This window comes from Enterobacter sp. BIDMC 26 (assembly GCF_000534435.1).
GTDB classification, from domain to species: Bacteria; Pseudomonadota; Gammaproteobacteria; order Enterobacterales; family Enterobacteriaceae; genus Enterobacter; species Enterobacter ludwigii.
The window spans coordinates 4,261,456-4,319,126 of sequence record NZ_KI973182.1; the positions used below are offsets into that span (position 1 = coordinate 4,261,456).

A 57,671-nucleotide genomic window follows, 5' to 3' on the forward strand; every position below is an offset into this window, starting at 1 on the left:
ATCTAGCCATGGGCAGGTTGAAGGTTGGGTAACACTAACTGGAGGACCGAACCGACTAATGTTGAAAAATTAGCGGATGACTTGTGGCTGGGGGTGAAAGGCCAATCAAACCGGGAGATAGCTGGTTCTCCCCGAAAGCTATTTAGGTAGCGCCTCGTGAACTCATCTTCGGGGGTAGAGCACTGTTTCGGCTAGGGGGCCATCCCGGCTTACCAACCCGATGCAAACTACGAATACCGAAGAATGTTATCACGGGAGACACACGGCGGGTGCTAACGTCCGTCGTGAAGAGGGAAACAACCCAGACCGCCAGCTAAGGTCCCAAAGTCATGGTTAAGTGGGAAACGATGTGGGAAGGCACAGACAGCCAGGATGTTGGCTTAGAAGCAGCCATCATTTAAAGAAAGCGTAATAGCTCACTGGTCGAGTCGGCCTGCGCGGAAGATGTAACGGGGCTAAACCATGCACCGAAGCTGCGGCAGCGACGCTTATGCGTTGTTGGGTAGGGGAGCGTTCTGTAAGCCGTTGAAGGTGTCCTGTGAGGGGTGCTGGAGGTATCAGAAGTGCGAATGCTGACATAAGTAACGATAAAGCGGGTGAAAAGCCCGCTCGCCGGAAGACCAAGGGTTCCTGTCCAACGTTAATCGGGGCAGGGTGAGTCGACCCCTAAGGCGAGGCCGAAAGGCGTAGTCGATGGGAAACAGGTTAATATTCCTGTACTTGGTGTTACTGCGAAGGGGGGACGGAGAAGGCTATGTTAGCCGGGCGACGGTTGTCCCGGTTTAAGCATGTAGGCGGAGGTTCCAGGTAAATCCGGTTCCTTGTTAACGCTGAGGTGTGATGACGAGGCACTACGGTGCTGAAGTAACAAATGCCCTGCTTCCAGGAAAAGCCTCTAAGCATCAGGTAACACGAAATCGTACCCCAAACCGACACAGGTGGTCAGGTAGAGAATACCAAGGCGCTTGAGAGAACTCGGGTGAAGGAACTAGGCAAAATGGTGCCGTAACTTCGGGAGAAGGCACGCTGATATGTAGGTGAAGTCCCTGCGGATGGAGCTGAAATCAGTCGAAGATACCAGCTGGCTGCAACTGTTTATTAAAAACACAGCACTGTGCAAACACGAAAGTGGACGTATACGGTGTGACGCCTGCCCGGTGCCGGAAGGTTAATTGATGGGGTTAGCGGTAACGCGAAGCTCTTGATCGAAGCCCCGGTAAACGGCGGCCGTAACTATAACGGTCCTAAGGTAGCGAAATTCCTTGTCGGGTAAGTTCCGACCTGCACGAATGGCGTAATGATGGCCAGGCTGTCTCCACCCGAGACTCAGTGAAATTGAACTCGCTGTGAAGATGCAGTGTACCCGCGGCAAGACGGAAAGACCCCGTGAACCTTTACTATAGCTTGACACTGAACACTGGTCCTTGATGTGTAGGATAGGTGGGAGGCTTTGAAGCGTGGACGCCAGTCTGCGTGGAGCCAACCTTGAAATACCACCCTTTAATGGCTGGTGTTCTAACGTAGACCCGTGATCCGGGTTGCGGACAGTGTCTGGTGGGTAGTTTGACTGGGGCGGTCTCCTCCCAAAGAGTAACGGAGGAGCACGAAGGTTAGCTAATCCTGGTCGGACATCAGGAGGTTAGTGCAATGGCATAAGCTAGCTTGACTGCGAGAGTGACGGCTCGAGCAGGTGCGAAAGCAGGTCATAGTGATCCGGTGGTTCTGAATGGAAGGGCCATCGCTCAACGGATAAAAGGTACTCCGGGGATAACAGGCTGATACCGCCCAAGAGTTCATATCGACGGCGGTGTTTGGCACCTCGATGTCGGCTCATCACATCCTGGGGCTGAAGTAGGTCCCAAGGGTATGGCTGTTCGCCATTTAAAGTGGTACGCGAGCTGGGTTTAGAACGTCGTGAGACAGTTCGGTCCCTATCTGCCGTGGGCGCTGGAGAATTGAGGGGGGCTGCTCCTAGTACGAGAGGACCGGAGTGGACGCATCACTGGTGTTCGGGTTGTCATGCCAATGGCACTGCCCGGTAGCTAAATGCGGAAGAGATAAGTGCTGAAAGCATCTAAGCACGAAACTTGCCCCGAGATGAGTTCTCCCTGAGACTTTAAGTCTCCTGAAGGAACGTTGAAGACTACGACGTTGATAGGTCGGGTGTGTAAGCGCAGCGATGCGTTGAGCTAACCGATACTAATGAACCGTGAGGCTTAACCTTACAACGCCGAAGGTGTTTTGGCGTGAGAGAGACGATTTTCAGCTGATACAGATTAACAGAATTTGCCTGGCGGCTTTAGCGCGGTGGTCCCACCTGACCCCATGCCGAACTCAGAAGTGAAACGCCGTAGCGCCGATGGTAGTGTGGGGTCTCCCCATGCGAGAGTAGGGAACTGCCAGGCATCAATTAAAAAAACCCCGTACCGTATGGTGCGGGGTTTTTTGCTTTTTGGGCTTCTTACTTCCTCCTTGAAACTTTCTCACCTTCCGCTTGCAGACTCGACATTCAGCCTGTTTCTGGGTATCGTTAGCTGTCTGGATGTCTAAACGTTTATACGTATGCTGTGAGGATATGAGGTTATGCCGATTCGGGTGCAGGACGAGCTACCAGCCGTCAATTTCTTACGTGATGAAAACGTCTTTGTGATGACGACTTCACGCGCTACAGGTCAGGAAATTCGCCCACTGAAGGTGCTTATTCTCAATCTGATGCCGAAAAAGATCGAAACAGAGAACCAGTTCCTGCGTTTGCTTTCGAACTCGCCGCTGCAGGTTGATATCCAGCTGCTGCGAATCGATGCCCGTGAGTCGCGAAATACGCCTTCAGAGCATCTGAATAATTTTTACTGTAACTTCGACGACATTCGCGACGAAAACTTCGACGGGCTGATTGTGACCGGTGCACCGCTGGGCCTGGTCGAATTTAATGATGTTGCCTACTGGCCGCAGATCAAACAGGTACTGGAGTGGGCTAAAGATCACGTCACGTCCACGCTGTTTGTTTGTTGGGCGGTGCAAGCCGCCCTGAATATCCTCTATGGGATCCCCAAACAAACCCGCACTGAGAAGCTTTCAGGTGTTTACGAGCACCACCTTGTCCAACCTCACGCCCTGTTGACGCGCGGGTTCGATGACTCCTTCCTGGCCCCACACTCGCGCTACGCCGATTTCCCGGCACAGCTGATTCGTGATTACACCGATCTCGATATCCTGGCCGAAACCGAAGACGGGGATGCTTACCTGTTTGCCAGTAAAGACAAGCGCATTGCCTTTGTTACCGGCCATCCTGAGTACGATCCGAACACCCTCGCGTCGGAGTATTTCCGTGACGTTGAAGCCGGTCTGAATCCGGACGTTCCGTACAACTATTTCCCCAAAAACGATCCACAGAACAAACCGAGAGCCACCTGGCGTAGCCACGGGAATTTGCTGTTTACGAACTGGCTCAACTATTACGTCTACCAGATCACGCCATACGATCTGCGCCACATGAATCCAACGCTGGAGTAATCTTCTGCACTAAACGATCCTAAAGCGTTTCAGCTATTCACATCAGGCACCTTCGGGTGCCTTTTTCATTTCCGAAATGTCACTCAACAAACAATAAAACTTTAATTTCATATTAATCAATGCGTTAAATGCATTTAATAATTAAAATGGAAATTGTTTTTGATTTTGGAAAAAATATAGATAGTCTTAATTCTGCTGAGCGAAAACTACACAACGATCTTTCGTTCGCATCGGGGGCGTGATTTTGGATCTTTGATGAGGAGCAGAGTAATGACTCAACAGGCAACGACGGTCGATGAACTGGCCTTTACCCAGCCGCATGGCGAGCAAGAACAGCAAATTTTGACAGCAGACGTTGTCGAATTCCTGACCGAACTGGTGACCCGCTTTACGCCAGCGCGCAATAAGCTGCTGGCGGCACGCATTCATCAGCAGCAGGAAATTGATGATGGCAAGTTGCCTGGGTTTATTTCGGAAACCGCTTCCATTCGCCGTGGTGAGTGGAAAATCCGCGGCATTCCGGATGATTTACAGGATCGGCGCGTCGAAATCACCGGCCCGGTGGAGCGCAAAATGGTGATCAACGCCATGAACGCGAACGTAAAAGTCTTTATGGCAGATTTTGAGGACTCACTGGCGCCGGACTGGCATAAGGTTATCGACGGGCAAATCAATCTGCGCGATGCCGTAAATGGCACCATCAGCTATACCAACGAAGCCGGCAAAATCTATCAACTGAAACCCAATCCGGCGGTTCTGATCTGTCGCGTACGTGGACTGCATCTGCCTGAAAAGCATGTCACCTGGCGTGGCGAAGCCATTCCGGGCAGTCTGTTTGACTTCGCCCTCTATTTCTTCCACAACCACAAGAATCTGCTGGCAAAAGGCAGCGGCCCCTATTTCTATCTGCCGAAAACACAGGCCTGGCAGGAAGCGGCCTGGTGGAGTGAAGTGTTTAGCTTCACGGAAGATCGTTTCAACCTGCCGCGCGGCACCATTAAAGCCACCCTGCTGATTGAAACGCTACCTGCCGTGTTCCAGATGAACGAAATTCTGCATGCGCTGCGCGACCATATTGTTGGGCTGAACTGTGGACGCTGGGATTACATCTTCAGCTACATCAAAACCCTGAAAAATCATCCCGATCGTGTACTGCCGGATCGCCAGGTTGTCACCATGGATAAACCGTTCCTGAGTGCCTACTCACGCCTGTTGATTAAGACCTGCCACAAGCGTGGGGCCTTTGCGATGGGGGGAATGGCAGCATTTATCCCAAGCAAAGATGCTGAACGTAACAATCAGGTGCTCAACAAGGTGAAAGCCGATAAAGAGCTTGAAGCACGAAATGGCCATGACGGAACGTGGATCGCGCATCCGGGTCTGGCGGATACGGCAATGGACGTCTTCAACCGCGTACTTGGTGAGAACAAAAACCAGCTGTTTGTGACGCGTGATGAGGATGCCCCAACGGCTGAAGAACACCTGCTGGCACCGTGTGCGGGCGAGCGTACGGAAGAGGGCATGCGCGCCAATATCCGCGTAGCCGTCCAGTACATTGAAGCGTGGATCTCCGGTAACGGCTGCGTGCCGATCTACGGCCTGATGGAAGATGCCGCTACCGCCGAAATCTCTCGCACCTCAATCTGGCAGTGGATCCACCATCAAAAAACGCTCAGCAACGGCAAGCCGGTGACCAAATCCCTGTTCCGTCAGATGCTGGCTGAAGAGATGCGGGTGATCCAGGACGAACTGGGTGAACACCGCTTCAGCAGCGGACGTTTTGATGACGCCGCACGCCTGATGGAGCAAATCACCACATCCGATGACTTAATCGACTTCCTGACCCTGCCGGGCTACCGCTTCCTGGCGTAATTCACCCCACAACAATATGGAGCATCTGCACATGAAAACCCGTACCCAACAAATCGAAGAATTGAAGAAAGAGTGGACCCAACCTCGCTGGGAAGGCATCCGCCGCCCGTATAGCGCGGAAGAGGTGGTGAAATTGCGTGGCTCGGTCAATCCGGAATGTACCCTGGCGCAGCGCGGCGCGGCGAAAATGTGGGAGCTGCTGCACGGCGGTGCCAAAAAAGGTTACATCAATAGCCTCGGCGCGCTGACTGGCGGCCAGGCCCTGCAGCAGGCGAAAGCCGGCATCGAAGCCATCTATCTTTCCGGCTGGCAAGTTGCGGCGGACGCCAACCTGGCCTCCAGCATGTATCCGGATCAGTCGCTCTATCCGGCAAACTCGGTACCAACCGTGGTGGATCGGATCAACAACACCTTCCGCCGTGCGGATCAGATCCAGTGGGCGACAGGCATTGAGCCAAACGATCCGCGTTTTATTGACTATTTCCTGCCGATCGTCGCGGATGCGGAAGCGGGATTCGGCGGCGTGCTGAACGCCTTTGAGCTGATGAAATCGATGATTGAGGCCGGTGCAGCGGCCGTTCACTTCGAAGACCAGCTGGCGTCAGTGAAGAAATGCGGACACATGGGCGGGAAAGTCCTTGTCCCAACCCAGGAAGCGATTCAGAAGCTGGTTGCGGCGCGTCTGGCGGCTGACGTGCTCGGCGTACCTACGCTGGTGATTGCCCGTACCGATGCGGATGCGGCTGACCTGATCACCTCTGACTGCGATCCTTACGACAGCGAGTTCATTACCGGTGAACGCACCAGCGAAGGGTTTTATCGTACCCATGCTGGCATTGAACAGGCGATCAGCCGTGGGCTGGCATATGCACCGTATGCGGACCTGGTCTGGTGCGAAACCTCCACGCCGGACCTGGCGCTGGCAAAACGCTTTGCCGATGCTATCCACGCCAAATATCCAGGCAAACTGCTGGCCTATAACTGCTCGCCGTCCTTCAACTGGCAGAAGAAACTGGACGATAAAACCATCGCCAGCTTCCAGCAGCAGCTGTCCGACATGGGCTACAAATATCAGTTCATCACGCTGGCTGGCATTCACAGCATGTGGTTCAACATGTTCGACCTGGCGCATGCCTACGCGCAGGGTGAAGGCATGAAGCATTACGTTGAGAAGGTGCAGCAGCCGGAATTTGCTGCCGGTAAAGAGGGCTATACCTTCGTTTCGCATCAGCAGGAGGTCGGGACCGGTTACTTCGATAACGTGACCACTATCATCCAGGGGGGCACCTCCTCCGTCACCGCCTTAACGGGATCGACGGAAGAAGCCCAGTTCTGAGCCGTGTAACGCCCGGTGGCACGCTACCGGGCCTGTGAACATACTCCCTCTCCCGTCGGGAGGGGGCCGGGGTGAGGGAGCATGAACAATGTCGCGTGGTCTGGAATTACTGATTGCCCAAACTATTCTGCAGGGCTTCGATGCCCAGTACGGACGTTTCCTGGAAGTCACATCCGGCGCGCAGCAGCGTTTTGAGCACGCCGACTGGCATGCGGTTCAGCAGGCCATGAAGCAGCGAATCCACCTTTACGACCACCATGTGGGTCTGGTAGTGGAGCAGTTGCGCTGCATTACCGACGGCAAAATCCCTGACGCGGAGTTTTTACTGCGCGTGAAGGAGCATTACACCCATCTGTTACCTGATTACCCGCGCTTCGAGATTGCGGAGAGCTTTTTCAACTCCGTCTATTGCCGGTTATTTGACCACCGCTCATTATCTCCTGAGCGGTTATTTATCTTTAGCTCTCAGCCGGAACGCCGCTTTCGCACTATTCCGCGTCCGCTGGCGAAGGATTTCTTTCCCGATCGCGGCTGGGAAAAACTCCTGCATCGCGTATTAACGGATTTGCCGCTGCGTTTGCCCTGGGAGAATAAAACCCGTGATATCGGCTATATCTCTGCGCATCTCAAGGAGACCTTCGGCGAAGAGGTGCTCGGGCAAAGCCATTTGCAGGTTGCCAATGAGCTTTTTTACCGTAATAAGGCCGCCTGGCTGGTCGGTAAACTGATGACACCGTCGGCCATTGTGCCGTTTCTGTTACCCATCCATCGTACCGATGACGGTGAACTGTTTGTTGATACCTGCCTGACAACCAGCGCCGAGGCCAGCATTGTCTTTGGTTTCGCCCGCTCCTACTTTATGGTGTATGCCCCGCTGCCTGCTGCTCTGGTGGAGTGGTTGCGCGAGATCCTCCCGGGGAAAACCACCGCCGAGCTGTACATGGCCATTGGCTGTCAGAAGCACGCCAAGACGGAAAGCTATCGGGAATATCTGCGCTATGTCACCACGGCAGATGAGCAATTTATCGAAGCCCCCGGTATTCGCGGCATGGTGATGCTGGTCTTTACCCTGCCGGGTTTTGATCGGGTATTTAAGGTCATCAAAGATACGTTCGCGCCGCAGAAGGAGATGACCGCTGCTCACGTCCGCGCCTGCTACCAGCTGGTTAAAGAGCACGATCGCGTCGGGCGAATGGCGGACACCCAGGAGTTCGAGAACTTTGTGCTGGATAAGCAGCAGATCGATCCGGCATTAATGGCGTTATTACTGCAGGAAGCGCCGGCGAAAATCACCGATCTGGGTGACAAAATTGCCATCAGCCATCTCTATATCGAACGCCGCATGATCCCACTCAATATCTGGCTGGAGCAGTCCGAAGGTCAGGCACTGCGTGATGCCATTGAAGAATACGGCAACGCTATCCGTCAGCTTGCCGCCGCGAATATCTTCCCGGGTGACATGCTGTTTAAAAACTTCGGGGTCACCCGTCACGGGCGGGTGGTGTTCTACGATTATGATGAAATTTGCTATATGACTGAGGTGAATTTCCGCGATATACCGCAGCCCCGCTATCCGGAAGATGAACTGTCCGGCGAGCCGTGGTACAGCATCTCACCGGGAGATGTCTTTCCTGAGGAGTTTCGCCACTGGCTGTGCGCTGACCCGCGCATCAGGCCACTGTTTGAAGAGATGCATGATGACCTGTTCCGCGCCAGCTACTGGCGGGGCCTGCAGACGCGCATCAAGAATGGGCATGTGGAAGATGTGTATGCCTATCGCCGCAAACAACGGTTTTGCATCCGATATGCGGTGTAATGCCCCCTCTCCCGACGGGAGAGGGATTCAGGTGCACCCGATGTTATCGAATCCCGCCATATGCCAGCGTGACCTCTTTCGCCGCCTTAATCACCAGCGCACCTAACTCCGTGACGCGGTCATCGGTCATACGGGAAATCGGTCCGGAGATCGAAATGGCGGCAAACGGCTCGCGGTGCTCGTCAAAGATGCAGGCTGCAATACAGCGCAGGCCTAACGCATGCTCCTCGTCATCAAACGAATAGCCGCGCTTGCGGGTCAGGGCCAGATCTTCTTTCAGATGTACCGGTGAGACCAGCGTGGCGTGGGTGTAGGCGTGCAGCCCTTTCCGGTGCAGCAGCCCGGTGACCTGCTCTTCGCTGAGCTGCGACAGAAACGCTTTCCCCGCCCCGGAGGCATGCATCGGCAGCTTGCCGCCAATTGGTGCCGACATACGCATTAGCTGGGTGCACTGTACCTGGTCGATGATAATGGCCTGATGGTCGCTCTGGTCGAGCACGGCCAGGTTTACCGTCTCGCCGGAATCTTCCATCAGTTTACGCAGAATAGGGTGCACAATCGCCAGCAGGTTGCGACTCTGCAGGAAGCTGCTGCCGACGATAAACGCATGTGCGCCCACCGCCCAGTGTCCCAGCTCGCCCACCTGGCGCACAAAGCCCAGCTGCTGCATCGTGGTCAACAGTCGATGGGTCGTTGAGTTCGGCAGGCCAGCCTGCTGTGCCAGCTCTGTCAGGGCCACGCTGCTGTGCGACTCGGCTATCCATTCCAGCAGCTTCAAACCGCGCGTGAGCGATTGAACCTGTCCGCCCTGAGAGGCGGCGGTGGTGGCAGCAGGTTTTCTGCCGCGTTTAGCGGGAACGGTCGTGACCATGACGAACTCCTTTTTCTGTATCGTGGAAATCATTTTCGTTTTATTTGGTGATTTTGCAACCGTTATCCTGACTGATCGGATGAGTGATAGTGAACATGTCTCATGTTACCGCTGTGTGACTTTTACACCCTGCGAGATTGTGCCAGTATGGACTGCTGGCCTTTTGGCCTGGTTGAGCGTTGTCGGGAGCAAGTGTGAGCAGCAAAGTAGAGCAACTGCGTGCGCAGTTAAATAAACGAATTCTGGTGCTGGACGGCGGCATGGGTACCATGATCCAGAGCTATCGTCTGAGTGAAGACGATTTCCGCGGCGAGCGTTTCGCCGACTGGCCATGCGACCTCAAAGGTAACAACGACCTTCTGGTGCTCAGCAAACCACAGGTCATTTCGGCGATCCACAACGCGTATTTCGAGGCGGGTGCGGATATCGTCGAAACCAACACCTTTAACTCGACAACCATCGCCATGGCGGATTACCAGATGGAATCCCTGTCGGCGGAGATAAACCTTGCCGCGGCAAAGCTGGCCCGCGCCTGCGCTGATGAATGGACAGCCCGTACGCCGGACAAACCGCGCTACGTGGCCGGGGTGCTTGGCCCGACCAACCGTACCGCGTCGATTTCACCCGATGTGAACGACCCGGCCTTTCGTAACATCAGCTTTGATCAGCTGGTGGCGGCATATCGTGAATCGACCAAAGCGCTGGTGGAAGGCGGTTCCGATCTGATCCTGATTGAAACGGTATTCGACACCCTCAATGCCAAAGCCGCGATTTACGCGGTGAAAGAGGAGTTCGAGGCGCTGGGCGTCGACCTGCCGATCATGATTTCCGGTACCATCACCGACGCCTCTGGTCGTACCCTCTCCGGCCAGACCACAGAAGCTTTTTACAACTCCCTGCGTCACGCTGAAGCGCTCTCTTTCGGCCTGAACTGCGCGCTGGGTCCTGATGAGCTGCGCCAGTATGTGCAGGAACTTTCGCGCATCGCTGAATGCTATGTCACCGCACACCCGAACGCCGGTCTGCCGAATGCCTTTGGTGAATACGATCTGGATGCAGACACCATGGCGGCGCAAATCCGCGAGTGGGCCGAATCCGGTTTTCTGAATATCGTCGGTGGTTGCTGCGGTACCACGCCAGAGCATATTGCCGCGATGAGCAATGCGGTGGCGGGTCTGCCGCCGCGTCAACTGCCTACGCTGCCGGTTGCCTGCCGTTTGGCCGGCCTTGAGCCGTTGACCATCGGTGACGACAGCCTGTTTGTGAACGTCGGGGAGCGGACTAACGTGACCGGTTCGGCGAAATTCAAACGGCTGATTAAAGAAGAGAAGTACAGTGAAGCGCTGGACGTGGCCCGCCAGCAGGTTGAGAGCGGCGCCCAGATCATCGACATCAATATGGATGAGGGGATGCTCGACGCCGAAGCGGCGATGGTGCGCTTCCTCAACCTGATTGCCGGCGAGCCGGACATTGCCCGGGTGCCGATCATGATTGACTCCTCTAAGTGGGAAGTCATCGAGAAAGGGCTGAAGTGTATTCAGGGTAAAGGCATTGTTAACTCCATCTCGATGAAAGAAGGCGTTGATACCTTTATCCACCATGCGAAGATGGTGCGCCGTTATGGTGCCGCCGTGGTGGTGATGGCCTTCGATGAAATGGGCCAGGCCGATACCCGTGCGCGCAAAATTGAGATTTGTCGCCGCGCATACAAAATTCTGACCGAAGAGGTGGGCTTCCCGCCGGAAGACATCATCTTCGACCCCAACATCTTCGCGGTTGCCACCGGCATTGAAGAGCACAATAACTACGCGCAGGACTTTATCGGCGCGTGTGAAGACATCAAACGCGAGCTGCCGCATGCGCTGATCTCCGGCGGCGTATCGAACGTGTCATTCTCCTTCCGCGGTAACGATCCGGTGCGTGAAGCTATCCACGCCGTGTTCCTCTATTACGCTATCCGTAACGGTATGGACATGGGGATCGTTAACGCCGGACAGCTGGCCATTTACGACGACCTGCCGGCGGAACTGCGCGACGCCGTAGAAGACGTGATCCTCAACCGGCGTGATGACGCCACCGAGCGCATGCTGGATCTGGCCGAGAAATACCGCGGCAGTAAATCCGATGCATCGGTAAATATTCAGCAGGCGGAGTGGCGTGCCTGGGACGTGAAAAAACGTCTGGAATACTCACTCGTTAAAGGAATTACCGAGTTTATTGAACAGGACACCGAAGAAGCACGTCAGCAATCCACGCGCCCGATTGAAGTGATCGAAGGGCCGTTGATGGACGGCATGAACGTGGTCGGCGATCTGTTTGGCGAAGGCAAAATGTTCCTGCCGCAGGTGGTGAAATCCGCACGCGTCATGAAGCAGGCGGTGGCCTATCTCGAACCCTTTATCGAAGCCAGCAAAGAGAAAGGCTCCAGCAACGGTAAAATGGTGATCGCCACCGTGAAGGGCGACGTGCATGACATCGGTAAGAACATTGTGGGCGTCGTACTGCAGTGTAATAACTACGAGATTATCGATCTTGGCGTGATGGTGCCGGCGGATAAAATCCTCAAAACTGCGCGCGAAGTGAATGCTGACCTGATTGGACTCTCCGGGCTGATTACCCCGTCGCTGGACGAGATGGTCAACGTGGCGAAAGAGATGGAGCGTCAGGGCTTTACCATTCCACTGCTGATTGGCGGGGCGACAACGTCCAAAGCGCACACGGCGGTGAAAATCGAGCAGAACTACAGTGGCCCGACGGTTTATGTGCAAAACGCCTCGCGTACCGTGGGCGTCGTGTCGGCATTGTTGTCTGCCACCCAGCGCGATGATTTTGTCGAGCGTACCCGCAAAGAGTACGAGACCGTGCGTATTCAGCATGGCCGTAAGAAACCGCGGACGCCGCCGGTGACACTCCAGGCCGCACGCGATAACGATCTGGCGTTTGACTGGGCCAGCTATACGCCCCCTGTGGCGCATCGTTTGGGCGTTCAGGACGTCACTGCCAGCATCGAGACGCTGCGTAACTACATCGACTGGACACCGTTCTTCATGACCTGGTCACTGGCGGGCAAATATCCCCGCATCCTTGAAGATGAGGTGGTCGGGGAAGAAGCCAAACGCCTGTTCAACGACGCCAACGAAATGCTTGACCAGTTGAGTGCGCAGAAAAGCCTCAACCCGCGCGGCGTGGTGGGCCTGTTCCCGGCGAACCGTGTGGGCGACGACATCGAAATTTATCGCGACGAGACCCGCACGCACGTGCTGGCAGTAAGTCGCCATCTGCGCCAGCAAACCGAGAAAGTGGGCTTTGCTAACTACTGCCTGGCCGATTTCGTTGCACCGAAGCTTTCCGGGAAAGCGGATTATATCGGGGCGTTTGCCGTGACCGGGGGTCTTGAGGAAGATGCGCTGGCGGAGGCGTTCGACGCACAGCACGATGATTACAATAAAATCATGGTGAAAGCGATTGCCGATCGTCTGGCGGAAGCCTTCGCAGAGTATCTCCACGAGCGCGTGCGCAAGGTACACTGGGGCTACGCGGCCAATGAGAACCTCAGCAACGAGGAGCTGATCCGCGAAAACTACCAGGGGATTCGTCCGGCTCCGGGCTATCCAGCCTGCCCGGAACACACCGAAAAGGGCACTATCTGGACATTGCTGGATGTAGAAGCCCATACCGGCATGAAGCTTACCGAGTCTTTCGCCATGTGGCCTGGGGCATCGGTGTCCGGCTGGTATTTCAGCCATCCCGACAGCAAATACTTCGCCGTCGCGCAGCTGCAGCGCGATCAGATTGAAGATTACGCCCTTCGCAAAGGCATGAGTGTCTCAGAGGTTGAACGCTGGCTGGCACCCAATTTAGGCTACGACGCTGACTAACGTCACTTTTCCTTACAACAAACAGGGCGCTCATTGGGCGCCCTGTCTCTTTCTTACGTTTAAACCCTTATACTGAATCATAAAAACGTAGAACGATAAGGAGGAGAACCTTCCGTGCTGACCCTGTTACACTTGCTTTCCGCAGTAGCACTGCTGGTATGGGGCACGCATATTGTCCGTACCGGCGTTATGCGCGTCTTTGGCGCGCGCTTACGCACCGTTCTCAGCAGCAGCGTTGAGAAGAAGCCGCTCGCCTTCTGCGCGGGCATCGGCGTGACGGCACTGGTGCAGAGCAGTAATGCGACGACCCTGCTCGTGACCTCGTTTGTGGCGCAGGATCTGGTGGCGCTGGCACCCGCGCTGGTCATTGTGCTGGGCGCTGACGTGGGGACCGCGCTGATGGCGCGTATCCTCACCTTCGATCTCTCCTGGCTGTCGCCGCTGCTGATTTTTATCGGTGTCATCTTCTTTCTTGGCCGTAAGCAGACGCGTGCCGGACAGCTTGGCCGCGTGGGGATTGGCCTTGGGTTAATCCTGCTGGCGCTGGAGCTGATTGTGCAGGCGGTGACCCCCATCACCGAGGCCAACGGCGTTCAGGTCATCTTTGCCTCGCTGACCGGGGACATCATGCTGGATGCGTTGATCGGCGCGGTATTTGCCATCGTCAGTTACTCCAGCCTGGCCGCTGTGCTGCTGACGGCGACGTTAACCGCCGCGGGGGCGATCTCGTTCCCGGTCGCGCTGTGTCTGGTGATCGGGGCCAACCTTGGATCTGGCCTGCTGGCGATGCTCAATAACAGCGCCGCAAACGCTGCTGCCCGGCGCGTGGCGCTCGGAAGCCTGCTGTTTAAGCTGGTGGGCAGCCTGATTATTCTGCCGTTTGTCTATCCGCTGGCCAACCTGATGGACAATCTCCCGTTACCGAAGGCTGAGCTGGTTATCTATTTCCACGTGTTTTACAACCTGGTGCGTTGTCTGGCGATGGTGCCTTTTGCTGAACCCATGGCCCGCTTCTGCGAACGGCTTATCCGGGATGAACCGGAGCTGGATGCGCGTCTGAAACCTAAGCATCTGGACACTTCCGCGCTGGATACCCCGGCGCTGGCGCTGGCTAATGCCGCGCGCGAGACGCTGCGCATGGGCGATGCCATGGAAACGATGCTTGAAGGGCTGCAAAAGGTCATGCACGGAGAGCCGCGAGAAGAGAAAGAGCTGCGCAGGCTGGCGGACGATATCAACGTGCTCTATACCGCTATCAAGCTCTACCTGGCGCGTATTCCGCAGGATGAACTGGCAGAGGAAGAGTCCCGCCGCTGGGCGGAAATCATCGAAATGTCGCTTAACCTCGAGCAGGCCTCGGATATCGTTGAGCGTATGGGAAGTGAAATTGCTGACAAATCCCTTGCCGCGCGCCGCGCCTTCTCGGTTGAAGGCCTGAAGGAGCTGGAGGCGCTGCACGAGCAGTTGCTGAGCAACCTGAAGCTGGCAATGCTGGTCTTCTTCTCCAGCGACGTACCGAGCGCACGCCGCTTGCGTCGTAACAAACATCGCTTCCGTATCCTCAACCGGCGCTACTCGCACGCCCACGTTGAACGACTGCACCAGCAGAACGTCCAGAGCATTGAAACCAGCTCCCTGCACCTGGGGTTGCTGGGGGACATGAAGCGTCTCAACTCGTTATTCTGCGCGGTCGCTTATAGCGTCATGGAGCAGCCGGATGAAGACGACGATCGAGATGAATATTAATCTCTGAAAGCGCCTTGATAAGGTGGTTAACCACAAAACCAGCAGGTTTACGCCGGGCATGATGCCCGGTAACCGTCGGCTAATCTTTTTACCAGCCCAAACCTAAGGTATATTTCGCCTTTACAGGAGAAACTATGCTGCCAACTCAATCAACACGATTAAACAAATACATTAGCGAGAGCGGGATCTGCTCACGTCGCGAGGCGGACCGTTACATTGAACAGGGTAACGTGTTCCTCAACGGCAAACGCGCCACCATCGGTGACCAGGTCGTCCCCGGTGACGTGGTCAAAGTGAATGGTCAGCTCATTGAACCGCGTGATGCGGAAGACCTGGTATTTATCGCGTTGAATAAGCCGGTTGGCATCGTCAGTACCACGGAAGACGGCGAGCGGGACAACATTGTTGATTTCGTTAATCACAGCAGCCGTATCTTCCCGATTGGCCGCCTTGATAAAGACTCACAGGGGCTGATTTTCCTGACCAACCACGGCGATCTGGTGAACAAAATTCTGCGTGCCGGTAACGACCACGAGAAAGAGTACATCGTTACGGTCAATAAGCCGGTCACGGACGACTTTATCCGCGGTATGGGCGCAGGTGTGCCGATTCTGGGGACCGTCACGAAGAAGTGCAAGGTGAAGAAAGAGGCGCCGTTTGCTTTCCGCATTACCCTTGTGCAGGGCTTAAACCGTCAGATCCGCCGGATGTGCGAGCACTTCGGTTATGACGTGGTGAAGCTCGAACGTACGCGCATTATGAACGTGAGTCTGTCCGGTATTCCACTGGGCGAGTGGCGTGATTTAACGGATGACGAACTGATCGAGCTGTTCAGGCTCATCGAGAATTCATCGTCTGAAGCGAAGCCAAAAACGAAAGCCAAACCGAAAACCCAGGCCATTAAGCGCCCGGTGGTGAAAGCGCCGCCATCAGAAGAGAAAAGCCGCGGCAAGCCTGCGGGCAAACGCTTCGTCCAGCCGGGCCGTAAAAAGAAAGGGCGCTAATTAGCGCCTTCCACGGGGTGAGGTATTGGCTGACCAGGAAAAGGTCGCTTCTTTATCGGGTTTATAAGCCTGCTCTTTTTTCAGCTTGCGGGCTTGTTTCGCCTCAGTTTCACGCTGAGCCATCAATTTATCGATGTACTCTTTTTTAACCTGATTGGTTTCGGCGTTAGTCAGCGTGCGGCCATGGGCGATACGAGCGCGGTCGAGGAGCGTTTTCAGTTCGCGCTGCTCAGCTTCCGTCATGTCTTTCTGGGTCAAACGTGGTGTAGCCATTGCTGAAGCCTCCTGAAGGGGAGGCTCCAGTGTAAAGCAAGCGAAGGAAATTAACCCTGTTTCACTGCATCTTTTTTCGCGGGCTCATTAATGGGTTTGCCTGACCAGTAGCCTGCCAGCAGCGAGCCGGACAGATTATGCCAGACGGAGAACAGCGCACCCGGCAGGGCCGCCAGCGGCGAGAAGTAGATCTTGCCCAGTGCTGCGGCCAGCCCCGAGTTTTGCATCCCCACTTCGATTGCCAGCGTACGACAGGTAGATTCGTCGAAACCAAACAGCTTCCCGCCCCAGTAACCGCCCAAAAGACCAAGGGTGTTATGCAACATCACCGCGATGATCACCACAAAGCCCACTGAGGCAATGTGCGATGCAGAGCCGGCAACCACAGCGCTGATGATAGCCAGAATGCAGACCATCGAGAAGGCAGGCAGGTACGGTTCAACGGCTTTGACCACGCGCGGGAACAGATGGTGAATCACCAGGCCCAGCGCAATCGGGATCACCACAATCTGCAGAATACTGAGCAGCATCCCCATGACGTCTACCTGAATCTGCGCATCCACATACAGACGCGTTAACAGCGGCGTGGCAATCACGCCCACCAGCGTTGAAACGGAAGAGATGGTCACCGAGAGCGCCACATCACCTTTTGCCAGGTAAATCATCACATTGGATGCCGTGCCGCTGGCCACGCTGCCGACCAGCACCATACCGGCGGATAAATCTGGCGGCATTTTAAAGGCCATGGCCAGCAGCCACGCCGCAAGCGGCATGACCAGGTAGTGCAGGAAAATTCCTGCCGCTACGGGGGCCGGGCGCGACAGAACGCGTTTGAAGTCGTCAATTTTCAGGTGTACGCCCATGCCGAGCATAATCAGCATCAGCAGCGTCGTGACCCATGGGCCAATGCCCGTAAAGTGGGTGGGAGTGTAATACGCGAGTACGGAAAGCAGCAGTGCCCACAACGGGAACAGCCGGGTGATGGCGGATAACATAGATAGTCCTTGCAGTATTGTCGTGTTGTTTAGTTATAAAAAAGCCGGGTCTGTGCCCGGCTTATAGGTATTGTTTATCGTGCTAACGAATTTTATTCAAACAAATTCTGATGAAGTTTTTGCACGACCTGCTCGGCCTGATCGGCTGGCACCAGGAAGCAGAGGTTGTAGCTGGAGGCGCCGTAGCAAATCATACGAATGCTGAACGGGTCGAGTACGCCGAAGACCTCTTTGCCCACGCCGCAGGCACGCGACAGCTTGTTGCCGATGATGGCAACCAGCGCCAGATCTTCTTCCACTTCCACGCGGCACAACTCAGAGAGTTCGATCAGCAACGACTGCGTCAGCAGGGTGTCGCCGGTTGACGTGGAGCCGGTGGTGTCCAGCGTCAGCGCGATGCTCACTTCGGATGTGGTGATCAAATCCACGGAGATATTATGGCGCGCGAGGATGCCAAACACTTCCGCCAGGAAACCGCGAGAATGCAGCATATTGTGGCTGTGCAGCGTCACCAGCGTCTGGCGGCGGCGCAGGGCCAGCGCTCGGAACAATGGCGGGTTTTCGGTTTTCTTGCACACCAGCGTACCGCCTGCTTTGGGATCCTTACTGGAGCCAACGAAGACCGGGATATCGCTGCGCACGGCCGGCAACAGCGTCGCCGGGTGCAATACTTTCGCGCCGAAGGTGGCCATTTCGGCCGCCTCTTCAAACGCGATCACATCAATGCGTTTCGCCGCAGAGACCACGCGCGGGTCGGTGGTGTAAATACCCGGCACGTCAGTCCAGATATCCACACGGGTGGCATGCAGCGCTTCGCCGAGCAGGGCTGCCGTATAGTCACTGCCGCCGCGGCCAAGCGTTGTTGTACGGCCTTTGGCTTCGCTACCGATAAAGCCCTGAGTGATCACCATCCCTTCTGCCAGGCGCGGAGCCAGCTGCTGCTGGGTCAGCTCGGCCAGCATTTCAACATCCGGCTCGGCACGGCCAAAGCGATCGCTGGTGCGCATGACTTTGCGCACGTCAAACCACTGGGCATGGACGTTACGCTCGCGGAGGATCTCCACGAACAGCAGCGTGGACATCAGCTCGCCGTGGCTGACCAGTTCATCGGTCAGCGCGGTGGAGGTCGCCAGAGAGGCGGCTTCAGCCAGGGTAGTGATATTTTCCAGCAGGCGTTCCACTTCCTCACGGATCACGTTCGGATTCTGCAGACGTTCAAGGATGTTGAACTGAATTTTGCGCAGTGCGTCCAGCTTAACGAAACGTTCGGTTGCTTCCAGTCCTTCAGACAGAGAAACCAGCAGGTTCGTCACGCCAGCAGAGGCGGAAAGCACCACCAGGCGGGTATTCGGATCGGCCAGCACCACATCGGCGCTGCGGTTCATGGCATCGTAATCGGCCACACTGGTGCCGCCAAATTTGGCGACCACAAAACTCGTCATAACAACCTCGTGTCAGGGAATGAATAAAGCGACCTTGGCACAAGAATGAAACGAGAACAGGTGCAGGCGCAAAATACGGCCCTATAAATAAAATGTGGGGGAGGTCCTGTCAATGCTGGGATTATGCGGATTTTTTATGGGGGGGTACCCCTCAGTAACAGGACTTATAACAGGGCCATATTTTATGCTTCTTTTTACCGCCTTTTGACCGACATTTCGCCGCCCCTGAAGGGCGTTTCAGCAGCTATACTTTTCGGGTCTTTTCACCTGTGTTTGATGCAGGCCAGGGCAATGGCATAAAAACCATCACAATTTTTATTTGCAGGCGCTACAATCGACCGCAGTCACAATTCTCAAATCAGAAGAGTATTGCTAATGAAAAACATCAACCCAACGCAGACCGCTGCCTGGCAGGCACTACAGAAACATTATGATGAAATGAAAGACGTCACCATCGCGGACCTGTTCGCGAAAGATGCCGATCGTTTCAATAAGTTCTCCGCGACCTTCGATGACCTGATGCTGGTGGATTTCTCCAAAAACCGCATTACCGAAGAAACGCTGGCGAAGCTGCAGGATCTGGCGAAAGAGACTGAGCTGGCCGACGCCATCAAATCCATGTTCTCCGGTGAGAAGATCAACCGCACCGAAGACCGTGCCGTGCTGCACGTGGCGCTGCGTAACCGTAGCAATACTCCGATTATCGTTGACGGCAAAGATGTGATGCCGGAAGTGAACGCGGTGCTGGAAAAGATGAAAGCTTTCTCTGAAGCGATCATCTCCGGAAGCTGGAAAGGCTACACCGGCAAACCGATTACGGATGTCGTTAACATCGGTATCGGCGGGTCTGACCTTGGCCCATTCATGGTCACCGAAGCGCTGCGCCCATACAAAAACCACCTCAACATGCACTTTGTTTCTAACGTCGATGGTACCCACATCGCCGAGGTGCTGAAGAACGTGAATCCGGAAACGACCCTGTTCCTGGTCGCGTCTAAAACCTTCACCACTCAGGAAACCATGACCAACGCCCACAGCGCGCGCGACTGGTTCCTGAAAACCGCAGGCGACAACAAGCACGTGGCGAAACACTTCGCCGCGCTGTCGACCAACGGGAAAGCCGTTAGCGAGTTCGGTATCGACACTGCGAACATGTTCGAGTTCTGGGACTGGGTGGGGGGGCGTTACTCTCTGTGGTCCGCTATCGGCCTGTCGATCATCCTCTCCGTCGGCTTCGACAACTTTGTTGAGCTGCTCTCCGGCGCGCATGCGATGGATAAACACTTCTCCACCACCGCACCTGAGAAAAACCTGCCTGTGCTGCTTGCGCTGATTGGTATCTGGTACAACAACTTCTTCGGGGCTGAAACCGAAGCGATTCTGCCATACGACCAGTACATGCACCGTTTTGCGGCCTACTTCCAGCAGGGCAACATGGAATCCAACGGTAAATACGTTGACCGTAACGGTAACGCAGTGGATTACCAGACTGGCCCAATCATCTGGGGCGAGCCAGGCACTAACGGCCAGCATGCGTTCTATCAGCTGATCCACCAGGGCACCAAAATGGTCCCGTGCGATTTCATCGCCCCGGCCATTACCCATAACCCGCTGTCAGACCACCATCCGAAGCTGCTGTCTAACTTCTTCGCACAGACTGAAGCGCTGGCGTTCGGTAAGTCTCGTGACGTGGTTGAGCAGGAATACCGCGACCAGGGTAAAGATCCGGCCACGCTGGACCACGTTGTGCCGTTCAAAGTGTTCGAAGGCAACCGTCCAACCAACTCCATCCTGCTGCGCGAAATTACGCCGTTCAGCCTGGGTGCGCTGATTGCCCTGTACGAGCATAAGATCTTCACTCAGGGCGCTATCCTGAACATCTTCACCTTTGACCAGTGGGGCGTTGAGCTGGGTAAACAGCTGGCAAACCGTATCCTGCCTGAACTGGGTGACGATAACGCGATTAACAGCCACGACAGCTCCACAAATGGTCTGATCAACCGTTATAAAGCATGGCGCGCGTAATTAAAGTGTCATGAAAAAGTGCCGGCGAAATGCCGGCATTTTTTTATCGGATAATTCCTGATGTCTGTTATTAAACTCAAATTCCGGCAGTGAGTTTAATCTGAAAATAGCCGTTAACCTGTTAATTGTTGCGGTTTATTTTAGGAAAATACGGATAATTACCGTCACGGGATCTAATTCTATTCCATTGATTTATATAGCTTATGTTATTACCTAATCGTTCTTTTGTTTCCATTTTATCCAATTGTCCGAAAACCCTTCGTCTATTTACCCCTACGGCAAACCCTCACCTTTAGTTGTGTATACTCGAATCCGCCTGAAATTCTTTTTGGGCAAATCTCCATTCATTAAATGAAGGGAAATTCTTATGAAGAAAGTACTGTATGGCATTTTCGCCATATCTGCGCTTGCGGCGACATCTGTTAATGCGGCTCCGGTTCAGGTCGGAGAAGCGGCAGGTTCGGCTGCGACGTCTGCGTCTGCGGGGATTTCTACCGCGTCCAGCGCCAGCACCGTAAGTTCAGCCGTGGGTGTCGCCCTGGCGGCAACCGGTGGCGGTGATGGCTCCAATACCGGAACCACGACCACCACGACCACCAGCACCCAGTAATAACGGGTGTTTTAATCATAACCACACTTCGGTGTGGTTATTCTGGCTTTTCAGTAGCCTTCGGGACCTGTAGACCGGGTAAGCGCAGCATCACCCGGCAATAATGCGGAGAAGAGTCGTGAAGCGACCTGGGATCATCCTGATTTGTCTGCTTTTGCAGGCGTGCTCGGCCACCACCAAAGGGCTGGGCCATTCACTGTGGGAAAGCATGTTCGGTACGCCGGGCGTGCATCTGACCGATGACGAACTTCAGAACATGCCCTATGCCAGTCAGTACATGCAGCTCAACGATGGCCCACAGCTGTTTGTGGTGCTCGCTTTCGATGAAAACGGGCAGCAGAAATGGGTGACGCAGGATCAGGCCACCATCGTAACGCAGCATAGCCGTATCGTGAAAACCCTGCTCGGGGGCGACAACCTGCTTGAAGTCAACAATCTCGCCGCCGATCCGCTGAACACGCCGAACCAGATAACCGACGGGGCAAGCTGGACCCGCACGATGGGCTGGACCGAACACAAGCAGGTTCGCTATGCCACCGCCCGCTCCACCTTCCGCTGGGATGGCACGGACAGCGTCAATGTGGGCAGCGACGAAACTCGGGTTCGCGTGCTGGATGAAGAGGTCACTACCGATCAGGCAACCTGGCATAACCGCTTCTGGGTGGACGATGACGGCCAGATACGCCAGTCGTTACAGTATCTTGGTGCCGGATTTTTCCCGGTCAAAACCACGCTGATCAAGGCCGCGAAATCATGAAAACACTTATTCGCGTGGCGCTGATCGCAAGCTTTGCTACGCCGCTCGCATGGTCTGCCGGGACGGTGAAAGTCTATACGCAGGACAATACGAAGCCTAAAACATTGACCAACGCCGGACACTTAATCGATCTCGTCGGCCAGCCAAGGCTGGCGAACAGCTGGTGGCCGGGTGCGGTCATCAGTGAACGACAGGCGACGGTGGTGGCGGAGCAACAACACAACGCGCTGCTCGCCAGGCTAACAGGGCTGGCGGAGCAGGAAGAGGGTGACGACGCGGCGGCCATTAACAGCCTTCGCCAGCAGCTTAAGGCGCTGAAGGTCACCGGACGGTTGCCGGTCAATCTCGATCCGGACCACGTTCGCGTCGCGGAAACGGCTAACCCGTCACTGGAAGGTGAGTACACGCTCTGGCTACCTGTTCAGCCTTCTACCATTACCGTGTTCGGGCTTGTCAGCAGTCCCGGTGACAAGCCGTTTATGCCGGGTCGCGATGTGGCGAGCTATCTCGATGAACAAAATTTGTTGAGCGGTGCGGATAAGAGCTACGCATGGGTGGTGTACCCGGACGGCCAAACGCAAAAAGCACCGGTAGCCTACTGGAATAAACGCCATATCGAACCGATGCCAGGCAGCGTCATTTTTGTCGGTTTTGCCGACCATTTCTGGACGAAGGCATATGACGGGCTGAACGCCGATATCCTTCACTCCCTGAAACAGCGGATACCGGAATAATGAAAAGAACCTATCTCTATAGCATGCTGGCGTTGTGCGTGAGTGCCGCCTGCCATGCAGAAACGTATCCGGCACCCATTGGCCCGTCTCAGTCAGATTTCGGCGGCGTCGGTTTACTGCAAACGCCTACCGCGCGCATGGCGCGGGAAGGGGAAATCAGCCTCAACTACCGTGATAACGATCAGTATCGCTACTACTCCGCCGCTGTGCAGCTGTTTCCGTGGCTCGAAACCACGCTGCGCTACACTGATGTGCGCACCAAACGGTACAGCAGCGTCGAGTCCTTCTCCGGCGATCAGACCTACAAAGATAAAGCGTTCGACGTGAAGCTGCGTCTGTGGGAAGAGAGTTACTGGATGCCGCAGGTCTCCGTTGGCGCGCGGGATATCGGCGGTACCGGTCTGTTTGATGCGGAATACGTGGTGGCCAGCAAAGCCTGGGGACCGTTTGATTTCTCACTCGGTCTCGGCTGGGGGTATCTGGGCACCAGCGGCAACGTGAAAAACCCGTTTTGCTCCTACAGCGACAAATATTGCTATCGCGATAACAGCTATCAGAAAGCGGGCTCCATCAACGGCGACCAGATGTTCCACGGCCCGGCCTCGCTGTTTGGCGGCGTAGAGTACCAGACGCCCTGGCAGCCGCTGCGCCTGAAGCTGGAATACGAAGGGAATGATTATTCACAGGATTTCGCCGGCAAGATTGAGCAGAAGAGCAAATTTAACGTCGGTGCCATTTACCGTGTGGCTGACTGGGCTGACGTTAACCTCAGCTATGAGCGTGGCAATACCGTGATGTTTGGCGTGACGCTGCGTACCAACTTTAACGATATGCGGCCACACTACAACGACAACGCGCGGCCTGCCTACCAGCCGGAGCCGCAGGATGCCATTCTGCAGCACTCCGTCGTGGCGAACCAGCTGACCCTGCTGAAATACAACGCCGGTCTGGCGGATCCGAAGATTCAGGTGAAAGGCGATACGCTGTACGTGACCGGCGAGCAGGTGAAATACCGCGACTCGCGGGAAGGGATCGAACGTGCCAACCGGATCATCATGAACGATCTGCCGGACGGGATCAGCACGATCCGCGTGACCGAAAACCGTCTGAACATGCCGCAGGTCACGACGGAAACGGATGTCGCCAGCCTTAAGCGCCATCTGGAAGGCGAACCGCTGGGGCATGAAACCGAACTGGTGCAAAAACGCGTTGAGCCAGTGGTGCCAGACACTACCGAGCAGGGCTGGTATATCGATAAGTCGCGCTTTGATTTCCATATCGATCCGGTACTGAACCAGTCTGTTGGTGGGCCAGAAAACTTCTACATGTATCAGCTGGGCGTCATGGCGACGGCGGATCTGTGGGTCACCGACCACCTGCTGACCACCGGCAGCCTGTTCGGTAACCTTGCCAACAACTACGACAAGTTCAACTATACCAACCCGCCGAACGACTCGAAGCTGCCGCGCGTGCGTACTCGCGTACGTGAATATGTGCAGAACGACGCTTACGTAAACAACCTGCAGGCCAACTACTTCCAGTACTTTGGTAACGGTTTCTACGGCCAGGTTTACGGCGGTTATCTGGAAACGATGTTTGGCGGCGCGGGGGCTGAAGTGCTCTACCGTCCAGTAGACAGCAACTGGGCGTTTGGTCTTGATGCCAACTACGTGAAACAGCGTGACTGGCGCAGCGCGCAGGACATGATGAAGTTCACCGACTACAGCGTTAAAACCGGCCACCTGACGGCCTACTGGACGCCGTCGTTTGCCCCGGACGTACTGGTGAAAGCCAGCGTTGGTCAGTATCTGGCGGGGGATAAAGGCGGCACGCTGGATATCTCTAAACACTTCGACAGCGGTGTGGTGGTCGGTGGCTATGCCACGATCACTAACGTCTCGCCGGACGAGTACGGGGAAGGGGACTTCACCAAAGGCGTGTACGTCTCCATTCCGCTGGATCTGTTCTCGTCAGGCCCAACCCGCAGCCGTGCGGCAATTGGCTGGACGCCGCTGACGCGTGACGGTGGTCAGCAGCTGGGTCGTAAATTCCAGCTGTACGACATGACCAGCGATAAGAACATCAACTTCAGATGATGCGTGAGTGCCCGGTAGCGTTACGCCTGCCGGGCACCTTACAAACGCCGCAACAGTCTCGCCGGGTTGCCGGCGTAAACCCCTTTCTCGGTGATGGACTTTGTCACCACGCTTCCCGCCCCAATCACCGCCCCATCGCAAATTGAGACAGCCAGAATGGTGGCCCCGCTGCCGATTGAAACGTCGTTGCCCACGCGAATGTGTCCCCAGCTGCGCCGGTCGGCATTGGGTTTACCGTCGCGGAACATATCGTTGGCGAACATCACCCCATGGCCAATGAAACAGCGCTCGCCGACGGTGACATACTCGCAGATGAAGGTATGGGACTGAATTTTGCTATTAGCACCGATGTGCGAGTTAGCCTGGATTTCAACAAACGGGCCGATAAAGACGTTATCGCCCAGCGAACATTCATAAAGATTCGCGGGTTCGTAAATGACGACGTTTTCGCCGCAGACAACATGACGAATAGCCGCCTGGCGTTGCTCTGGCATACATCTCCTTAGACTGGCATCGACATAATATGGAGGGTGCTGGTTTGCGCCGCAGTGACGAAGAGGGTGTCTTTGACATGTTTCAGCCCCTGCGCTTCGTAAAACCGGCGTGCGCGAGGGTTCTTTTCGAGGACTTCCAGCCACAGCAGATTTTCCGAACAGGCTTTTGCCTGGCGAATCACTTCCGCAAGGAGTTGCTCGCCGTAGCGGTGTCCCGTGGCATCCGGCAATAAATAGAGTTTATGCAGGAGCGTACCCGACAGCCCCTCGGGCTCGATGGTCTGCTGGGTTGAGAATTTTGCGAAACCGACTGGTGTCCGTGCGCTGGCAATGAGCCAGTAAGTGCCCGGTTGCATCAGGCTGTCTGCTATCGCCTGCGGCGCGTATTCCTGCTCAAGAAAGGCGGCAAGCTCTGTCTGGCTTTCCCATAGATGCCCAAAGTGATGCCGGTAGCTGGCATAACCCATTTCACTCAGCTGTTTTGCATCATCCACGGTGGCGCGTTGAATGGTTAATTTCATCATCCCTTCGTCGAAATAAGCGTGTCACAGTGCAACATGCCACAGCGCTGAACATAATATAAACAAAAAATATAGATCACCGTCACATTTTTGCGTTATACAGGAACCTCGCCCTGGAGAATGAGGTGCTCTATGACATCCCTGACTCGCCCGCGTGTTGAGTTTATCTCAACAATCCTCCAGACCGTGCTGAACCTCGGTCTGCTGAGCCTTGGCCTGATACTGGTCGTCTTTTTAGGCAAAGAGACGGTGCATCTGGCGGATGTGCTGTTTGCCCCTGAACAAACCAGCAAATATGAGCTGGTGGAAGGCCTGGTGGTCTACTTTCTCTACTTTGAATTTATCGCGCTGATTGTGAAGTATTTCCAGTCGGGCTTTCACTTCCCGCTACGCTATTTTGTTTACATAGGGATCACCGCGATTGTGCGGCTGATCATCGTGGATCATACCTCCCCGCTCGACGTACTGATCTATTCGGCGGCGATCCTGCTGCTGGTGATCACGCTCTGGCTGTGCAATTCGAAACGGCTGAAACGGGAATAAAAAAATGGCGGCCCGGAGGCCGCCTAACAACAGTCACAAGTTGGGTCAATACAATACGTCTAAAGTTGAGGGTTGCAGTGGCATAACAAATGAAACTTAACCTTTCACACCGCCCGCCGTCAGGCCATTCACCAGCCAGCGCTGCGCCAGCAGGAACACGACAGTGATAGGGATGGCGGAGAGTACAGCCGCCGCAGCAAAGTCGCCCCACAAATAGTTCTGCGGATTGAGGTATTGCTGCATACCGACGGCCAGCGTATAGCTGTTGACATCACGCAGTAACAGGGAAGCGACCGGCACTTCGGTGATGGCTGCGATAAACGACAGGATAAAGACCACCGCCAGGATCGGCACCGACAGCGGCAGAAGCACCAGACGGAATGCCTGCCACGGGGTCGCGCCATCCAGCGCCGCCGCTTCTTCCAGCGAGCCGTCGATGGTTTCGAAATACCCTTTGATGGTCCACACATGCAGCGCGATACCGCCAAGATAGGCGAAGATGACGCCACCGTGGGTGTTCAGGCCGATAAACGGCACGTACTGGCCCAGTCGGTCAAACAAGGCATACAACGCCACCAGTGACAGTACCGCCGGGAACATCTGGAAAATCAGCATCCCTTTCAGCAGCGTGGCCTTACCCGGGAAACGCATACGGGCAAAGGCGTAAGCACAGGTCGTGGAGAGTGCGACAATTCCAATCGCGGTAATCCCGGCAATTTTCACCGAGTTCCACAGCCATAACAGCACCGGGAACGGCGGTGGCGTGACGCGGCCATCCGCGTGTTCAACGCTGAAGCCCAGCGCTAACTTCCAGTGCTCCCAGGAGATTTCATCCGGGATCAGGCTCCCGGTCGCGAAGTTACCGGCACGCAGGGAGATGGCGATGACCATCAGCAGCGGGAACATGATTGCCGCGATAAAAATCAGCAGCCCTAAATGCGTCGCGAAGAGGCGCAGTTTCTGAGATTTGGGTTGGACCATAGACATATTCTGTGCCCTCCTTAGTCGAATTTCATGCGTGTTGCTTTCAGGTTCACAATCGCCAGAGCGCCAACCAGCAGGAAGATCAGGGTGGCAATCGCTGCCGCCAGACCGAAGTCCTGACCGCCGCCGCCTTCGAAGGCGATACGGTAGGTGTAGCTGACGAGCAGGTCGGTATAGCCTGCCGGCGTGGTGGTGCTAAGACGGTCAGGCCCACCGTTGGTCAACAGCTGAATCAGCACGAAGTTGTTAAAGTTGAAGGCAAAGCTGGCAATCATCAGCGGCGTCAGCGGCTTAATGAGCAGCGGCAGCGTAATCTTAAAGAAATTCTGGAACGGACCCGCGCCATCCATTGCCGAGGCTTCGTACAAATCGTCCGGAATCGCCTTCAGCAGGCCCATGCACAGGATCATCATGTACGGATAACCGAGCCAGGTGTTCACGATGATAATCATCGAGCGGGCGGTGATTGGGTCGCTGAACCAGGCCGGTTTGATGCCGAACAGCGCGCTCAGCATCATGTTGATTTCACCGAAGCTCTGGTTAAACAGCCCTTTGAAAATCAGAATCGAGATAAACGACGGGACGGCATACGGCAGAATAAGCAGCACGCGGTAAATGGCTTTCCCTTTCAGAGATTCCCACTGCACCAGACACGCCAGCACCATGCCCACGGCAACGGTCAGGATCACCGTCAGTATGGAGAACACCACGGTCCAGACAAAGATGGCGAAGAACGGTTTCTGGATCCCTTCATCGGTGAAGACGCGGGTGAAGTTGTCCCAGCCTATCGTCACGGTGTAGCCCGGGCTAAGCTTGTCATCACCCCATTTGCCATCAGCCGTAATGGACTGGTAAAAACCAATGTCGTTGTTTGGACGGTACTTCACGCCGCTCTGGTTGTTGGTCAGCGTGCCGTCGTCCGCCAGCGTATAGAGCGGTTGTGTCCCGGAGAACTGGCGCAGTGAACTCATGGTCACTTTGCTTTCGTCCGGCAGTTGGGCGGTAAGCTGCGTCAGTGCCTGACGGTTCTGCGTAATGATGCGCAGGTTAGCGCGTTCGCCTTCCGGCAGGGCCGCAGCCTCTTTTAAGGCCAGCTTCTGCTCGCCGCCAAATTTGAAAGCGTCAGAGACATAATTTTTGCCGGTTTCTTCGTCAGTGAGTGCTAACTTCCACTCGCTGCCCGCAGGATACAGGCCGAAGTTAAAGGTTTTGCCCGCCTGATAAGAGCGGTCCATCAGCACCTGTTGGGCGCGTTCCTGAGCAAGCTGGTTGGTGCTGCTGTAGTTGGTGAACGCGATAGCAATGGTACAAATCAGCGGGAACAGGACAAACAGACCCATCCCGGCCACGCCCGGGTAAACATATCGCCAGGCATAGGCTTTACGGTTGGCGAAAATATACAGGCCAGCAGAGCTTAAAATCAGCGTCATGATGGCGAACAGATATTCCCCTTGTACGTACATTAAAACAACAAGGTAACCCACCAGCAGACACAGCAGACCCATTACAGACCACTTCAGGGCAGAGCTTTGCCACCAGTGTTTCTTTTTAATGACATCCATGGGGTTCTTCCTCTACAACACATTTTGTTCTCCCTCTCTCCGCAGGGGAGAGAGGGGATAAAAGCCTTACTTCGTGATACGACCCTGAGCATCTTTCAGCGCAGCATCAACCGTCTGACGACCGCTTGCTGCGTTGATGACGGCGGTACGGGTGGCGTACCAGAACGCTGCCATTTGTGGGATGTTCGGCATGATTTCTCCTTTCTGGGCGTTATCCATGGTTGCCGCGATACGTGGGTCTTTCGCCAGCTGATCCTGGAAGGATTTCAGCGCAACCGCGCCCAGCGGTTTGTCCTTGTTCACTTCATCCAGACCCTGATCGGTCAGCAGGTAGTTTTCCAGGAACTCTTTCGCCAGCTCTTTGTTCGGGCTGGCAGCGTTAATACCTGCGCTCAGCACGCCAACGAACGGTTTAGACGGCTTGCCTTTAAAGGTTGGCAGCAGGGTTACGCCGTAGTTGATTTTGCTCTTGTCGATGTTGGTCCAGGCCCACGGACCGTTGATGGTCATCGCGGTTTCGCCTTTGTTGAACGCCGCTTCTGCGATGGAGTAGTCGGTATCCGCGTTCATGTGTTTGTTCTTGATGAGGTCAACCAGGAAGGTCAGGCCTGCTTTCGCGCCAGCGTTGTCCACGCCCACGTCTTTCACGTCATATTTGCCGTTTTCAAATTTGAACGCGTAACCGCCGTCGGCAGCAATCAGCGGCCAGGTGAAGTACGGTTCCTGCAGGTTGAACATCAGCGCGCTCTTGCCTTTCGCCTTCAGCTCTTTATCCAGTTTCGGGATCTCTTCCCAGGTTTTCGGTGGGTTGGGTACCAGATCTTTGTTGTAAATCAGAGACAGCGCTTCTACCGCGATTGGGTAAGCGATGATCTTGCCGTTATAGCGAACGGCATCCCAGGTGAACGGGTACAGTTTGTCCTGGAAAGCTTTGTCCGGCGTCACTTCAGCCAGCAGACCCGACTGGGCGTAGCCACCGAAACGGTCATGTGCCCAGAAGATGATGTCCGGACCGTCACCCGTTGCAGCCACCTGCGGGAATTTCTCTTCCAGTTTGTCCGGGTGTTCAATGGTAACTTTGATACCGGTGTCTTTCTCGAATTTCTTGCCCACTTCGGCCAGGCCGTTATAGCCTTTATCGCCGTTAATCCAGATAACCAGCTTACCTTCTTCAATTTTGGCGAGAGCCGGTGCGGAAATCATCATTGCTGCAAGGGCGAACAATGCGAAAACGCGTGCGCCAGTCTTGATCTTCATATCTGCCATCCTTTTTTGGTGATGTGCTCGTGGATACACTGAGGTGGTTCAACGTGACTCAGTCTCCTTATTTGACATCCTCTTTCCATCCTCCCAACCCCTACGCCCCACCCCCCGTTTGTGTGATCTCCGTTACATAAATTTAAGTTATGAGTGCTGGCGCACATAAAAACACAGTGAATTTTGCAGGTGGCTTCACGAATTTCGCCTCAGCCCTCCAGCGGCGGTCGCAGAGCCTGCTCTCTCATCCTCCCGCCTCCTCCCCCATAAAAAAGCCGGGGGGTGGAGGATTCACGAAAGTAATGGATACCCCATAGTGAACTTATCTTGAATGTTTCTGTCGGTGACAGGTTGTAACGAAGGGAGAAGGGCATGGCGAGCGTACAGCTGCGTAATGTAACGAAAGCCTGGGGTGACGTTGTGGTGTCGAAAGACATCAATCTGGATATCCACGAAGGTGAATTCGTGGTATTTGTCGGCCCATCTGGCTGCGGTAAATCAACTCTGCTGCGTATGATTGCCGGTCTTGAAACCATCACCAGCGGCGATTTGCTGATTGGTGATACCCGAATGAATGACATTCCGCCTGCCGAACGTGGCGTCGGCATGGTTTTCCAGTCTTATGCACTCTATCCCCACCTTTCCGTAGCCGAGAACATGTCCTTCGGTCTGAAGCTGGCGGGCGCGAAAAAAGAGGTGATTAACCAGCGCGTCACGCAGGTGGCGGAAGTGTTACAGCTGGCACACCTGCTTGAGCGTAAACCAAAAGCCCTTTCTGGTGGGCAGCGTCAGCGTGTGGCAATTGGCCGTACGTTGGTCGCCGAACCGCGCGTGTTCCTGCTCGATGAACCGCTTTCTAACCTGGATGCCGCTCTGCGCGTCCAGATGCGTATCGAAATCTCCCGTCTGCACAAACGTCTTGGCCGCACGATGATTTACGTCACCCACGATCAGGTCGAAGCGATGACGCTGGCCGACAAAATTGTGGTGCTGGACGCCGGTCGCGTGGCGCAGGTGGGTAAACCGCTGGAGCTTTATCACTACCCGGCAGACCGCTTTGTTGCGGGTTTTATTGGCTCGCCAAAGATGAACTTCCTGCCCGTCAAAGTGACCGCGACAGCCATTGAACAGGTACAGGTGGAGCTGCCAAACCGTCAGCAAGTGTGGCTGCCGGTCGACAGCGCCAACGTACAGGTGGGGGCCAATATGTCCCTCGGTATTCGTCCTGAGCATTTACTGCCGAGCCACATCGCCGATGTGACGCTGGAAGGTGACGTTCAGGTCGTCGAACAACTTGGTCACGAAACACAGATTCATATCCAGATCCCCGCCATCCGTCAGAACCTGGTCTACCGCCAGAATGACGTGGTGTTGGTAGAAGAGGGTGCCACATTCGCTATCGGTTTGCCGCCAGAGCGTTGCCATCTGTTCCGTGAGGATGGCACCGCATGTCGTCGGTTGCACAAAGAGCCAGGCGTTTAAGCATTCCAATTACAAAGAAAAGCAATGATCTCAGGAGATAGAATGATGATTACTCTGCGCAAGCTTCCTCTGGCAATCGCCGTGACGGCAGGCATTTTGTCTGCACACGCGGGTGCCGTAGACTTTAAAGGTTATGCCCGTTCGGGTATCGGCTGGACCGGTAGCGGCGGTGCACAGCAGTGTTTTCAGGCAACCGGTGCTCAAAGTAAATACCGTCTTGGTAACGAATGTGAAACCTATGCGGAATTGAAACTGGGTCAGGAAGTGTGGAAAGAAGGTGATAAGAGCTTCTATTTCGACACTAACGTTGCCTACTCTGTGGCACAGCAGAATGACTGGGAAGCCACCGACCCGGCTTTCCGTGAAGCGAACGTGCAGGGTAAAAACCTGATTGAATGGTTGCCAGGTGCCAACATGTGGGCCGGTAAGCGTTTCTATCAGCGTCATGATGTTCACATGATCGACTTCTACTACTGGGATATTTCAGGTCCTGGTGCTGGTCTGGAAAACATCGACCTCGGCTTCGGTAAACTGTCTCTGGCAGCAACCCGTTCCACCGAAGCTGGCGGCTCCTCTACATTTGCAAGCAACAATATCCGTGATTACACCACCGATACCGCGAACGACGTGTTCGACGTACGTCTGGCTCAGATGGAAGTTAACCCGGGCGGCATGCTGGAACTGGGTGTTGATTATGGTCACACTACCGTAAACGACGACTATTATTTGCAGCCGAAGGCTTCGAAAGATGGCTGGATGTTCACTGCAGAACATACCCAGAGCATGTTGAAAGGCTATAACAAGTTCGTTGTACAGTATGCAACTGACTCCATGACCTCTCAAGGTAAAGGTCTGTCCCAGGGTGGCGGAATCGGCCTTGGCAAAGATGATACCGATGGCAAACTGTATGGTTACGGCATTAACAACAACGGTAGCCTGCTGCGCATCCTTGACCACGGCGCAATTTCTCTGGGCGACCGCTGGGATTTGATGTATGTCGGTATGTATCAGGATATCGACTGGGATAATAACAACGGTACCAAATGGTGGACTGTCGGTGTTCGTCCAATGTTCAAATGGACGCCTATCATGAGCACCCTGCTGGAAGTCGGTTACGACAACGTCAAATCGCAAAAAACTGACGAAACCAACAACCAGTACAAGATCACCCTGGCGCAACAGTGGCAGGCAGGCGACAGCATCTGGTCTCGTCCGGCTATCCGTGTCTTCGCAACCTACGCGAAGTGGGATGAGAAATGGGGCTATGACAAAGCAGGTAGCCCGATCTCTACCAGTTCTGATTACAACTCCAACTTCGGTATGCAGACTGCAGGTCTTGGCCGCGGTGACAGCGATGAGTGGAGCTTCGGTGCCCAGATGGAAATCTGGTGGTAATACGGTAGACCTGACGTAATGACCTAAAAAGAGGGGCGTAAGCCCCTCTATCCTTAGGGCGCTGCGCGCTATTGCCTGGCCACCGCGGTGCTCGCTGCTATCAGAGGTAACAATAATGAAAATGAAGAAAAGTCTCGTCGCGCTGTGCCTCTCTGCGGGGCTGCTGGCCAGTGTGCCAGCGGTGACGTTTGCAGAGGTGAATTTCGTTCCTCAGAATACAACGGCTGCACCGACCGTTCCTGCTTCCGCATTGCAGCAACTGACGTGGACGCCGGTTGATCAATCGAAAACCCAGGCCACCCAGCTTTCAACCGGTGGACAACAGCTAAATGTAGCTGGTATCACCGGACCGGTAGCCGCTTATAGCGTTCCCGCTAATATCGGTGAGCTGACCCTGACGCTCTCCAGCGAAGTGAACCAGCAGACCAGCGTATATGCACCGAATGTGCTTATTCTCGATCAGAACATGGCACCTTCGGCCTTCTTCCCGAGCGAATACTTTACCTATCAGGAACCGGGTGTCATGAGCGCTGACCGTTTGCAGGGCGTAATGCGCCTGACACCAGCGTTGGGGCAACAAAAGATCTATGTGCTGGTGTTTACCACTGATAAAGACTTACAGAAGACCACGACCCTGGTTGACCCAGCGAAAGCTTATGCCAAAGGCACCGGTAATGCCGTACCGGATATCCCAGACCCGATTGCCCGCCACGTGACCGATGGCCTGATCAAACTGAAAGTGTCGACTAACAACGCCTCTAGTGTACTGGTGGGGCCACTGTTTGGCTCATCTGGCCCCGGCCCGGTCACGGTGGGGAACACTGCTGCACCTGTGTATGCCGCACCCGTTGCTCCGGCTGCAACCGCAGCCCCAGCTCCGGCGAAGAAAGCCGAGCCGGTACTGAACGACACCGAAGAATACTTCAATAACGCCATTAAGCAGGCGGTGAAGCGCGGCGATGTCGACAAAGCGCTGAAACTGCTTGATGAAGCCGAACGTTTAGGTTCAACCACTGCCCGGTCCACCTTTATCAGCAGTGTAAAAGGCAAGGGGTAACCGTTTCCCCACAGTGCTGATTTGTTAGTAGTTTAGTGCGCCTGAGTGGGCGCACTTTTTTTGGTGTCACACGGGCTGTTGCGCTCTTGTTGCGATCGTGATCGTTAAATAACGTTTGGCCCCCCTCAATCCGCTTTTCTGCGATACAATGCCATTACGTTATGTATCGGAGAGTCTGGCATGTCACACCCCGCGCTAACGCAACTGCGTGCGCTGCGCTATTTCGACCAAATACCTGCGCTTGACCCGGAGCAACTGGACTGGCTGCTGCTGGAAGATTCCATGACTAAACGTTTCGAGCAGCAGGGCAAAACCGTTACGGTGACCCTGGTTCAGGAAGGGTTTGTCTCTTGCGCTGACATCGCCTCTGAGCTGCCGCTGTTGCCGCAGGAAGAACGCTACTGGCTGCGCGAAATATTACTCTGTGCAGACGGTGAGCCATGGCTTGCCGGACGAACGGTCGTTCCCGAGTCCACCCTTTCCGGGCCAGAACTGGCGCTACAACGGCTGGGGAATACGCCGCTGGGGCGTTATCTTTTCACGTCGTCCGAGCTTACCCGGGATTTTATTGAGATTGGTCGCGATGCCGAACTGTGGGGGCGTCGTTCCCGCCTTCGCCTGAGCGGTAAACCGTTAATACTGACGGAGCTTTTTTTACCGGCATCGCCGTTGTACTAAGAGGAAGAAAAAATGGAGTGGAGCCTGACGCAGAATAAGCTGTTGGCTTATCACCGCTTGATGCGTACAGATAAACCCATCGGCGCGCTGCTGCTGCTGTGGCCGACCCTTTGGGCGCTATGGGTAGCAACACCAGGGGTACCGCCGCTGTGGATCCTGGGGGTGTTCATTGCAGGCGTCTGGCTGATGCGTGCGGCGGGCTGCGTGGTCAATGACTATGCGGATCGTAAATTCGACGGGCACGTAAAACGTACGGCCCATCGTCCGTTGCCCAGCGGGCAAGTGACCGAGAAAGAGGCCCGTACGCTGTTTATCGTACTGGTGCTGCTCTCTTTCCTGCTGGTGTTGACCCTGAACACCATGACCATTCTGCTTTCAGTTGCGGCCCTGGCTCTGGCCTGGGTTTATCCGTTCATGAAGCGCTACACCCACCTGCCTCAGGTGGTGCTGGGCGCGGCGTTTGGCTGGTCGATCCCGATGGCGTTTGCGGCGGTGAGTGAGTCCGTCCCGTTAAGCTGCTGGCTGATGTTCCTGGCGAACATTCTCTGGGCCGTGGCATACGACACGCAATACGCGATGGTAGACCGCGACGATGACCTGAAGATTGGCATTAAATCGACGGCGATCCTCTTCGGACGTCATGACAAGCTGATCATCGGTATCCTGCAGGTTGCGGTGCTGGCGTTGATGGTGACGATGGGTTATCTGAACGGGCTCAACTGGGCGTTTTACTGGGCCGTGCTGGTGGCGGGAATGCTGTTTGTCTACCAGCAGAAGCTGATTGCGAAACGTGAGCGTGAAGCCTGCTTCAAGGCGTTTATGAATAACAACTATGTCGGTCTGGTGCTGTTTTTAGGGCTGGCGATGAGCTACTTTTCGTAAAAAAACGGCAGCCAGAAGGCTGCCGTTTTTGTTTTCATCGCAGGTCATCAGACCGCTGCACGCTTCATTCGCCTTGCGTCGCACTTTCAATCGTTAAACGCACATCAGACGTGATCAGTTCGGCCAGCATCTGGTACACCTTCAGCGTCTCTTCCGGCTCGGCATCGCCCGTATCACTGATAAACCCTTCATCACGCAGCGTCAGCACCAGAGAGCTGAAGACCGCTTTGTCGAAGAATTCCGGGGCGTTAATCCCGTGCAGAACAGACAGGCGCTGTGCCAGCGTCCGGCTCTCTTTCTCGAGCGTACCGCGGTTAATGGACGGATTCGCGCTCAGCAACCAGAAGGTGATAGCGTAGCGCTGCAGCGTTTCACGCGCGCCCGCCGCCAGCAGTTGCAGGGTACGGGACCGTGACGGATTGATATGCAGCTCGTCGTTCGTGACGGTAATCAGCCCCTGACGACGCAGCTCTTCGGTCAGTTTATCCAGCTCAGTCGCCAGTTCGTCCTTGTCCCAGCGCAGGAACAGCTCCGCTTTCAGCATTGGATAGAGCGTTTCAACATGACGCAACAGCTCCTGACGCGAGATGCGACGATGCTGGGTGATGATGGCCGCCATGAGCGAGGGCAGCATCAGCATATGCGCGATGTTGTTGCGATAGTAAGTCATCAGCACCGCCTGCTCGCGCGGGAGAATGATGATGTCGCCGATGGTGTCCTTTTCGACTTCAAACTTGTTCATCTGCAGGGCATGCTCGATAAGCTCGCTTGCCGTGCTTACCGGTACGGTCGAATCCACCGAGTACGGCACGTTGCGCATCATGTCGAGATAGCAATCCAGCTGCTCCGTAAGCTGTTCACGGGTCAGTGAACGCTGACGAGAGGCCAGAAGCGCCGTACAGCACAGGTTCATGGCGTTTGCCGCACCGGCGTTGTTAATACGCACCATCAGTTCAGAGGCGATGCTGTTGACCGTAGGCGTCAGCCAGGCCGGGCGAATCGCTTCGATAGGATCGATAGACTCGCGCCACTCCGGAACATGGTTGTTCAGGTAGGTCATCAGCGGCATCGGCTCGCCAAAGTTGACGTAGCCCTGGCCAAGGTTGCGTAACTTGCTCAGGCCGCGCAGCATCTGCGGCAGGCTCTCTTTCTCTTTGGTCGCACCGCGGAGCTCTTTGGCGTAGGTGCCTACTTCCATCACGTGTTCGTAGCCAATGTAGATAGGTACCAGGGTGATCGGGCGGGTTCCCCCGCGCAGCATCGCCTGAATGGTCATCGACAGCGTGCCGGTTTTAGGATCAAGCAGACGACCGGTACGGGAGCGACCCCCTTCCACGAAGTATTCAACGGAATAACCGCGGCTGAACAGCTCGCCAAGATATTCACGGAATACGGTGGAGTAGAGCTTGTTGCCCTTAAAGGTACGACGGATAAAGAACGCCCCCAGGCGGCGGAAAATCGGGCCGGCTGGCCAGAAGTTCAGGTTAATGCCGGCAGCGATGTGCGGCGGTACCAGACCCTGGTGATAGAGCACATAGGAGAGGAGCAGATAGTCCATGTGGCTGCGGTGGCAGGGGACATAGACAATCTCATGGCCATCATGGGCCAGCTGGCGTACGCGCTCGGCGTTATGAACGTTGATGCCCTGATAGAGGCGGTTCCACGTAAAGCCCAGAATACGATCGGAAAGACGAATCATCTCGTAAGAGAAGTTCGCGGCAATCTCCTCCATCAGTGCAATAGCGTTCTGCTGTGCTTTCTCATGGGAAATCTTTTTGCTACGCGCTTCGTCTTCAACGGCTCTGGCAATCGCTTTGGAGGCCAGCAGCTTGTTGAACAGGTCCTGACGTGCAGGAAGACGCGGGCCGACGGCAGCCAGACGCTGACGGGCGAAGTGCATACGCGCCACGCGCGCCAGTTTTTGCGCGATAATCTTGTCGGTGCCGTGCTCGTCCGCCATACGGCGCAGCGAAACGGACGGGGAGAAACGCACGAAGCTGTCACGTCCCAGCCAGGAGACCGCGAAGAATTTCTGAATACCGTTAAGCATGCGCAGCGGCGGGTTCTCTTCACCTTTCTCTCTGCCCGGGCGGCGACCAAACATCACCGATACCGGCACCATCTGCACATCCAGACCCGGATTGCTGCGGTGCAGGTCGAGATAGTCGTGGAAAAGCTTGATGGACTCTTCCTTTGGCGTGTAATAGGTAAACACGCGCGGCCCGCCGTGAATGAACACATAGCGCGGCAGCAGAGTGCCGTCGACTTCGAGGGGTTCAAGCGGGTCAGGTAAATCATGCGCCAGACACTGGGCGCGAAGCGTCAGTAGGTCTGCCTTCGAGTTATAAGGCAAAACGTACATAATTGGGCGTGACGTATCGAGCCCCAATTCCAGCGCGGGTTCCGCTGGGATAGACTTGCTTTTTACCAGGACGCTTAATGGTAAATTAAGTAATTTGTAGTAAATTCGTGGCCAGCCGGACATAAACGATGTAAAGCCTCTGGTTAATAATGCAATTGCGGCGCAAGGATAACAGAAAGCGCGCAAAATTTCTGTTGTTACCCGTCATACTTCAGGCAGCAGCGAAACACGCTGCGCCTACTGTTACTGACGCTATTTTAATTAAAAGGTTCTTTTAATGGCCAATAATACCACTGGGTTAACCCGAATCATCAAAGCCGCCGGCTATTCATGGAAAGGTTTCCGTGCCGCGTGGGTCAATGAAGCCGCGTTTCGCCAGGAGGGCGTCGCCGCTATCATCGCGGTGATTATCGCCTGTTTCCTTGATGTTGATGCGATTACCCGCGTTTTGTTGATCGGCTCCGTGCTGTTGGTGATGATAGTGGAAATTCTCAATAGCGCTATTGAGGCCGTGGTGGACCGTATCGGCTCTGATTTCCATGAGCTCTCCGGCCGGGCGAAAGACATGGGGTCTGCTGCCGTATTGCTGGCGATTATCACTGCGGTCATCACCTGGGTCACGCTGCTTTGGTCACATTTCCGATAAGCCTCGAGAAATAATTAAGTCCCTGGTTTTTTGTGCAGTTTTTGGTTCCAAAATCGCCTTTGACTGTATATACTCACAGCATAACTGTATATACACCCAGGGGGCGGAATGAAAGCGTTAACGACCAGGCAGCAAGAGGTGTTTGATCTCATCCGGGATCATATCGGCCAGACGGGTATGCCACCCACGCGTGCGGAGATCGCTCAGCGTCTGGGTTTCCGTTCTCCGAATGCTGCCGAAGAACACCTGAAAGCGCTGGCGCGTAAAGGCGTCATTGAGATTGTATCGGGCGCTTCACGTGGCATCCGTCTGCTGGTGGAAGAAGAGACAGGCATTCCGCTGGTGGGACGTGTCGCGGCAGGTGAACCTTTGCTGGCACAACAGCATATTGAAGGTCACTATCAGGTTGACCCGGGCATGTTTAAACCGAGCGCAGATTTCCTGCTGCGCGTCAGCGGCATGTCGATGAAAGATATCGGTATTCTGGACGGCGATTTGCTCGCAGTTCATAAAACCCAGGACGTGCGCAACGGGCAAGTTGTGGTCGCGCGTATTGACGATGAAGTTACCGTTAAGCGTCTGAAAAAGCAGGGTAACACCGTCCAGTTGCTGCCTGAAAACAACGAGTTCTCCCCGATTGTGGTGGATCTCCGCGAACATAACTTCTCTATTGAAGGGCTGGCTGTTGGGGTTATCCGCAACGGTGAATGGCTGTAATCATGTCATAACAGGCTACGGACCTGCCGTAGCCTGATTCAATCTCCACTGCCGGTATTTTTCATGTCACTGCTGACGACATCAGATAAAGCATTGTGGCGTCTTGCACTGCCAATGATTTTTTCCAATATCACCGTCCCTCTGCTGGGACTGGTAGACACGGCTGTTATTGGTCATCTGGATTCCCCCGTTTATCTGGGCGGCGTCGCGATCGGCGCGACGGCAACCAGCTTCCTTTTTATGCTGCTGCTCTTTTTGCGCATGAGTACCACCGGGCTTACGGCTCAGGCGTATGGCGCAAAAGATCCGTTGCGTCTGGCGCGTGCGCTGGTACAACCCTTGATCCTTGCCCTGGGCGCGGGTGCGCTGATCGTGGTGTTGCGCACGCCACTGATTGATCTGGCGCTGCATGTCGTTGGCGGGAGCGAGGCGGTACTTGAGCAGGCGCGACGCTTCCTTGAAATTCGCTGGCTCAGCGCGCCCGCATCACTGGCGAACCTGGTCCTGCTTGGCTGGTTACTCGGCGTGCAGTATGCCCGTGCGCCAGTCATTCTGCTGGTGGCAGGCAATCTTCTCAACATCGTGCTTGATATCTGGCTGGTGATGGGTCTGCATATGAACGTGCAGGGCGCCGCGCTGGCGACGGCAATTGCAGAATACGGTACCTTTTTCATCGGCCTGTGGATGGTCTTGCGCGTGCTGGCCCTGCGCGGTATCTCACTTGCGATGCTCAAAACCGCGTGGCGCGGTAATATCCGCACGCTGCTGGCGCTTAACCGCGACATTATGCTGCGCTCGTTACTGCTTCAGCTCTGCTTTGGCGCGCTGACGGTCTTTGGGGCGCGACTTGGGCCGGAGATCGTCGCGGTTAATGCGGTCCTGATGACGCTGCTCACCTTTACCGCGTATGCGCTGGATGGCTTTGCCTATGCCGTTGAAGCCCATTCCGGGCAAGCGTATGGCGCACGCGAAAGCGGCCAGCTCCGCGAGGTGTGGCGGGCCGCCTGTCGTCAGTCAGGCCTGGTGGCGCTGGCGTTTGCACTCATTTACGCCTGTCTGGGTGAACAGATCGTTGCCTTACTCACCTCCCTCCCATCGCTGCGCGAACTGGCGAGTCACTATCTCTTCTGGCAGGCAATCTTACCGGTGGTGGGCGTGTGGTGTTATCTGCTGGACGGCATGTTTATTGGCGCGACGCGAGGTGCGGAGATGCGCAATAGCATGGCGGTCGCTGCGGCGGGATTTGGTCTGACGTTGCTGACGCTGCCGTATCTGGGCAACCACGGTTTGTGGCTGGCTCTGGCGGTTTTCCTCGCGTTACGTGGTCTGTCGCTGGCCTTTATCTGGCATCGTCACTGGCGAAATAATACCTGGCTGCCTTCCCGCCACGATATATCGTGACGGTTAAAGATTCCGAATATAAAAACAACTGCCGGATCCTTAACTACAATAATTATCACGTCCAGCAGAAAAGAACGAAGCGGACGAAACTTACAGACGCTTAACACGAGGACACGATTATGAATAAAGACGAAATCGGCGGCAACTGGAAGCAGTTCAAAGGTAAAGCGAAAGAACAGTGGGGTAAGCTGACGGATGATGATATGACCATCATCGAAGGTAAACGCGATCAGCTGGTGGGTAAAATTCAGGAACGTTACGGCTACGAGAAAGATCGTGCTGAAAACGAAGTGAAAGACTGGGAAACCCGTAACGATTATCGCTGGTAATCCTTTACTCCCCCTGAGGGCGGCTACGGGCCGCCTTTTCTTTTGCCGTTAACGCGGCTTTTTCTTCACCAGTACCGAATGGTCGTGCTGGCACTCATCCTGGTGTCGACAGGCTTCTACCTCTACGCAGGCTGCGCACAGGCCGTGCGCTTCAATCACGTTATGACGCAACGCAAAGCCCATTTTGGCTGCCAGCGTATGCATAATATCTTCAACGCCTTCCGCACCTTCTTCCTTCACGCTGCCGCAGCGATCGCAGATAAACATGGCCGACGTATGGGTTGGCTGATCGAACAGATGGCACAGCACATAGCTGTTTGTCGATTCAACTTTATGCACAAAGCCCTGTTCCAGCAGGAAATCCAGCGCGCGGTACACCGTTGGCGGTTTAGCCTGTGGCTCGCTTTCGCGCAGCAGATCAAGCAGATCGTACGCGCTGATCGCGCCCTGCTGCAGGCTCATCAAACGTAATACTTCAAGGCGCTGCGGAGTCAGGCGCACATTGCGTTGCACGCACAGCTTTTCTGCCTGCGCTAACAGCTCTTTTGTGGACTTATCCATTTAGCACCCCGGATGTTATAGGCTGGAAAACCCCCACTTTATCATGTTCTGCTAAAAACACCGAGATCCGCCAGGCTGTGCTATACCTGACGCAACGCAATCCGGGGAATAAACGATGAAAAGACCTGACTGTATTCGACACTGGCGCGACGTAGAAGGCGCAGATGACTCAACCTATCCCGACAGTAGTGAACGTTTTTCCATTGGCGCACCGCTGGCGCGTAAGCTCGGCCTTGGACGCATTGGTATACACCATGAGCGCTTACCGCCAGGCCGACGGACCTCTTATCCTCATGCTGAAAGCGACGAAGAAGAGTTTATCTACGTGCTTGAAGGCTACCCTGAAGCCTGGATTAACGGATATTTATGGAAACTTGAACCTGGCGACAGCGTGGGCTTTCCCGCCGGAACCGGGGTCTGTCATACCTTCATCAACAACACCGACGAGGAGGTACGGCTCCTGGTGGTGGGTGAGGCCAACAAGAAGCATAACCGTATCTATTACCCGCTTAATCCGGAGTACGCCGCCACGCGTGACGATCGCTGGGTAGACCACCCTCCTCAGTTTTTTGGGCCGCACGATGGAAAACCTGGGAAAAAATAATTTCCTCTTCTATAAATATTGAGGGCCGTCACAAATAACAACAGGCCTGGCGGGAATTTAACTTAAGGAAATAGCGGGTCTTTTTGCACTTATTCACAGCAATAGTTCGTTCCTGTTTGGGAGATAACAGACAGGGGTTATTTAATAACAGACTATAAGACGAGCATACTGTGAAAAAACATTTTAAATTTTCGGTGGTTAGCATCGCTGTCTCCTTGTTTATGGCAAATCAGGCGGGAGCAGCCAATACCTGGACAGAATCACGTAGCGACGCCATGGGGGGGACGGGTGTCGCGGCCGGAAACTATGGCAGCGGGGCGTTAATCAACCCTGCGCTACTGGCGAAGGCGAAACCGGACGACGATGTGACGGTCATTTTACCGTCCGCTGGCGTGCAGGTGACTGATGAAGACAATCTTCAGGATGAGATTGATACCATCAACGATAAAATCAACCATTACAAAGACGTGGTTGATAACCTTACACCGATTGAGATCATTACCAACCCGTTAGGTTCCATCAACCAGTTCCAGGGCGCGGCGAAAGATCTCGCCGATGAGCTGGATTATCTCAAGGGCAAAACGGCACGCGCCACGGCGGGTGCGGGGATAGCCGTCAGTATTCCTAACGATGTCCTTTCCGTGGCCTTTATGGCTAAAGGCTATGCCCACGGACGCGTCAGTTCTTCTATTGATCAGCAAGATATTGATTACCTGCGCGGTATTCAACGCAGCGATGCGGTGGCTGCCGGCGTTGCACTGGACGCTGCGCTGAACGGCACCGATCAAATCACGAAAAACCTCAACTCAACGGCGTCTGGCCGGGCGGCAATTGTCTCCGACTATGGTATCGCGGTGGCGCGTCAGTTCGAGCTTGGCGGTGTTCCGGTATCTGTTGGCGTCACTCCAAAACTGCAAAAGACCTGGGTCTATAACTACACCACCTCCATTTACGATTATGACAGCAACAAGTGGAACGACAGCCGCTACCGTACTGACGACACCGGCTTTAACGTTGATGCCGGTATCGCGGCCGATTTTGGTGAGCACTGGACGGTCGGCGTGAGCGGGCAAAACCTGATGTCACGCGATATCGACACCAAAGACATTCGCATCCGCAACGGGCGCACGGGGGAGGTGGTGAGCTATAAAGACACCTACCAGATCCGCCCTCTGGTTACCGTGGGTGCCGCCTGGCATAACGATCTGGTGACGTTAACCGCCGATGGCGATCTGACGGAAACCAAAGGCTTCAAAAGCGAAGACACTTCTCAGTATGTTGGCGTAGGCGCCGAAGTGACGCCGCTGAACTGGCTGGCGGTGCGTGCGGGTTTCCGTGCTGACATGAAAGGTAACGACAGCAATGTCTTTACTGGCGGTGTCGGTTTTGCACCGTTTAACACGGTCCATGTCGACCTGATGGGCCTGTACGGTGAAGACGAGACCTGGGGCGCAGGCGCCCAGCTGAGCATGACCTTCTAAAGTGCACCGGAGGCGCTGCGCCTCCGGCTTTTCTTTGTGCTATAGTAGCGCCCCCTTTTCACCAGATGCTTAAAACTTCGCCATGTCGTCAGAATTACAGACTGCTTTCCCTGCACACCGTTTCTCCATTGCGCCGATGCTCGACTGGACGGACAGACACTGTCGCTACTTCCTGCGTCAGCTCTCCCGCCATACGTTGCTGTACACCGAAATGGTGACCACCGGAGCAATTATTCACGGAAAGGGCGACTATCTGGCCTACAGCGAAGAAGAGCATCCGGTTGCGCTGCAGCTTGGCGGTAGCGATCCCGCTGCGCTGGCGCAGTGTGCGAAGCTTGCAGAAGCGCGCGGCTATGACGAGATTAACCTTAACGTTGGCTGTCCGTCTGATCGTGTGCAGAACGGCATGTTCGGCGCGTGTCTGATGGGCAATGCATCCCTGGTGGCAGACTGCATCAAGGCGATGCGCGATGTGGTTTCTATTCCGGTGACGGTCAAGACCCGTATCGGCATTGACGACCAGGACAGCTACGAATTTCTCTGCGATTTTATCAATACGGTCTCCGGGAAAGGCGAGTGCGAGATGTTTATCATCCATGCGCGTAAAGCCTGGCTCTCCGGACTGAGCCCGAAAGAGAACCGTGAAATCCCGCCGCTGGACTACCCGCGCGTGTACCAGCTAAAACGTGACTTCCCGCAGCTCACGATGTCGATCAACGGCGGCATTAAATCGCTGGAAGAGGCCAAAACACACCTGGAGCATATGGATGGCGTAATGGTCGGGCGCGAGGCGTATCAAAATCCAGGCATTCTGGCGACGGTCGACAGGGAAATCTTTGGCGTTGAAGGCGCAAATACCGACCCGGTGGCCGTGGTACGCGCCATGTATCCCTACATTGAGCGTGAGCTGAGTAACGGGACGTACCTTGGTCATATCACCCGTCATATGCTGGGCCTGTTCCAGGGGATCCCGGGAGCACGCCAGTGGCGTCGCTACCTTAGCGAGAACGCGCATAAAGCCGGTGCAGATATCGAGGTGCTGGAACACGCGCTACGTCTGGTCGCTGATAAGCGATAATTTTCGCTAAAAGATCGTCAAATTCACCACGCCTCGCACACCCGTGCGGGGCGTTTTGCTTTAAGAACAGCGGGTTATGGTTGGCATGATTCTTGTAATGATCGCGGTATCATTTGGGAACGCGTGGGAGAGCACCATGTTAGAACTACTTTTTGTGATTGGCTTTTTTGTCATGCTGATGATGACGGGTATTTCCCTGCTCGGGATTCTGGCGGCTATCGTCGTGGCGACGGTGGTCATGTTTATCGGGGGATTATTTGCCCTGACGCTGAAGCTCCTGCCGTGGCTGTTGCTGGCCATTGCCGTGGTGTGGGTGATACGGGCGATTAAATCACCAAAACTGCCCACTTATCAGCGCAATAACCGTTTTCGTTACTAAGGTATTGAGGTGTTCGTCACATACCTGCAACTTTTCCGGCAGCATTGCTTAGAACAGAATAGGATTTACTTATCGAATCTGTCACTATGACTGCCGCTAAAGAATTCATCGAGCTGTACCCTACATACAGCCGAATTAAAAAAAAGAAAGGGCTTCCCATGGGAAGCCCAATTTCTTTTTAGGGGTCAGGGAATTAACAGACTTGAACCCTGTGTTGCTCTGCTCTCCAGCACCTCATGTGCTCGCCTGGCATCGGTTAGTGCGTATTTCTGCGCCTCCGCCACATCCACTTTAATCACGCCGCTGGCGATCAGCGAAAAGAGCTCGTTGCTGGCCTCGATCAGCTCTTCCCGGTTAGTGATATACCCCTGCAGGGAAGGGCGAGTCACATACAGCGACCCTTTCTGGTTGAGAATGCCAAGATTAATGCCGGTCACGGCGCCCGAGGCGTTGCCGAAGCTCACCATCAGCCCGCGACGCTGCAGACAATCCAGCGACGCCTCCCAGGTATCTTTACCCACCGAGTCATAAACCACGCGCACCTTTTTGCCGTTGGTTATCTCTTTGAGGCGCTCAGCAATGCTCTCTTCACGGTAGTTAATCACCTGCCAGGCGCCGGCCTGAAGCGCGCGCTGGGCTTTTTGTGCACTGCCCACCGTGCCGATAAGTTTTGCACCGAGCGCTTTGGCCCACTGACAGGCGATCAGCCCCACGCCGCCCGCTGCGGCATGAAACAGGAACTGCTCGTCAGGTTTGATCTCATAGGTTTTGCGCAGCAGATAATAGACCGTGAGTCCTTTCAGGAATGAGGCGGCCGCTTGTTCAAACGAGATGGCATTTGGCAGAAGGGCGGCTTTATCGGCCGGCACGTTGTGCACGGAGCTGTAGGCACCCAGCGCGGATTGCGCGTACACCACGCGATCGCCCTCTTTAATATGCTTAACGGCACTGCCCACTTTGAGCACGACGCCTGCCGCTTCCGTTCCCAGTCCGCTTGGCATGGAGGGAGGCGGATAGAGACCGCCGCGAATATACGTGTCGATGTAGTTAATGCCGATGGCTTTGTTTTCAACCTGAACTTCGTTTTCACCAGGCGCTGCGGGGGTAAACTCCACCGCGTTTAACACTTCTGGCCCACCATGTTTCTGGAATTCAATGCGCGTTGCCATGCTCCCTCCGTCAGAAAAATATGGTAATCTTTCGACCCACTCTTTATCTCGGTAACTCCATTCACTATGGCAGGAAACAAACCCTTCAACAAACAGACTGAACCTCGCGAGCGTGATTTCCAGGTCGCAGGATTAAAAGTCCCGCCGCACTCGATTGAAGCGGAACAGTCGGTGTTGGGCGGTTTAATGCTGGATAACGAACGCTGGGACGACGTCGCCGAGCGCGTGGTGTCCGAGGATTTCTATACCCGTCCGCACCGTCATATCTTTACCGAAATGGCACGTCTGCAGGAGTCGGGCAGCCCGATTGACCTTATCACGCTCGCGGAATCGCTGGAGCGTCAGGGGCAACTGGACAGCGTGGGTGGGTTTGCTTACCTGGCGGAACTGTCAAAAAACACGCCAAGTGCGGCGAATATCAGCGCTTATGCCGATATCGTGCGCGAACGTGCAGTTGTTCGTGAGATGATCTCGGTGGCGAATGAGATCGCCGAAGCCGGTTTTGATCCGCAGGGGCGTACCAGCGAAGACCTGCTTGATCTGGCCGAGTCCCGCGTCTTTAAAATCGCGGAAAGCCGGGCAAACAAAGACGAAGGCCCGAAAAATATCGCTGATGTGCTTGATGCTACCGTCGCGCGTATTGAGCAACTGTTCCAGCAGCCGCACGACGGTGTCACCGGCGTGAACACCGGCTATGACGATCTCAATAAGAAAACCGCGGGTCTGCAGCCGTCAGATTTGATTATCGTTGCGGCGCGTCCCTCCATGGGTAAAACGACATTTGCGATGAACCTCGTCGAAAATGCGGCGATGTTGCAGGACAAGCCGGTTCTTATCTTCAGTCTTGAGATGCCATCAGAACAGATCATGATGCGTTCTCTGGCGTCGCTGTCGCGCGTGGATCAGACCCGTATCCGTACCGGCCAGCTCGACGATGAGGACTGGGCGCGTATCTCCGGCACCATGGGTATCCTGCTGGAAAAACGGAATATTTATATCGATGACTCCTCCGGCCTGACGCCGACGGAAGTGCGCTCCCGTGCGCGCCGTATCGCCCGTGAACATGGCGGCATTGGCCTTATCATGATTGACTACCTTCAGCTGATGCGCGTGCCGTCGCTGTCCGACAACCGTACGCTGGAAATCGCGGAGATTTCCCGCTCGCTCAAGGCGTTAGCCAAAGAGTTGCATGTGCCCGTGGTGGCGCTGTCGCAGCTTAACCGCTCCCTGGAACAACGTGCTGATAAGCGCCCGGTCAACTCCGACCTGCGTGAATCGGGCTCCATCGAGCAGGATGCCGACTTAATCATGTTCATCTACCGTGACGAGGTTTATCACGAGAACAGCGACCTGAAAGGGATCGCCGAAATTATTATTGGTAAACAACGTAACGGCCCTATCGGTACGGTACGTCTGACCTTTAACGGACAGTGGTCGCGTTTCGACAACTACGCCGGTCCTCAATATGATGATGAGTAATTTCTAAGGAATTCAAATGCAAGCGGCAACTGTAGTCATTAACCGCCGCGCTCTGCGACACAACCTGCAACGTCTGCGTGAACTGGCTCCCGCCAGTAAACTCGTTGCAGTCGTGAAAGCGAACGCTTACGGACACGGTCTTATTGAGACCGCGCGAACGCTCCCCGATGCCGACGCCTTTGGCGTCGCCCGTCTTGAAGAAGCCATCCGCCTGCGCGCGGGCGGGATCACTCAACCGATTTTGCTGCTGGAAGGTTTTTTTGAAGCGGCAGATCTGCCGACCATTGCTGACCAGCATCTGCACACCGCGGTACATAACGAAGAACAACTCGCGGCGCTGGAAACCGCCGAGCTGAGTGAGCCGGTCACCGTCTGGATGAAGCTCGATACCGGCATGCACCGTCTGGGCGTGCGCCCGGAAAAGGCGGACGCGTTTTATCAGCGTCTGTGTCAGTGCAAAAACGTCCGTCAGCCGGTGAATATCGTGAGCCACTTTGCCCGTGCCGATGAGCCCGAGTGTGGCGCGACCGAACAGCAGCTGGGTATTTTTAATACTTTCTGCGAAGGCAAGCCAGGAATGCGCTCCATTGCCGCGTCTGGCGGTATTTTGCTGTGGCCGCAGTCGCACTTCGACTGGGCGCGTCCAGGCATTATTCTTTACGGCGTCTCTCCGCTGGAGAACAGACCCTGGGGGCCGGATTTTGGTTTCCAGCCGGTAATGTCCCTTGTGTCTAACCTGATTGCCGTGCGCGATCACAAAGCGGGTGAGCCCGTGGGCTACGGCGGAACGTGGACCAGCGAGCGCGACACACGCCTTGGCGTGGTGGCGATGGGCTATGGCGACGGTTATCCCCGCGCCGCGCCGTCTGGCACGCCGGTACTGGTCAATGGCCGTGAAGCGAACATCGTGGGCCGCGTGGCGATGGACATGATCTGTATTGACCTCGGGCCAGATGCACAGGACAAACCGGGTGATGACGTGGTGATGTGGGGTGAGGGTTTACCTGTTGAACGCATCGCTGAAATCACAAAAGTGAGTGCTTACGAACTTATCACGCGCCTGACATCAAGGGTTGCGATGAAGTACATCGATTAACAGACCTTTCCAGGGAGGGGTAATGTCACCATCCGAAATGGCCGCTTGTCTGGCTTATGCCCTCTCGGTCTGGCTGGCTGCCAGAAACAGTATTCACACGTGGTGGATAGGCATCATCGGCAGTGGGCTTTATGGCTGGGTCTTTTATTCGGTTCAGCTTTACGCTGACGTTACCCTGCAGCTCTTTTTCATCATCACCAGCATCACCGGCTGGGTGCACTGGCTCAAAGGTCATCGCGGGGAGGTATTGCCCGTTCGGCGTACCCCGCCCAGACATTTCTTCATCCTGCTCGCCTGCGCCCTGCTGGTGGCCGCGGGTTATGGCCTGATCTTGCATCGCTACACTAACGCCTGGGCCCCCTGGGTGGACTCTGTTATTTTGACATTCAGCGTGCTTGCACAGTTTATGTTAATGGGGCGACGCCTGGAGAACTGGTACGTCTGGCTGGCTGTAAACACGCTGGCGGTCCCGTTATATGCGATGAGAGATCTGCATTTGACTGCGGGTTTATATCTGGTGTTTTGGTTTAATGCCTGGCATGGTTTATATCAGTGGCGTAAGGAGATTCGCGCCCAGTGAAGCCTTATCGCGACGGTCTGGTTGTGGGCAAATTCGCGCCATTACATGTGGGGCATGAAGCGCTGATAAATGCTGCGCTGGCCCAGTGTGAGACGGTCTATATCATCAGTTATTCGCGTCCGGAAATCCCGGGTTATGACCCCGACAAGCGCCTTCACTGGTTAAGCGCGCGCTTCCCGCAATGTCATCACCTTGTGCTGACGCCGGAGGTCATAGCGACCCATGCGCTTGAACCACTTCCGCATAATGATGCGGATGCCGATCTTCACCGGCATTACGTGGCAACGCTGTGTGAAAAAATACTTCACTGCCAGCCACAGGCCGTATTTACCGCCGAAGACTACGGCGACGGATTTGCGGCGGTGTTAAGCCAGCGTTTTGGCAAGCAGGTTACGCATGTCCGCCTCCAGCGTCCGAAGGGGCCTGATGCGCCCTCGGGAACCCTGATACGTTCTGACGTCCATCGCTACCGCACGATGATGTCCCCGGAGGTCTACCGTAGCTTTGTCTTTCGGATTTGTTTATTGGGGGGCGAATCGACAGGAAAAAGCACGCTTTCCCGCGCGCTGGCGACGACGCTCAACGCCCCATTTGTCGCCGAGTTTGGCCGAGAATACTGGGAAGAGAAGAACGGCGTGCTGGGATGCGACGATCTGCTGCATATTGCCCGCGAGCAGGTGCGTCGTGAAGCGATGGCCAGCACGGCTCCCTTCCTGGTTTGCGATACCTCGCCCTTAACCACGCTGTTTTATATGCTCGACCAGTTTGGCAGCGCGCCACGCGAGCTAGAGGAATTAGCCGGGCGCGCATATTCTCTGGTGGTGCTCTGTGGCGATGAGTTTCCTTTTGTTCAGGATGGTACCCGTCAGGGGGCTGCATTCCGCCAGCGGCAACAGGCATGGTACATCCGCGCGTTAACAGACAGAAATATCCCCTATCTGCCTGTTTATGGTTCGCTCGCTGAACGCATTGAACAGATTCGACGACATCTGCAGGAACGGATCTGATATCGCTCTCGATCTTCTGTCATATCCGGTTTATTGTTGAAATCCCTGCCTCATCGAATTCCGGAGAATCATCGCGTGTTTCAGAAAGTTGACGCCTATGCCGGCGACCCCATTCTCTCCTTAATGGAGCGTTTCAAAGAAGATCCTCGCAGCGACAAAGTCAACCTCAGTATTGGTTTGTATTACAACGAGGAGGGCATTATTCCTCAGCTGCAAGCCGTGGCAGAAGCGGAAGCGCGTCTTAACGCCGTCCCGCACGGGGCCTCGCTCTATCTGCCAATGGAAGGGTTAAACAGCTACCGCAACACCATTGCGCCGCTGCTGTTTGGTGCCGATCACGCCGTGCTGACACAAAAACGGGTGGCGACCATCCAGACGCTGGGTGGCTCGGGCGCATTAAAAGTTGGCGCTGACTTTCTGAAAAAATACTTCCCGGATTCTGGCGTGTGGGTCAGTGACCCGACGTGGGAAAACCACGTGGCGATTTTTGAGGGCGCTGGCTTTACGGTGCAGACCTATCCGTGGTTTGATAGCGAAACCAACGGCGTGCGCGTTGACGCGCTGCTGGAAAAACTGAATACGCTGCCGGAGCGCAGTATTGTTCTGCTGCATCCGTGCTGCCATAACCCGACCGGTGCAGACCTGACTAATGCCCAGTGGGATGCGGTAATCGACGTGCTGAAGACGCGTAACCTGATCCCCTTCCTCGACATCGCCTATCAGGGCTTTGGCGCGGGCATGGAAGAAGATGCCTACGCTATCCGCGCCGTTGCCAGCGCCGGACTGCCTGCGCTGGTCAGCAACTCGTTCTCAAAAATCTTCTCCCTGTACGGTGAGCGCGTCGGCGGCCTGTCAGTGGTCTGTGAGGACGCTGAAGCGGCCGGGCGCGTGCTCGGACAGCTGAAGGCGACCGTGCGCCGCATTTACTCCAGCCCGCCAAACTTTGGTGCGCAGGTGGTCGCCACGGTGCTGGGTGACGATCGGCTGAAAGCGTCGTGGCTCGCTGAAGTGGAATCTATGCGCAAGCGCATCCTGACGATGCGTCAGGAGCTGGTCGACGTGCTGAAAGAGGCCGTCCCAGGACATAATTTTGACTATCTGCTTAAGCAGCGCGGGATGTTCAGCTACACCGGCCTCAGCGCGGCTCAGGTCGATCGTCTGCGTGAAGAGTTCGGCGTCTACCTGATTTCCAGCGGCCGTATGTGCGTGGCGGGGCTTAATGCCAGCAACGTTCATCGTGTTGCGCAGGCGTTTGCTGCAGTGATGTAAGCACTCACTATCATCCCTCTCTCCCTGCGGGAGAGGGCCGAGTGAGAGCATCAGGACGCACAAAAATCTTGCCCGGTGGCGCTGCGTCTACCGGGCTTTCAGACCTCATCCGCGCTTTGTGATCTTCTTCTTTTTATTCAGTTTCATAAGTAAAAACTCCTTCCCTTCATCTCCCCCCGGGGTTATGGTCGGATAGTTTTTTGACCATTCACTCAAAATAAAACGATAACAAACTGAATATTCAGGGGAAAACATGCGCAAGATCACACTGGCGCTCAGCGCCGCCTGCTTATTGTTCTCGCTAAATAGTGCCGTCGTCGCGCGCGCTTCCGCACCGACGCCGCTTTACACCGGCACAACCGCCGCCATGCTTGCCGAGCAAGCTCCTGTTCACTGGGTATCCGTAGCCCAAATCGAAAATAGCCTGTTAGGGCGCCCGCCAATGGCTGTAGGCTTTGATATCGACGATACGGTCCTGTTTTCCAGCCCGGGATTCTGGCGGGGCAAAAAAACCTACTCACCGGACAGCGAAGCGTATCTGAAGAACCCCGAGTTCTGGGAAAAGATGAATAACGGCTGGGACGAGTTCAGCATCCCTAAAGAGGTGGCGCGCGCGCTTATCGCCATGCACGTTAAACGCGGTGACAGCATTTACTTTGTGACCGGACGCAGCCAGACCAAAACCGAAACCGTCTCTAAAACGCTGCAGGATGATTTTCAGATCCCGGCTTCCAGCATGAATCCGGTTATTTTTGCCGGCGACAAACCTGGCCAAAACACCAAAACCCAATGGCTGGAACAGAAGAACATCAAAGTCTTCTATGGCGATTCAGATAACGATATCACCGCCGCGCATGACGTCGGAGCCAGAGGGATCAGGGTGTTACGCGCCTCAAACTCTACGTATCGACCGTTGCCAATGGCCGGAAAGTTTGGCGAAGAAGTGATTGTTAATTCTGAGTATTAACCGCCGGGCGGCGAGGCTGCCTCTTTTTTAATCAAATCTCGTCGCTGTGGGTTTTACCTTTCGCTTTCTTGCTGCACACTTAGAAAGATTCATCTTTCATAACGGAGCAGCACATGTGGTATCAACAGACCCTGACCTTAAGCGCGAAACCTCGTGGATTTCATCTGGTGACTGATGAAGTCATTGGGCAAATTCGCGACCTCTCGCGCATCAGGACGGGGTTACTGCATCTGCTGCTTCAGCACACGTCAGCCTCTCTCACGCTTAATGAAAATTGCGATCCCACCGTCCGGTCTGACATGGAGCAGCATTTTCTCAAAACCGTTCCGGACAACGCCCCTTATGAACATGACTATGAGGGAGCAGATGACATGCCGTCGCATATCAAATCCTCTCTGCTGGGCGTATCGCTGATGCTGCCGGTGCACAATGGTCGGTTACTGCTGGGAACGTGGCAAGGGATCTGGCTGGGAGAACATCGTATTCACGGTGGTTCGCGTAAAATTATCGCAACGCTACAAGGGGAATAAAGATGACAATTTCGGAGCTACTTCAGTACTGCATGAGTAAACCTGGCGCGGAGCAAAGCGTTCACAGCGACTGGAAAGCCACGCAGATTAAAGTGGGGGATATTCTGTTTGCGATGGTGAAAGAGGTTGAGGGTCGCCCGGCGGCGTCGCTGAAAACCAGCCCGGAACTGGCGGAGCTGTTACGCCAGCAGCACCATGACGTCCGGCCAAGCAAGCATCTCAACAAAGCGCACTGGAGCACCGTTTATCTCGACGGTTCACTGCCGGGTTCGCAAATTTACTATCTGGTGGACGCGTCTTATCAGCAGGCGGTAGAGCTGCTGCCGGAAGCGACCCGACAGCAACTCTCCGTGTGACAATTACAGCAACGGTTTGAGGAAGCGCGCGGTGTGCGAGGCTTCGCACTCTGCCACGGTCTCTGGCGTACCGGAGACGAGGATTTCACCGCCGCCGCTGCCGCCTTCCGGGCCGAGATCGACAATCCAGTCCGCGGTTTTAATCACGTCCAGGTTGTGTTCAATGACCACAATCGTGTTGCCCTGATCGCGAAGCTGATGCAGAACATCAAGCAGCTGCTGGATATCGGCAAAGTGCAGACCGGTGGTCGGCTCATCGAGAATGTACAGCGTCTGGCCGGTACCGCGTTTGGAGAGCTCACGCGCCAGCTTCACGCGCTGTGCTTCACCGCCAGACAGCGTGGTGGCAGACTGCCCCAGACGAATATAGGTCAGGCCCACATCCATTAGCGTCTGCAGCTTACGCGCCAGCGCAGGGACCGCGTCAAAGAACTCACGCGCCTCTTCGATGGTCATATCCAGCACTTCGTGGATGGTTTTGCCTTTGTACTTAATCTCCAGCGTTTCGCGGTTATAGCGTTTGCCTTTGCACTGGTCGCACGGTACGTAAATATCCGGCAGGAAGTGCATCTCAACCTTGATAACCCCGTCGCCCTGGCACGCCTCACAGCGTCCGCCGCGCACGTTAAAGCTGAAACGTCCTGGCGTATACCCACGTGAACGCGCTTCCGGCACACCTGCAAACAGTTCACGTACGGGTGTGAACACGCCCGTATAGGTGGCAGGGTTGGAACGCGGAGTCCGCCCGATTGGACTCTGATCGATATCGATCACTTTATCGAAATGCTCCAGCCCCTGGATGTCACGGTACGGCGCCGGTTCGGCCAGCGTCGCGCCGTTCAGCTGCGTCTGCGCAATCGGGAACAGCGTATCGTTGATCAGCGTCGACTTACCGGAACCGGATACGCCGGTGATACAGGTAAACAGACCAACCGGCAGCGTCAGCGTTACATCTTTCAGGTTGTTGCCGCGAGCACCGGTCAGCTTCAGCACTTTTTCCGGGTTCGCCGGTACACGCTGTTTCGGCACTTCAATCTTGCGCTTGCCGCTCATGTACTGGCCGGTCAATGACTCCGGCACCGCCATAATATCTTTCAGCGTTCCTTCCGCGACCACCTGGCCGCCGTGTACGCCAGCGCCCGGGCCGATATCGATAACGTGGTCAGCGGCGCGGATCGCGTCTTCATCGTGCTCAACCACAATCACCGTGTTACCGAGATTACGCAGGTGGACAAGCGTGCCGAGCAGACGCTCGTTGTCACGCTGGTGCAGGCCGATTGAGGGTTCATCCAGCACATACATCACGCCGACCAGGCCTGCGCCAATCTGGCTCGCGAGGCGGATACGCTGAGCTTCGCCACCGGAGAGGGTCTCTGCGGAGCGGGAAAGCGTCAGGTAATTCAGGCCGACGTTCACCAGGAACTTCAGACGATCGCCGATCTCTTTCAGCACTTTTTCCGCGATTTTCGCGCGCTGGCCGGAGAGCTTCAGGTTGTTGAAGAAGTCCATCGCGTGACCGATGCTCATGTCTGAGATGGTCGGCAGCGCCGTGTTTTCAACAAACACATGGCGAGCTTCACGGCGCAGACGCGTACCTTCACAGGTCGCACAGGAACGGTTGCTGATAAACTTCGCCAGCTCCTCGCGAACCGCGCTGGATTCGGTCTCTTTGTAGCGGCGCTCCATATTGTGCAGCACCCCTTCAAACGGGTGACGGCGCACGGAGGTATCACCGCGATCGTTCATGTACTTGAACTCGATGTTCTCTTTGCCGGAACCGAACAGCACCACTTTGTGCACGTTCGGGTTCAGGCTGGCCCACGGGGCTTCGACGTCGAATTTGTAGTGCTCTGCCAGCGACTTCAGCATCTGGAAATAGTAGAAGTTGCGGCGATCCCATCCGCGGATCGCACCGCCAGCCAGCGACAGCTCCGGGTTTTGGATCACGCGGTCCGGGTCAAAATATTGCTGTACGCCCAGCCCGTCACACGTCGGACAGGCGCCCGCCGGGTTGTTGAACGAGAACAGACGCGGCTCCAGCTCGCGCATGCTGTAACCACAAATCGGACAGGCAAAGTTGGCGGAGAAGAGCAGCTCTTCCGCTTTCGGGTTGTCCATATCGGAGACCACGGCCGTACCGCCAGAGAGTTCAAGCGCGGTTTCGAAGGATTCGGCCAGGCGGGTCGCCAGATCGTCACGGACTTTGAAACGGTCAATCACCACTTCGATGGTGTGCTTCTTCTGCAGCTCCAGCTTAGGCGGATCCGACAGGTCACACACTTCGCCGTCGATACGGGCGCGGATATAGCCCTGGCTTGCCAGGTTCTCCAGCGTTTTGGTGTGCTCGCCCTTACGCTCTTTAATGATGGGCGCCAGCAGCATCAGGCGTTTGCCTTCCGGCTGCGACAGCACGTTATCCACCATCTGGCTTACGGTCTGCGCGGCCAGCGGGACGTCGTGATCCGGGCAGCGCGGCTCACCCACGCGTGCATACAGCAGACGCAGGTAATCATGAATTTCGGTAATCGTACCAACCGTTGAACGCGGGTTATGCGAGGTGGATTTCTGCTCAATGGAGATAGCAGGTGATAACCCTTCAATATGGTCTACATCCGGTTTTTCCATCAGTGACAGGAACTGACGTGCGTATGCAGAGAGTGACTCCACGTAACGACGCTGTCCTTCGGCATATAAAGTGTCGAAAGCCAGTGAGGATTTGCCAGACCCCGAAAGCCCGGTCACGACGATGAGTTTGTCGCGAGGGATTATGAGGTTGATATTCTTGAGATTGTGGGTGCGGGCGCCCCGAACTTCGATCTTATCCATTCACCTTTCCCGGTTGGAACACGGATTGCCTGGTTTGTTTGAAGGACAAACGGCTGTCAGAAACGGCTAATTATGACACAAAATGACCTGTTTGAATATACAGTATTGGAATGCATTTTCTGATTCACTGTGTAACAATGTCGAGTTAGCGAGAGATTTCGGAACCGACTACGCAACTATGCAAATTGCAGCGTGGAAATGGTACACTCGCGCGTTTACACTATTAAGAAACGTATTCAGGAGACACGAACATGGCCAGCAGAGGCGTAAACAAGGTGATTCTCGTCGGTAATCTGGGCCAGGACCCGGAAGTACGCTACATGCCGAGTGGTGGCGCAGTTGCCAACATTACGCTGGCTACTTCCGAATCCTGGCGTGATAAAGCGACCGGTGAGATGAAAGAGCAGACCGAATGGCACCGCGTTGTGCTGTTTGGCAAACTGGCGGAAGTGGCTGGTGAGTATCTGCGTAAAGGTTCTCAGGTTTATATTGAAGGCCAGCTGCGTACCCGCAAATGGACCGATCAAGCCGGCGCTGAGAAGTACACCACGGAAGTTGTGGTCAACGTGGGTGGCACCATGCAGATGCTCGGTGGCCGTCAGGGCGGTGGCGCACCAGCAGGTGGCGGTCAGCAGCAGCAGGGCGGTTGGGGTCAGCCTCAGCAGCCACAGGGCGGCAACCAGTTCAGCGGTGGCGCGCAGTCTCGCCCACAGCAGCAGTCCGCGCCAGCACCGTCTAACGAACCCCCAATGGACTTCGACGACGATATTCCGTTCTGATATCCGACTGTTTAAAACAAAAAACCCAGACCTCGGTCTGGGTTTTTTTCTTCATCTCAGGGATCAGGTAATCACCATCGGCCAGTCTGGCGGGGTATGGCTCATGGCTTCCACCATGACCACTTTAATATTTTCCCAGACGGCAGCGAGATCCAGCAGGGTGATGCCAAGCAGGCCCGTTGCGAACCAGCATGCTGCGCCCAACCCCAACAGGGTGCTGATGACAGCAAGG

Annotated in this window: 49 protein-coding genes, 1 rRNA gene and 4 other annotated features (1 of these 54 running past the window's edge); of the genes, 36 read left to right on the top strand and 14 right to left on the bottom strand. The window is 55.2% G+C overall.

Annotated elements, in window-relative coordinates; genetic code table 11:
- Positions 1 to 109 (top strand) — a sequence feature (23S ribosomal RNA rRNA prediction is too short).
- A gap of 16 nt (positions 110 to 125) precedes the next feature.
- Positions 126 to 566: a sequence feature (23S ribosomal RNA rRNA prediction is too short), on the top strand.
- An 11-nt stretch (positions 567 to 577) separates the two neighbouring features.
- Positions 578 to 1,337: a sequence feature (23S ribosomal RNA rRNA prediction is too short), on the top strand.
- Between the two features lies 1 nt (position 1,338).
- Positions 1,339 to 2,211, top strand: a sequence feature (23S ribosomal RNA rRNA prediction is too short).
- A 78-nt stretch (positions 2,212 to 2,289) separates the two neighbouring features.
- From rrf to aceK, 5 genes are all read left to right on the top strand, one after another.
- Positions 2,290 to 2,405, top strand: a 5S ribosomal RNA gene (gene rrf, locus L462_RS03455).
- Between the two features lie 178 nt (positions 2,406 to 2,583).
- Positions 2,584 to 3,513, top strand: a complete 930-nt coding sequence (metA, locus tag L462_RS03450; protein WP_014168174.1) for a homoserine O-acetyltransferase MetA — start codon at positions 2,584 to 2,586, stop codon at positions 3,511 to 3,513.
- A 270-nt stretch (positions 3,514 to 3,783) separates the two neighbouring features.
- The gene (aceB, locus tag L462_RS03445; RefSeq protein ID WP_032679372.1) at positions 3,784 to 5,385 is read left to right on the top strand and encodes a malate synthase A; all 1,602 of its coding nucleotides are present in this window, start codon (positions 3,784 to 3,786) and stop codon (positions 5,383 to 5,385) included.
- A gap of 31 nt (positions 5,386 to 5,416) precedes the next feature.
- Positions 5,417 to 6,721 (top strand): isocitrate lyase, encoded by a 1,305-nt coding sequence (aceA, locus tag L462_RS03440; RefSeq protein ID WP_032679373.1) that lies wholly within the window; start codon positions 5,417 to 5,419, stop codon positions 6,719 to 6,721.
- A gap of 88 nt (positions 6,722 to 6,809) precedes the next feature.
- On the top strand, positions 6,810 to 8,537 hold the full coding sequence (aceK, locus tag L462_RS03435; RefSeq protein WP_020882863.1) for a bifunctional isocitrate dehydrogenase kinase/phosphatase: 1,728 nt from the start codon (positions 6,810 to 6,812) through the stop codon (positions 8,535 to 8,537).
- Positions 8,538 to 8,580: 43 nt separating this feature from the next.
- Here aceK and iclR read toward each other — a convergent pair whose 3' ends face one another.
- On the bottom strand, positions 8,581 to 9,408 hold the full coding sequence (gene iclR / locus L462_RS03430; protein ID WP_020882862.1) for a glyoxylate bypass operon transcriptional repressor IclR: 828 nt from the start codon (positions 9,406 to 9,408) through the stop codon (positions 8,581 to 8,583).
- Positions 9,409 to 9,602: 194 nt separating this feature from the next.
- Here iclR and metH point away from each other — a divergent pair, with 194 nt between their 5' ends.
- The 3 genes from metH (at position 9,603) to rluF (ending at position 16,036) form a co-directional block, all read left to right on the top strand.
- Positions 9,603 to 13,286 (top strand): methionine synthase, encoded by a 3,684-nt coding sequence (gene metH, locus L462_RS03425; RefSeq protein ID WP_032679374.1) that lies wholly within the window; start codon positions 9,603 to 9,605, stop codon positions 13,284 to 13,286.
- Positions 13,287 to 13,400: 114 nt separating this feature from the next.
- The gene (locus L462_RS03420; RefSeq protein ID WP_020882860.1) at positions 13,401 to 15,032 is read left to right on the top strand and encodes a Na/Pi cotransporter family protein; all 1,632 of its coding nucleotides are present in this window, start codon (positions 13,401 to 13,403) and stop codon (positions 15,030 to 15,032) included.
- 134 nt (positions 15,033 to 15,166) lie between these two features.
- Positions 15,167 to 16,036, top strand: a complete 870-nt coding sequence (gene rluF / locus L462_RS03415; protein WP_025206405.1) for a 23S rRNA pseudouridine(2604) synthase RluF — start codon at positions 15,167 to 15,169, stop codon at positions 16,034 to 16,036.
- On the opposite strand, the gene L462_RS03410 is transcribed toward rluF, so the two are convergent.
- The 3 genes from L462_RS03410 to lysC all read right to left on the bottom strand — a co-directional run bounded on the left by L462_RS03410 (position 16,037) and on the right by lysC (position 18,746).
- Positions 16,037 to 16,309: a YjbD family protein gene (locus tag L462_RS03410; RefSeq protein ID WP_014168182.1), complete on the bottom strand. Its 273-nt coding sequence runs from the start codon at positions 16,307 to 16,309 to the stop codon at positions 16,037 to 16,039. It lies immediately after the preceding gene.
- A gap of 50 nt (positions 16,310 to 16,359) precedes the next feature.
- Positions 16,360 to 17,304 (bottom strand): ketopantoate/pantoate/pantothenate transporter PanS, encoded by a 945-nt coding sequence (gene panS, locus L462_RS03405; protein WP_032679375.1) that lies wholly within the window; start codon positions 17,302 to 17,304, stop codon positions 16,360 to 16,362.
- A gap of 92 nt (positions 17,305 to 17,396) precedes the next feature.
- Entirely contained in the window at positions 17,397 to 18,746 is a 1,350-nt protein-coding gene (gene lysC / locus L462_RS03400) for a lysine-sensitive aspartokinase 3 (RefSeq protein ID WP_014168184.1), read from the bottom strand.
- A gap of 375 nt (positions 18,747 to 19,121) precedes the next feature.
- Here lysC and pgi point away from each other — a divergent pair, with 375 nt between their 5' ends.
- From pgi to L462_RS03375, 5 genes are all read left to right on the top strand, one after another.
- Positions 19,122 to 20,771, top strand: coding sequence for a glucose-6-phosphate isomerase (pgi, locus tag L462_RS03395; RefSeq protein WP_020882856.1), 1,650 nt, complete (start codon positions 19,122 to 19,124; stop codon positions 20,769 to 20,771).
- A 367-nt stretch (positions 20,772 to 21,138) separates the two neighbouring features.
- On the top strand, positions 21,139 to 21,381 hold the full coding sequence (gene yjbE / locus L462_RS03390; protein WP_014168186.1) for an exopolysaccharide production protein YjbE: 243 nt from the start codon (positions 21,139 to 21,141) through the stop codon (positions 21,379 to 21,381).
- A 118-nt stretch (positions 21,382 to 21,499) separates the two neighbouring features.
- Positions 21,500 to 22,138: a YjbF family lipoprotein gene (locus tag L462_RS03385; protein ID WP_020882855.1), complete on the top strand. Its 639-nt coding sequence runs from the start codon at positions 21,500 to 21,502 to the stop codon at positions 22,136 to 22,138.
- Positions 22,135 to 22,872: a capsule biosynthesis GfcC family protein gene (locus L462_RS03380; RefSeq protein ID WP_032679376.1), complete on the top strand. Its 738-nt coding sequence runs from the start codon at positions 22,135 to 22,137 to the stop codon at positions 22,870 to 22,872. Before L462_RS03385 ends, L462_RS03380 begins: the two co-directional genes overlap by 4 nt.
- Positions 22,872 to 24,968: a YjbH domain-containing protein gene (locus L462_RS03375; protein ID WP_014168189.1), complete on the top strand. Its 2,097-nt coding sequence runs from the start codon at positions 22,872 to 22,874 to the stop codon at positions 24,966 to 24,968. Before L462_RS03380 ends, L462_RS03375 begins: the two co-directional genes overlap by 1 nt.
- Before the next feature lie 38 nt (positions 24,969 to 25,006).
- Here L462_RS03375 and L462_RS03370 read toward each other — a convergent pair whose 3' ends face one another.
- The gene (locus tag L462_RS03370) at positions 25,007 to 25,462 is read right to left on the bottom strand and encodes an acyltransferase (RefSeq protein WP_032679377.1); all 456 of its coding nucleotides are present in this window, start codon (positions 25,460 to 25,462) and stop codon (positions 25,007 to 25,009) included.
- An 8-nt stretch (positions 25,463 to 25,470) separates the two neighbouring features.
- Positions 25,471 to 25,986: a GNAT family N-acetyltransferase gene (locus L462_RS03365; RefSeq protein ID WP_050595764.1), complete on the bottom strand. Its 516-nt coding sequence runs from the start codon at positions 25,984 to 25,986 to the stop codon at positions 25,471 to 25,473.
- A 129-nt stretch (positions 25,987 to 26,115) separates the two neighbouring features.
- Here L462_RS03365 and psiE point away from each other — a divergent pair, with 129 nt between their 5' ends.
- Positions 26,116 to 26,526, top strand: coding sequence for a phosphate-starvation-inducible protein PsiE (gene psiE, locus L462_RS03360; RefSeq protein ID WP_020882851.1), 411 nt, complete (start codon positions 26,116 to 26,118; stop codon positions 26,524 to 26,526).
- Positions 26,527 to 26,622: 96 nt separating this feature from the next.
- Here psiE and malG read toward each other — a convergent pair whose 3' ends face one another.
- From malG to malE, 3 genes are all read right to left on the bottom strand, one after another.
- Complete coding sequence (malG, locus tag L462_RS03355) at positions 26,623 to 27,513, bottom strand: maltose ABC transporter permease MalG (protein ID WP_014168193.1); 891 nt, start codon at positions 27,511 to 27,513, stop codon at positions 26,623 to 26,625.
- Positions 27,514 to 27,527: 14 nt separating this feature from the next.
- Positions 27,528 to 29,072: a maltose ABC transporter permease MalF gene (gene malF / locus L462_RS03350; protein ID WP_032679379.1), complete on the bottom strand. Its 1,545-nt coding sequence runs from the start codon at positions 29,070 to 29,072 to the stop codon at positions 27,528 to 27,530.
- Positions 29,073 to 29,138: 66 nt separating this feature from the next.
- Positions 29,139 to 30,329 (bottom strand): maltose/maltodextrin ABC transporter substrate-binding protein MalE, encoded by a 1,191-nt coding sequence (gene malE, locus L462_RS03345; RefSeq protein WP_032679380.1) that lies wholly within the window; start codon positions 30,327 to 30,329, stop codon positions 29,139 to 29,141.
- A gap of 372 nt (positions 30,330 to 30,701) precedes the next feature.
- On the opposite strand from malE, the gene malK reads away from it, so the two are divergent.
- The 5 genes from malK (at position 30,702) to ubiA (ending at position 35,823) form a co-directional block, all read left to right on the top strand.
- Positions 30,702 to 31,811: a maltose/maltodextrin ABC transporter ATP-binding protein MalK gene (gene malK / locus L462_RS03340; protein WP_014168196.1), complete on the top strand. Its 1,110-nt coding sequence runs from the start codon at positions 30,702 to 30,704 to the stop codon at positions 31,809 to 31,811.
- Between the two features lie 42 nt (positions 31,812 to 31,853).
- Complete coding sequence (locus tag L462_RS03335; RefSeq protein WP_032679381.1) at positions 31,854 to 33,206, top strand: maltoporin; 1,353 nt, start codon at positions 31,854 to 31,856, stop codon at positions 33,204 to 33,206.
- Positions 33,207 to 33,321: 115 nt separating this feature from the next.
- A complete protein-coding gene (malM, locus tag L462_RS03330) occupies positions 33,322 to 34,263 on the top strand; it encodes a maltose operon protein MalM (RefSeq protein WP_032679382.1) in 942 nt (313 codons plus the stop codon).
- A 180-nt stretch (positions 34,264 to 34,443) separates the two neighbouring features.
- On the top strand, positions 34,444 to 34,941 hold the full coding sequence (gene ubiC, locus L462_RS03325) for a chorismate lyase (protein WP_032679383.1): 498 nt from the start codon (positions 34,444 to 34,446) through the stop codon (positions 34,939 to 34,941).
- Positions 34,942 to 34,953: 12 nt separating this feature from the next.
- A complete protein-coding gene (gene ubiA / locus L462_RS03320) occupies positions 34,954 to 35,823 on the top strand; it encodes a 4-hydroxybenzoate octaprenyltransferase (protein WP_025206398.1) in 870 nt (289 codons plus the stop codon).
- A 64-nt stretch (positions 35,824 to 35,887) separates the two neighbouring features.
- Here the strand turns inward: ubiA and plsB are convergent, their stop codons facing one another.
- Positions 35,888 to 38,308: a glycerol-3-phosphate 1-O-acyltransferase PlsB gene (gene plsB / locus L462_RS03315; RefSeq protein WP_020882845.1), complete on the bottom strand. Its 2,421-nt coding sequence runs from the start codon at positions 38,306 to 38,308 to the stop codon at positions 35,888 to 35,890.
- 154 nt (positions 38,309 to 38,462) lie between these two features.
- Here plsB and L462_RS03310 point away from each other — a divergent pair, with 154 nt between their 5' ends.
- The 4 genes from L462_RS03310 to L462_RS03295 all read left to right on the top strand — a co-directional run bounded on the left by L462_RS03310 (position 38,463) and on the right by L462_RS03295 (position 41,278).
- The gene (locus tag L462_RS03310; RefSeq protein WP_014168202.1) at positions 38,463 to 38,831 is read left to right on the top strand and encodes a diacylglycerol kinase; all 369 of its coding nucleotides are present in this window, start codon (positions 38,463 to 38,465) and stop codon (positions 38,829 to 38,831) included.
- A 108-nt stretch (positions 38,832 to 38,939) separates the two neighbouring features.
- Positions 38,940 to 39,548 carry a transcriptional repressor LexA gene (gene lexA, locus L462_RS03305; RefSeq protein WP_014168203.1) on the top strand — a complete coding sequence of 203 codons (609 nt, stop codon included), beginning with the start codon at positions 38,940 to 38,942 and terminating at the stop codon, positions 39,546 to 39,548.
- 63 nt (positions 39,549 to 39,611) lie between these two features.
- Positions 39,612 to 40,949, top strand: a complete 1,338-nt coding sequence (gene dinF / locus L462_RS03300) for an MATE family efflux transporter DinF (RefSeq protein ID WP_032679384.1) — start codon at positions 39,612 to 39,614, stop codon at positions 40,947 to 40,949.
- 119 nt (positions 40,950 to 41,068) lie between these two features.
- The gene (locus tag L462_RS03295) at positions 41,069 to 41,278 is read left to right on the top strand and encodes a CsbD family protein (RefSeq protein ID WP_014168205.1); all 210 of its coding nucleotides are present in this window, start codon (positions 41,069 to 41,071) and stop codon (positions 41,276 to 41,278) included.
- A gap of 48 nt (positions 41,279 to 41,326) precedes the next feature.
- Here L462_RS03295 and zur read toward each other — a convergent pair whose 3' ends face one another.
- A complete protein-coding gene (gene zur, locus L462_RS03290; RefSeq protein ID WP_032679385.1) occupies positions 41,327 to 41,839 on the bottom strand; it encodes a zinc uptake transcriptional repressor Zur in 513 nt (170 codons plus the stop codon).
- Positions 41,840 to 41,954: 115 nt separating this feature from the next.
- Between zur and L462_RS03285 the strand changes: the two genes are divergently transcribed.
- From L462_RS03285 to pspG, 4 genes are all read left to right on the top strand, one after another.
- Positions 41,955 to 42,443 (top strand): cupin domain-containing protein, encoded by a 489-nt coding sequence (locus L462_RS03285; protein WP_032679386.1) that lies wholly within the window; start codon positions 41,955 to 41,957, stop codon positions 42,441 to 42,443.
- A 221-nt stretch (positions 42,444 to 42,664) separates the two neighbouring features.
- Positions 42,665 to 43,924: a conjugal transfer protein TraF gene (traF, locus tag L462_RS03280; RefSeq protein ID WP_247609182.1), complete on the top strand. Its 1,260-nt coding sequence runs from the start codon at positions 42,665 to 42,667 to the stop codon at positions 43,922 to 43,924.
- Positions 43,925 to 44,006: 82 nt separating this feature from the next.
- A complete protein-coding gene (gene dusA, locus L462_RS03275; protein ID WP_032679388.1) occupies positions 44,007 to 45,002 on the top strand; it encodes a tRNA dihydrouridine(20/20a) synthase DusA in 996 nt (331 codons plus the stop codon).
- Between the two features lie 136 nt (positions 45,003 to 45,138).
- The gene (pspG, locus tag L462_RS03270) at positions 45,139 to 45,381 is read left to right on the top strand and encodes an envelope stress response protein PspG (protein ID WP_020882842.1); all 243 of its coding nucleotides are present in this window, start codon (positions 45,139 to 45,141) and stop codon (positions 45,379 to 45,381) included.
- A gap of 185 nt (positions 45,382 to 45,566) precedes the next feature.
- On the opposite strand, the gene L462_RS03265 is transcribed toward pspG, so the two are convergent.
- The gene (locus L462_RS03265) at positions 45,567 to 46,550 is read right to left on the bottom strand and encodes a quinone oxidoreductase (RefSeq protein WP_014168211.1); all 984 of its coding nucleotides are present in this window, start codon (positions 46,548 to 46,550) and stop codon (positions 45,567 to 45,569) included.
- A 66-nt stretch (positions 46,551 to 46,616) separates the two neighbouring features.
- Here L462_RS03265 and dnaB point away from each other — a divergent pair, with 66 nt between their 5' ends.
- The 8 genes from dnaB (at position 46,617) to L462_RS03225 (ending at position 53,834) form a co-directional block, all read left to right on the top strand.
- Entirely contained in the window at positions 46,617 to 48,029 is a 1,413-nt protein-coding gene (gene dnaB / locus L462_RS03260; RefSeq protein WP_008503375.1) for a replicative DNA helicase, read from the top strand.
- 16 nt (positions 48,030 to 48,045) lie between these two features.
- Positions 48,046 to 49,125: an alanine racemase gene (gene alr, locus L462_RS03255; protein ID WP_032679389.1), complete on the top strand. Its 1,080-nt coding sequence runs from the start codon at positions 48,046 to 48,048 to the stop codon at positions 49,123 to 49,125.
- A 22-nt stretch (positions 49,126 to 49,147) separates the two neighbouring features.
- Positions 49,148 to 49,705 carry a nicotinamide riboside transporter PnuC gene (gene pnuC / locus L462_RS03250; RefSeq protein ID WP_014168213.1) on the top strand — a complete coding sequence of 186 codons (558 nt, stop codon included), beginning with the start codon at positions 49,148 to 49,150 and terminating at the stop codon, positions 49,703 to 49,705.
- A complete protein-coding gene (locus tag L462_RS03245; protein WP_032679390.1) occupies positions 49,702 to 50,712 on the top strand; it encodes an AAA family ATPase in 1,011 nt (336 codons plus the stop codon). The genes pnuC and L462_RS03245 overlap by 4 nt, the downstream gene beginning before the upstream one ends.
- A gap of 75 nt (positions 50,713 to 50,787) precedes the next feature.
- Positions 50,788 to 51,981: an aromatic amino acid transaminase gene (gene tyrB / locus L462_RS03240; RefSeq protein WP_032679391.1), complete on the top strand. Its 1,194-nt coding sequence runs from the start codon at positions 50,788 to 50,790 to the stop codon at positions 51,979 to 51,981.
- A gap of 253 nt (positions 51,982 to 52,234) precedes the next feature.
- Positions 52,235 to 52,948: an acid phosphatase AphA gene (aphA, locus tag L462_RS03235; protein WP_014168217.1), complete on the top strand. Its 714-nt coding sequence runs from the start codon at positions 52,235 to 52,237 to the stop codon at positions 52,946 to 52,948.
- A gap of 113 nt (positions 52,949 to 53,061) precedes the next feature.
- Positions 53,062 to 53,478, top strand: a complete 417-nt coding sequence (locus L462_RS03230; RefSeq protein WP_014168218.1) for a secondary thiamine-phosphate synthase enzyme YjbQ — start codon at positions 53,062 to 53,064, stop codon at positions 53,476 to 53,478.
- 2 nt (positions 53,479 to 53,480) lie between these two features.
- Complete coding sequence (locus L462_RS03225) at positions 53,481 to 53,834, top strand: MmcQ/YjbR family DNA-binding protein (RefSeq protein ID WP_014168219.1); 354 nt, start codon at positions 53,481 to 53,483, stop codon at positions 53,832 to 53,834.
- Positions 53,835 to 53,837: 3 nt separating this feature from the next.
- Here L462_RS03225 and uvrA read toward each other — a convergent pair whose 3' ends face one another.
- Entirely contained in the window at positions 53,838 to 56,660 is a 2,823-nt protein-coding gene (uvrA, locus tag L462_RS03220; protein WP_014168220.1) for an excinuclease ABC subunit UvrA, read from the bottom strand.
- A 251-nt stretch (positions 56,661 to 56,911) separates the two neighbouring features.
- On the opposite strand from uvrA, the gene ssb1 reads away from it, so the two are divergent.
- Positions 56,912 to 57,439 (top strand): single-stranded DNA-binding protein SSB1, encoded by a 528-nt coding sequence (gene ssb1 / locus L462_RS03215; RefSeq protein WP_020882840.1) that lies wholly within the window; start codon positions 56,912 to 56,914, stop codon positions 57,437 to 57,439.
- Between the two features lie 63 nt (positions 57,440 to 57,502).
- On the opposite strand, the gene L462_RS03210 is transcribed toward ssb1, so the two are convergent.
- Positions 57,503 to 57,671: the 3' portion of a YjcB family protein gene (locus L462_RS03210; RefSeq protein ID WP_020882839.1), read on the bottom strand. Its footprint extends 113 nt past the window's final position; 169 of the gene's 282 nt are visible here — the last part of the coding sequence; its start codon lies off the right edge, out of view; its stop codon occupies positions 57,503 to 57,505.

What these genes read in the sequence shown, in the direction of transcription:
- metA (WP_014168174.1), top strand. Translation starts at nt 2,584, where the DNA reads ATGCCGATTCGGGTGCAGGACGAGCTACCAGCCGTCAATTTCTTACGT.
- aceB (WP_032679372.1), top strand. Translation starts at nt 3,784, where the DNA reads ATGACTCAACAGGCAACGACGGTCGATGAACTGGCCTTTACCCAGCCG.
- aceA (WP_032679373.1), top strand. Translation starts at nt 5,417, where the DNA reads ATGAAAACCCGTACCCAACAAATCGAAGAATTGAAGAAAGAGTGGACC.
- aceK (WP_020882863.1), top strand. Translation starts at nt 6,810, where the DNA reads ATGTCGCGTGGTCTGGAATTACTGATTGCCCAAACTATTCTGCAGGGC.
- iclR (WP_020882862.1), bottom strand. Translation starts at nt 9,408, where the DNA reads ATGGTCACGACCGTTCCCGCTAAACGCGGCAGAAAACCTGCTGCCACC.
- rluF (WP_025206405.1), top strand. Translation starts at nt 15,167, where the DNA reads ATGCTGCCAACTCAATCAACACGATTAAACAAATACATTAGCGAGAGC.
- L462_RS03410 (WP_014168182.1), bottom strand. Translation starts at nt 16,309, where the DNA reads ATGGCTACACCACGTTTGACCCAGAAAGACATGACGGAAGCTGAGCAG.
- panS (WP_032679375.1), bottom strand. Translation starts at nt 17,304, where the DNA reads ATGTTATCCGCCATCACCCGGCTGTTCCCGTTGTGGGCACTGCTGCTT.
- lysC (WP_014168184.1), bottom strand. Translation starts at nt 18,746, where the DNA reads ATGACGAGTTTTGTGGTCGCCAAATTTGGCGGCACCAGTGTGGCCGAT.
- pgi (WP_020882856.1), top strand. Translation starts at nt 19,122, where the DNA reads ATGAAAAACATCAACCCAACGCAGACCGCTGCCTGGCAGGCACTACAG.
- yjbE (WP_014168186.1), top strand. Translation starts at nt 21,139, where the DNA reads ATGAAGAAAGTACTGTATGGCATTTTCGCCATATCTGCGCTTGCGGCG.
- L462_RS03380 (WP_032679376.1), top strand. Translation starts at nt 22,135, where the DNA reads ATGAAAACACTTATTCGCGTGGCGCTGATCGCAAGCTTTGCTACGCCG.
- L462_RS03375 (WP_014168189.1), top strand. Translation starts at nt 22,872, where the DNA reads ATGAAAAGAACCTATCTCTATAGCATGCTGGCGTTGTGCGTGAGTGCC.
- L462_RS03370 (WP_032679377.1), bottom strand. Translation starts at nt 25,462, where the DNA reads ATGCCAGAGCAACGCCAGGCGGCTATTCGTCATGTTGTCTGCGGCGAA.
- L462_RS03365 (WP_050595764.1), bottom strand. Translation starts at nt 25,986, where the DNA reads ATGATGAAATTAACCATTCAACGCGCCACCGTGGATGATGCAAAACAG.
- psiE (WP_020882851.1), top strand. Translation starts at nt 26,116, where the DNA reads ATGACATCCCTGACTCGCCCGCGTGTTGAGTTTATCTCAACAATCCTC.
- malG (WP_014168193.1), bottom strand. Translation starts at nt 27,513, where the DNA reads ATGTCTATGGTCCAACCCAAATCTCAGAAACTGCGCCTCTTCGCGACG.
- malF (WP_032679379.1), bottom strand. Translation starts at nt 29,072, where the DNA reads ATGGATGTCATTAAAAAGAAACACTGGTGGCAAAGCTCTGCCCTGAAG.
- malE (WP_032679380.1), bottom strand. Translation starts at nt 30,329, where the DNA reads ATGAAGATCAAGACTGGCGCACGCGTTTTCGCATTGTTCGCCCTTGCA.
- malK (WP_014168196.1), top strand. Translation starts at nt 30,702, where the DNA reads ATGGCGAGCGTACAGCTGCGTAATGTAACGAAAGCCTGGGGTGACGTT.
- L462_RS03335 (WP_032679381.1), top strand. Translation starts at nt 31,854, where the DNA reads ATGATGATTACTCTGCGCAAGCTTCCTCTGGCAATCGCCGTGACGGCA.
- malM (WP_032679382.1), top strand. Translation starts at nt 33,322, where the DNA reads ATGAAAATGAAGAAAAGTCTCGTCGCGCTGTGCCTCTCTGCGGGGCTG.
- ubiC (WP_032679383.1), top strand. Translation starts at nt 34,444, where the DNA reads ATGTCACACCCCGCGCTAACGCAACTGCGTGCGCTGCGCTATTTCGAC.
- ubiA (WP_025206398.1), top strand. Translation starts at nt 34,954, where the DNA reads ATGGAGTGGAGCCTGACGCAGAATAAGCTGTTGGCTTATCACCGCTTG.
- plsB (WP_020882845.1), bottom strand. Translation starts at nt 38,308, where the DNA reads ATGTCCGGCTGGCCACGAATTTACTACAAATTACTTAATTTACCATTA.
- L462_RS03310 (WP_014168202.1), top strand. Translation starts at nt 38,463, where the DNA reads ATGGCCAATAATACCACTGGGTTAACCCGAATCATCAAAGCCGCCGGC.
- lexA (WP_014168203.1), top strand. Translation starts at nt 38,940, where the DNA reads ATGAAAGCGTTAACGACCAGGCAGCAAGAGGTGTTTGATCTCATCCGG.
- dinF (WP_032679384.1), top strand. Translation starts at nt 39,612, where the DNA reads ATGTCACTGCTGACGACATCAGATAAAGCATTGTGGCGTCTTGCACTG.
- L462_RS03295 (WP_014168205.1), top strand. Translation starts at nt 41,069, where the DNA reads ATGAATAAAGACGAAATCGGCGGCAACTGGAAGCAGTTCAAAGGTAAA.
- zur (WP_032679385.1), bottom strand. Translation starts at nt 41,839, where the DNA reads ATGGATAAGTCCACAAAAGAGCTGTTAGCGCAGGCAGAAAAGCTGTGC.
- L462_RS03285 (WP_032679386.1), top strand. Translation starts at nt 41,955, where the DNA reads ATGAAAAGACCTGACTGTATTCGACACTGGCGCGACGTAGAAGGCGCA.
- traF (WP_247609182.1), top strand. Translation starts at nt 42,665, where the DNA reads ATGGCAAATCAGGCGGGAGCAGCCAATACCTGGACAGAATCACGTAGC.
- dusA (WP_032679388.1), top strand. Translation starts at nt 44,007, where the DNA reads ATGTCGTCAGAATTACAGACTGCTTTCCCTGCACACCGTTTCTCCATT.
- pspG (WP_020882842.1), top strand. Translation starts at nt 45,139, where the DNA reads ATGTTAGAACTACTTTTTGTGATTGGCTTTTTTGTCATGCTGATGATG.
- L462_RS03265 (WP_014168211.1), bottom strand. Translation starts at nt 46,550, where the DNA reads ATGGCAACGCGCATTGAATTCCAGAAACATGGTGGGCCAGAAGTGTTA.
- dnaB (WP_008503375.1), top strand. Translation starts at nt 46,617, where the DNA reads ATGGCAGGAAACAAACCCTTCAACAAACAGACTGAACCTCGCGAGCGT.
- alr (WP_032679389.1), top strand. Translation starts at nt 48,046, where the DNA reads ATGCAAGCGGCAACTGTAGTCATTAACCGCCGCGCTCTGCGACACAAC.
- pnuC (WP_014168213.1), top strand. Translation starts at nt 49,148, where the DNA reads ATGTCACCATCCGAAATGGCCGCTTGTCTGGCTTATGCCCTCTCGGTC.
- aphA (WP_014168217.1), top strand. Translation starts at nt 52,235, where the DNA reads ATGCGCAAGATCACACTGGCGCTCAGCGCCGCCTGCTTATTGTTCTCG.
- L462_RS03230 (WP_014168218.1), top strand. Translation starts at nt 53,062, where the DNA reads ATGTGGTATCAACAGACCCTGACCTTAAGCGCGAAACCTCGTGGATTT.
- L462_RS03225 (WP_014168219.1), top strand. Translation starts at nt 53,481, where the DNA reads ATGACAATTTCGGAGCTACTTCAGTACTGCATGAGTAAACCTGGCGCG.
- uvrA (WP_014168220.1), bottom strand. Translation starts at nt 56,660, where the DNA reads ATGGATAAGATCGAAGTTCGGGGCGCCCGCACCCACAATCTCAAGAAT.
- ssb1 (WP_020882840.1), top strand. Translation starts at nt 56,912, where the DNA reads ATGGCCAGCAGAGGCGTAAACAAGGTGATTCTCGTCGGTAATCTGGGC.